This window comes from Nonomuraea sp. NPDC050536, assembly GCF_044457685.1.
Lineage (GTDB): Bacteria > Actinomycetota > Actinomycetes > Streptosporangiales > Streptosporangiaceae > Nonomuraea.
In genome coordinates, this window is sequence record NZ_JBITHD010000006.1 from 393,855 (window position 1) to 451,525 (window position 57,671).

Sequence of the window (57,671 nt, forward strand, 5' to 3'; positions counted from 1 at the left end):
ACGCACTCCCGAGGGCTCCGGGACGTACTGGCACATCACCGTCACGCGGGACGGCGAGCCACAGGAGGAGTACTGGTACCGGAAGGACGGCCAGTTCTGGCTCAAGGGCGAGGGGCTGAAGGGCGAGGGCAAGCTCTTCCGGTTCACCAAGGAGCCGCAGCCGTTCACGGTGGGGCCGCTGACCATGACCTTCGACGAGCTGCGGCAGCTGCCCGACGACGAGAACGCCCTGTACACCAGGCTGCGCGACGCGGTCGCCTCCGCCGACCTCCGCACCAGCGCGGGCCCGCTGAGCGATGCCGACAAGGACGGCGCGGCTGTCGAGGCCCTGATCTCGTTGATCAGCGAAGCGCCGGTCACGCCCGAGGTCCGCGCCGCCGCCTACCGATCCCTCGCCGCGCGGCCCGGGGTGGAAGATCGCGGGGAGACGGACGGCGGGAGGAGCCTGGAGGTTCCCCTGTTGTTGGGCAAGGGAACGGTGGTCGTGGACCCCGAAACCGCACGACTCCGCAAGACACCCGTCTGGGTGCCCCTCACGGGAGGAGTCGCCTCGGCCGATGGCGGCGTCACCATCGACGCCGAATGGACCGACCAACTCCCCGCCGAGTGAAGCAGTCCGGCAGGTGGCGATCTACGGTCCTCCCGGTGCGGCATGCCGCCGCGATGTGACTAAAGGGCGTAGATCTGTCCGGTCTGGCCGCCTTCGACGGAGCGGATGTAGGCCTGGGCGACCCGAGCGAGGTCGACCGACGCCATGCCGGGGAAGTACTCGCCGTACTCGGTGAGGCTCTCGGTGAAGACCGTGGGGCTCACCGCGTTGATGCGGCGCGGGGCGATCTCGATGGCGGCGGCGCGCACGAAGGCCTCCACCGCGCCGTTGGCCATGGAGGCCGCGGCGCCGGTGACGATGGGTTCGCGCGCCAGTACGCCGCTGATCAGGGTGAAGGAGCCCCCATCGGCGACGCGGGTGAGGCCCTGGCGTACCACGTCGATCTGGCTGAGCACCTTGCCACGGAAGGCGGCCAGGTGGTCCTCGGAGGTCAGCTCGGCGAGCGGCTTGAACGGTACGTCGCCGGCGGCGCTGACCACCGCGTCCACGCCGCCGGCACGCTCGTACATCTCGCTGGTCTGCGCCGGGTCGGTGATGTCGTACCGCAGGTCGCCACCGGTTCGCCCCACAGTGAGAACGTCGTGGCCGCGAGCGGACAGTGCCTTGTGCAGCGCCGTGCCCAGAGTGCCGGTGGCGCCGATCAGGAGGATCTTCATGCCTGTGACGCTAGAACCAGCCCGCGGGGCAAGGGAAATGCTTCTTGTGCAGTATTTATGCTTGGTGGTTATGAACGTGGATCTACGGCACCTGCGGGCGCTGGCCGCGATCGGGGACGAGGGCACCATCACCGGTGCCGCGGCCGCGCTGCACATCAGTCAGCCCGCGCTCTCCCGCACCCTTGAGCAGTTGGAGAGCCGCGTGGGTGTCCAGCTGGTGGAGCGCACCACTCGCCGTCTCGCCCTCACCGACGCCGGCCGCGGGCTCTACGAGCGCGCCCGCGTCATCCTCGGACAGGTGGACGAAGCGCTGGCGGACGCCGCGGCGGGGACGCGGCCGCTGCGCGTCGGCTTCCCCTGGGCGGCGCTGGGAGAGCGCACCGTGCCGCTGCTGCGCGGCTGGCGTGAGGAGCATCCCGGCACTCCGGTGCGGGTGCACCGGCCCGACGACCCGGAGGCGGCGCTGCACCGCGGCGAGATCGACGTGGCCTTCCTGCGCAGCGCCCCCTCCCCCGGCGTCGCGCTGGCGAGCCGGCCCCTGTACCGGGAGCGGCGCCTGGCCGCCGTGCCCGAGGGCGATCCGCTGGCCCGCCGTACAGCGGTGTGCCTGGGTGACCTCGCCGACCGGCAGGTTGTGCTGTGCTCCACCGCGGCGAGCACCACCGGTCTGTGGCCCGACGGGCAGCGGCCACGCACTTTGGAAGTGGCCAACATCGACGAGTGGCTCACCGCGATCGCCACCGAGGTCGCGGTCGGCGTCACGGCGGAAGGCACCGCACACAGCCATCCGCACCCCGGCGTGCACTACCTGCCGATTTCGGATGTGTCCCCGGTGACGATCCGCCTGGTCTGGCCGCAGAACTCCAGCCATCCGGCCACCCGGGCTTTCCTCGACCACGCGCTGCGAACGACCGGCGACGGCAGCCGATCCGAGCGCTGACACGGAACTCCCGCGTGACGTCCGCCGCCGGTGCACCCGCGATCAGGTTCTTCACGGGCACACAGGCTCAGCGGAGTCCTCTAGTTCTACCCGTTCGGGAATCCGATCACGATCATCTCGGTGGCGTCCGTCTTGCCCGGGACGCGGCCGGCGCTGTCCGGGAAGTTGTTGTCCTGCATGACGGCGATCTTGTTGCCCGGCAGCGGGAGCAGGGCCTCCACGGACTGCAGGGGGAACTTGAAGGGGTCGCCGAGGCCGTAACCCCCGGCGGGGTCGTCCGAGCCGATGTGGGCCGGGTTGCGCAGGTTCAGCAGGTCGGCGACCTCGGTCTTGACGAGGTAGCCGTCGGCGTCGGTCTTGCGCCGGTCGATCAGGTAGACGCGCTTGAAGCTGGCCTTGGGCCCCTCGTCGTCCTCACGCTCGATCAGGATCGCCCGGTTGGCGTCGAGGGACTGCATGTCGGCGATGCGGTAGTCCTCGCCGTCCGTCCGGTACTGCCAGGAACGACCGGTGTATTCGTTCTTCTGGGTGTCGAACTCGTAGATGTAGCGCCGGAGCGGGTTGGCGTCGTTGGTCAGCCGGCCTTCGACCGCGGGGTAGAGGAACCGTCCGTCGGGAGAGGAAGCGAGAGCCTCGAAGCCGCGGCTGCCCTGCACCGTCGTGGGCTCGCCGTTCGCCAGCGTCGGGTTGTTCGGGGACTTGAGCGAGGGGTGGGCGATCGGGGCCTGCAGCAGCTTGCCGGTGCTGTCGAAGTGCAGGAGGAACGGCCCGAACTCGTCGCCGACCCACATCGACCCGTCGGGGGTCCGGGTCACCGACTCCACGTCGAAGTCGCCGCCGGTGAGCAGCCGGTCCGCGGTGCCGTCGTTGATGATCTTGAAGGGGATCTTGTGATCCGGGTCGCGGAGTGAGAGGAACCGGCCCACGTCGATGGTCCCGGCTCCGCCGCGGGCCGTTTCCCACTGTGGCGTGAAGTGGTAGAGCCGGAGCAGGAAGTCCACCGAGTTGCCCTTGGTCCCGAAACCGTTGTCGGGCATGGCCCAGAACGCGCCCTTGCCGTCGGGGAGCATGGACGAGATCCCGAGCACCAGCTGGCTGGGGTACGGAGGCGTCATGCCGTTGTTGGGGTCGCTGAAGGCGCCGGTGGGCGGACCGGGAGCCGGCGTGTAGGCGGGCAGCGTGGCGCGGGCGAGCAGGGTCGCGCGAGCGGGGTCGCCGGCCGGCGGGGCCGCCTTGCCTGCGGCGAAGGCGGGGCTACCGACCAGCATGAGCGCCGCGGTGGCCAATAGGACGAGAGGGCGACGTCGCACAATTTCTCCTGAGGAACGGACCAGTGATTGGCGAGTCGGATCAAATCGGTCGACCATTAACTGCGGTTACGGACTCGATGGCTGCAGGCCGTAGAGGTGGCGAAATGCCGATGACATCCGCTGGTCGCGCGCCGTCTCGTCCCCCGAGGGGACGTCGAGGAGCGGGTCTTCGCGTGCCGTTCATGTCCGCGTTCCCGGCCGTTGAGCGCTACGGACTCACCGGTCTCTAACTTCTCAAACACCTCAAACGTAGCAACCGATCATCAATCGCCGGAGGAATCTCGTGCCTTCCCACCTGCGCGCCACCTTCGTGGGCGCCACCGCGGTCGTGGCCGCACTGGCCGGAGCGGGCACCGCCCTCGCCGCCCCCGTGACCGGCTCGACCGGTCCCAGCACCACCGTCGCCCCGTATGTCCTGCCCGTCGCCAAGGGCGTCAGCATCACCTCCCTGTTCACCGTCGGAGACAAGCCCGCGGGCAACGGCTTCCAGATGGTGGGCGTCCCCGACGGTCTCGGCGCCTACCGGGCCGACGGAAACCTGGTCGTGTACATGAACCAGGAAATGGCCGCGTCGGCCGGCATCGTGCGCGCGCACGGCCAGAAGGGCTCCTTCGTCTCGAAGCTCGAGATCGACCCCTCGACCGGGAGCGTCAAGAACGGGTCCGACCTGATCACCTCCGTGCGCTACTGGGACTACGTCAAGAAGACCTGGGGGAATGCCCCCGTCGCCCCCGCGGGAGCGACCCACCTCCCGGGCTTCTCCCGCTTCTGCTCGGGCACTCTCGCGGAGGCCGGTCGGTTCGCCTCGAAGACCGGCAAGGGCTACAACGGCCGCGTGTATTTCGCCAACGAGGAGAACGGTGACGAGGGCCGTGTCTTCGGTGTCACTGACGACGGCGTCGCCACCCAGCTTCCGAGCCTCGGCCTCCACTCCTGGGAGAACGCGCTGCCCGCGGCCAACAAGAGCGACACCACCCTCGTCGTGGGCGAGGAGGACGGCGGCTCGGCCCAGCTGTGGGTCTACGCCGGGCGCAAGCAGTCCACCGGCTCGCCGGTCGAGAAGGCCGGCCTGACCGGCGGCACGCTGAATGTGATCGACGTCGCCGACCACGCCGTCGCCACCGACGCGCAGTTCCGCGCCACCTACGGCAAGGGCAAGCCCGTCAAGGTCAACCTCAACGAGGTCGACTCGACCATCAGTGGCAAGCAGCAGAACGCCGACGGGGAGAAGGCGGGCCTCAGCCTCAGCCGAATCGAGGACGGTTCGTTCGACCCCATCCACCCGAACGACTACTACTTCGTGACGACGTCGGGGGGCAACACCTCCCCCGACCCGCAGGAACCGGGCGTCTCCCGCGACGGCGGCGGCCTGTGGCGGCTGCGGTTCGCCGACATCGAGCACCCCGAGCGGGGTGGCACGCTGACCCTGCTGCTCGACGGCAGCGAGGCGCCGTACCTGAACATGCCGGACAACGTCACGATCGACCACCAGGGCAACCTGCTCATCCAAGAGGACACGGGCAACAACCCGCACCTGGGGCGGATCCTGGGCTACCGGATCTCCGACGGCGCCCTCGGCGTGATCGCGCAATTCGACGCCAAGCAGTTCGGCCCGTCCGCGGACGCCGCCTCGTTCCTGACCCAGGACGAGGAGTCGAGCGGCATCATCCCCGACCCGAGCGGCCGGGCTGACACGTTCCTCTTCGACGCCCAGATCCACACCGCCAAGGGCCTGCCGACCGGCACCGGCGCCGGCACCGTCGAGGAGTACGTCGAGCGCGGCCAGCTCCTGCGCCTCCGCGTGGCGTCGTGGGGCCAGGTCTACACCGAGAAGGGCTGATCCCTGCCCGGCCGTCCTTTGGGTGAACGCCCACGGGGGGCCGGCGGCGACATGACGAACAGGAAGGACCTCCTGGCGCGCCGTGCGTTCACCGCACAGGCATCTCGCGCTCCAGGAGGTCCTCTCCGCATCTCACCGTGATCCCGCTCTTCGGTGATCGACATCCCGGCACCCCCGTCCTTCTCGTACGCTCGGTCTGCTTCTGTCAGTAGACGAACTGCTGGCCGCCGTCGATGTCATAGGTCGCGCCGGTGAGCGCCGTGTTGGCCATGATGTGTACGGCGAGCGCGGCGACGTCGGCGGGCCCCACGACCCGGCCGATCGGGAGCGTGGCGCGCAGCTCGTTCCGTCGTTCCTCGAGCCGATCTCCCAGCAGCGAGGCCGACAACGGGGTGTCGACGAAACCGGCGGCGATGAGGTTGACGCGAACCGGCGCGAGCTCCATCGCGAGGGTCGCTGTGAACGGAGGCAGCGCCGCGGTGGCCGCCGAGACGATCCCGAGGCCGTGACCGATCCGTCGGCCTCCTGTGCCGCCCATGAGCACGATCGTGCCCCCGGGCCGCATCTTTCCTGCGGCGTTGCGCGCGATCTCGAGCGCCTGGATGATGTGCTCGCTCATCGCCTGTCGTACGTCGTCTGGGTCCATCTCCAGGACAGGCCCGTAGCGCGGGCCGCCGGCCGTGACCATCACATGGTCGATCGCCGGGAGGTCCTGGAAGAAGCGCTGTACGGCGGCTGCGTCGCTGGCGTCGAAGGCCGCGGTGCGTTGCGCGCCGACCTCCAGCCCCGCTCGTTCGAGCCGGTCGGGATCGCGGCCGGTGAGTATGACCTCGGCGCCCTCGGCACGGGCACGCCGAGCTGTCTCCAGCCCGATCCCCGCGCTGCCACCGATCACGACGACGGTCTGCCCGGCCAGCTCAGACGACGACATGCTTGACTTCGGCCATGTAGCGTCGAGCGGCCGCGGAAGCCACCTCGGGGGTGCTGCCGTGCTCACGGGCATCCAGGTACGCCGCGTACCAGTCCCACCAGTCATGCTTCGGGGCCACCGCCTCGAACGCGTCATGGTGTTCGGCCGTCTCTGACAGAAGCTCGGCCAGGCCCGCGACATCCGTCGACGACACCCGGCCCGGGAGCCGCTCCGTCACCTCCTGCAACAGCCAGCTGTTCCCGTCAGGATCCGCGAACGACATCCAGCTGCCGTAGGACCGGCGCTCCGGATCCGGGCCGGGCACGCGCCGCCCCGCGCTGTTCACGCCGGGACCGTGCCACACCTCGCTGACCTCCACGCCGTGGCCCTTCAACTCCTCCCGGGCGGCCTCGAGGTCCTCGACGATCAGCATCAGGTCCTTCACCGAACCGGGCGCCAGCTCCGTGATCCCCGTGCCGAACTGGATCGAGGCGGGCGAGTTGGGCGGCGTGAACTGAATCACCCGGTACCCCTCGTCCACCGTGATGTCGGCGTCCAAGCGCCATCCCAGGCCCTCGTAGAACGCCTTCGCCCGATCGGCGTCGGAAACCGGCAGCACCGTAACCTCGAACTTCATGTCCACGATGTCGTCCTCTCTTGTCCGTTTCGTACGGCATCGAGCCTGCGAACCTGGGGAGACGTCACGCTGACAAGGGGCCACCCGAGCCACAGCGACTGTGATTCCCAGCACCTGCCACCAGGTAACCAGCCCATACGTCAAGAACGCGATGTAGGACGTCGCCCAGCCGGTTGGTCACGATGGCGACGCCGGGTTCGAGGAGTCGGAGTGTGTGCAGGACGGCTTCAGGCGCCGGAGTCTTCGATGGCCTGCGGAGCGGAGTAGAGGGAGGTCATCCAGATGTGGGTGAGGACGTCGACGAGCGTGTCCTGGTCGTCGAAGGGAGCCACGTCGATGGCGGCGAGGTAGTAGAGGCGCTCACCGAGCCAGGTCAGGGCGGTGGCCAGAGCGGTGGCGTCGACCGCGGTGTGCGGGGCGGCGCCCGAGGCGCGGTCGGTGCCGATGCGTTCGGCGGTGACGCCGGTGTAGCCGTTCATCAAGTGGAGCCAGAGCTCGCTCAGCTCGGGGTCGCTGCGCCAGTTCTCCACGATCGCGCGCAGCACGGGTGCCTCGTCGCGCCAGAGCCTGGCTCCTTCGGCGATGCCGTGCCGTACGGTGGCCCGCTGCTCCTGCTCCCCGGAGTGGCCGAGCCACGGTTGGGCCGCCTTGTGCCCTCGGTCGACGGCCCGGCGTACCAGCTCGGCGAGGACCTGGTGTTTGCCGGCGAAGTAGAAGTAGAAGCTGCCCCGCGATATCTGAGCCGCACTCAGGATGTCGGCGACGCTGAGCTCGTCGAAGCGACGCTCGTCCAGCAGCCGGCGGGTGGCGTCCAGGATCACCTCGCGCAGGTCGCGATCGTCGCGCCCGGGCCGGTTGGCACGCCGGTCTCTCATGGCGTTCATCGTAACGCGAGCACTGAACGCATCGTATAGACAACATGTATAGACACTATGTATGGTCGTCGCATGAGATACACCACTTTCGGCCGCAGCGGGCTGCGGGTCTCGCAGGCGTTTCTGGGCACGATGACCTTCGGGGAGGATTGGGGCTGGGGCGCGTCACCGGAGGAGTGCCGCAAGATGCTCACCGCCTACGCGGAAGCGGGCGGCAACGTGATCGACACGGCGAACAAGTACACCGAGGGATCCAGCGAACGCATCATCGGTGAGCTGCTCGGCGCCGATCGCGACCGGTTTGTCGTGAGCACCAAGTACACGGTGTCGATGGACGGCAACGACCCGAACGCCTCCGGCAACCATCGCAAGAACCTGACGCATTCGCTGGAGCAGAGCCTGCGGCGGCTGAACACCGACTACATCGACCTGCTGTGGGTGCACATCTGGGATCAGGACACCCCCATCGAGGAGACGATGCGCGCCCTTGACGACATGGTTCGGGCCGGCAAGGTGCTCTACCTCGGCATCTCCGACGCCCCCGCCTGGGTGGTGTCCCGGGCCAACACCCTGGCGGAGTTGCGCGGCTGGACTTCCTTCGTCGGCTTGCAACTGTCCTACAGCCTCATCCAGCGCGACATCGAACGTGAGCTGCTGCCCATGGCCGACGCGCTCGACCTGTCGGTCGCGGCCTGGGCGCCGCTGTCCCGCGGCATCCTCTCCGGGAAGTTCACCCGCACCGACGCCACCACCGGATCCCGAATCAACCGCGACGCCGTCACCGAGCGAGGCATGGAGATCGCGCGACAGGTCGACGTCGTCGCCGACGACCTCGGTGTCACCTCCGCCCAGGTCGCGCTCGCCTGGATCCAGGCCCATCACTCGTGGGTGCACCCGATCCTCGGCGCCCGCACCCTGGACCAGCTCACCGACAACCTCGCCGCCTTCGAGCTGGAACTCCCCGAGGACGCGGTGCGGCGCCTGGATCAGGTCAGCCAGATCGAGCTCGGCTTTCCCCAGGACTTCATCGAGATGTCACGCGACTTCGTCTACGGCCCCGCTCTCGCCCGCTTCGACCGCCGCAAGAGGTCACGGCGGTAAGGAGCGTCGGCACTGGCAGGCGATGCAGCACCCGTCATTCCACCGGGCAGGTTGTTTGGTCCGTGCAGGTGGGGCTGAGAGCGGCTGGGTCGGCGAGCGGCAGCTCAACGTACGACGCGGCGACCGGGGATCGGTGGATCTGGTAGACGCCGCCGATGAGCTGAAGGGTCTGTGTGATGGTGGGTTGGAGCGCGGGCGCATCGTCGGTGCCGATGGTCACCCGGATTCGGTGCCCTGGCTTGATGGTCGCCATGGTCGGGAACACCTCGATGTCGTACGGCGTCAGCGTGCCCGGAAGCATGGATTGGGCTGATGCGGCCGTGTAGGGGTGGTACGGCAGGGTGGGCGTGCCGTCGGCGGTCCGCCAGGTGCGTGACTCGTCAAGGGCGCGGAGGCTGCCGAGCAGTCCGCCGCGGGTGAGCGGCTTCGAGGTGCCGTCGGGGGCGACGTCGTCGACTCGGACGACCCATTGCGTGTCGAAGGTGTTCGCGGTGGCGTAGATGTGTGCCGCGATCGGCCCGGCGATCGTGGTCGCCGTCGTCATCGGTGGTGAGGTGTACGTGGCGGCGTCCGGCCCGAGCTGCACGGGGCGGGCATCGGTGACGCAGGGGTTGGGCGTGAGGTTGAGCGGGCTGCCCGGTGTCTGGTCCGCTCCCAGTAGGACGAATTGCGTGGTCGACGGTGTGCAGGTGTGTGGCACGTTCGACCAGACGACGGTGTCGGTGCCGCCGGCTTGGGGTGGCGTACCGGTCAGGGTGCCGTCGTTGCTCGACGCGATCGTGCCGGAGCGTCCCGCACCGAGGTAGAACCGGGTCGGGGTGGCGCCGCGGAAGGGGTAGCTCGTTGCGTCGATCCACCGGTCGGCGCCGAGGTCGTAGCTGTGCAGCGGGGTCGTGGTGTCGGTGATCCCAGTCGGTCGGCCCTTGAGCCAGTGGTCGAACCAGCGGAGCGCGAGCTCGCTCACGTTGAGGTACGGGTGGACGCCCTCGACCGCGACAGTGCTGTGAAACCATGGGCCCTGAACGAGTTGGTAGCGGCTGGTGACCGGTTGATCCGGTGACATCGGGGCGGACGTCGGCCGCCCGCTCCAGGCGTTCTGCAGCCCGGAGTACAGCAGTGGCGTGCCCCGCTGGAATGCGTCATGCCAGCCGCCGATGATCATCGCGGGCACCTGGTTGGCGACGATGTCCGCCAGCACGTCGTGCGGTCGGCGGGCCGCCCAGTACGTGCTGTCGTAGGCGTCGGGGCCGCCGATGAGGAGGTCGCCGATCGGCAGCACGCCGAGTGTCGCACCGTGCTCTATCAGGACTTGGAGAAGGTTGTCCATGCTCTGGCCTTGCACGTAGCCGAAGAGTGCGGACTGGAGCGCGTTCAGGTAGCTCTGCGGCAGGTTGACGGCCAGGTATTCGGCCGCGAGCAACGAGTTGGGCACGCCGCCGGTGCCGAGGACGTCGCGGTACAGGTCGTCGCCGGGGACGATGGGGAGAATGGCCTTGAGCGGCGAGTTCGGGCCGACCGCGTGCGCGGCCATGAGCTGGTTGAGCGCGCTGTACGACTGGCCGATCAAGCCGACGGCGCCGGATGAGTGCGGCAGGTTCGCGGCCCAGCTGATCACCTGGACGCTGTCGTTCGCCTCGACGGGTTGGAGGAACGACCACGCGCCCTCGGAGGCGCCGGTGCCGCGGACGTCCACGATCGCTTGGATGTAGCCACGTTCGATGAGGTACGCGTTCTTGCCCATGCCGGTCGCGCCGGGGCTCGGGTCGTTGGCGCCCTTGTCCTTGCCGTACGGGGTCTGGGTCAGCACGACGGGGAACGGGCCGGGGGCGGGCTCCCCGGTAGCGGGCTCGGTCGGGTAGTAGACGTTGCCGCGGAGGACAGTGCCGTCGGACATGACGATCGGTTGATTGATCCGTTCGCCGACGCCATATTGCGCCGGATCCGGTGTCCACTCCGCCGGTGTCGCCTGCGCCGGCGGCACACCGGAGATGAGGGCCGACGCCATGGTGAACGCCACGACCAGCACGGCGGAACGGAGGCGGGGACGCGTCATTGTTTCCTCCTCAGTGTCATCAGCGGGCGGACTTGATCGGCACGATCGCGGCGGCAGCCACCGTCACGAGCACGATCGCCATGACGAACAGGCCGCGGTAGCCGGCGGCCGAGCCGATGACGAGCGACGCCACCATCGGCGCGAGTGCCTGCGCGCCGGCGTTCGCGATGTTGAGGACGCCAAGGTCCTTGCCGTTGTCCTCGGCACGGGGCAGCAAGAGTGTCATCAGTGCTTGATCGACGGACAGATAGCAGCCCGCGCCGAGGCCGGCCAGCGCGATGCTCGCGGTGAATGCCGGCAACGTCGGTGAGAGCAGCGGTGGTACCGCACTGGCCGCGATGAGGAGCGAGGACACGATGATGATCGGTTTGCGCCGGCCCAACCGGTCGGACAGCATGCCGGCGGGGAGCAGCCCGGCCAGGGTGGTGACCGCGAGGATGATCGTGTTGACAGCCAGGGCGTCGTTCGCGGCGTCTCTCGACAGGCCGATGTAGTCCTGCATGATGAAGAGCTGGTACGCGAGGATCGCGCTGTAGCCAAGGAACAACGCGAACCGCGCGACGAACGCCCACGCGAAATCGGGGTGCCGGCGTGGGCTCACCCACATGCCCCTTGCCAGGGTACGCAATGAGACGACGGGACGATCGGCGTCTGTGGCACGGTGTTCTCGCAGTCGCCATGCGAACACCAGGCCCCCGAGCGCCAGGAGAAGACCGAAGGCGGAGTAGCCGAAGGGTATGTGGTCTGCGAGCCGGGCGGCGATGCCGACGCCGACGACGCCGCCGGCGAAGACCGCGATGCCGGCGAGACCGGAGAACAGGCCGCGTTTGTCGGGTGGGGTGCGATCGGGCATCACCGCGAGCAGCGGGACGGAGAAGGTCGCGATGAAGACCTGTGCCACCGCCCAGCAGAGCGCAACGAGCAGGAGGCTCGAGCACAGCCCGAGCCCGACGATGAGCACGCCCGCGCCGACTGCACCGACCGCGAGCCAGGGAGCCCGCCGGCCGAACCGGCTCCTGGTGCGGTCGGAGAGCGCGCCCGCCACCGGCTGCACCAGCATGCCGACGAGGGATCCGATGCCTGACACCAGACCGAACGCGGCGACCTTGTCGGCGGGTGCGATTGAGGCCACCTGGTTGGGCAGCAGCACCTGGCTGACCCCACCGACGGTGACGTTCACCACGAGCTGGGCGGCGAAGAAGTCGACGGTGAGGCGTCCGTAGCGGCCTGGCGCAGGCACGGCCGGGCTGACCGGAGCCGTGCTCGGCACGGGCTGCCCACTCACCGCCTGCCGTCCCAGAGCTCGCGTTCGCCGCCGGCGAGATCGTCGACGACCTCGCTCGTCGCGTCGAACCGCATCGTCGCGCGCGTCGCGGTGTCGTATGCCGGCCAGCCGGGATCGCCCGTCGCCGCGAAGTCGAGCCACGCCCGGTGCATGCGGTCGGCGAGCTGCCCCGGTGGTGCGTCACCCCAGAGGTTGTCTTCGCCGGTCAGCGCGGCCGTCCAGGCCGAGAGCGAGTCGGTGACGAACGGCATCTCGAGGCAGTGCGTGGCGCCGAGGACGGCTGAGGTCGGGCTCGGCCAGGTGAACTCGTAGGCGTGCGCCCTTCCTCCGTGTACGGCGTGCGCCTCCAATAACCGGATGGTGGGGACACGGAAGGCCCAGTCGGTCCACGCCGCCTGTACCAGCTCGGAGAATCCCGCGTCCGGCCGGGACGCCTTGCCGTAGGCGTCGAGATCGCCGGTCGTCAGTCCGAACGCGTCGAGCGCGGCCGTGTAGAAGCGGTCGTCGAGCCGCCCGAGCAGATCGAGATCTCGGAGGAAGGAGGAGGTCTCGTCCCGCGTCGTTCCCGCCAGCACATCGATGCCCGCGCTGCTTCCCGAGGACACGGCCGACAGGATGTCCGTTGGTAGCACGTCGCCGTCGACGACGCTGCGGAACGGGCTGACCAGGAAGGTCTCGTGCCGCCACCGGTCGAGGTCGAAGAAGTCCAGCTGCATCGCCATGACGGCTTGGATGAGCCGGTCCAGTGACACGGCGGCGAACGCGTCGGGCGTGGGGTCGATGCCGACCAGCTCGGCCATGCGATGGGTCACAGTGAGGGCGCGATCCGTGTCGACCGCGGCCGCGGGCGTCCCGCTCTGTGCGATCGCCCGGCGGAACAGGCCGCGCGCGGAGGGGATCGCCAGCAGGTTCATCACGCTGACGCCGCCGCCGGACTGTCCGAAGATCGTGACGTTGTCGGGGTCTCCGCCGAACGCCGCGATGTTGTCATGCACCCAGCGCAGTGCCGCGACCTGATCCTGCAGACCCAGGTTCGCGTGCCCGCCCGGAAAGTACAGGAAGCCGTCGACGTTGAGCCGGTAGTTGATGGACACGTAGACGACGCCGTCACGGGCGAAGGTGTCGCCATGATGTGCGCGGGCCGAGCCACTGCCGGTGAGGTAGCCACCGCCGTGGATCCAGACCATCACCGGGAGGCCGGCGGCCCCGGGATCCGGCGTCCAGACGTTCAGGTTGAGACAGTCCTCACCGATGCTCGTCGCCGAGGCGAGTCGGCCGAACGAGGTGGGAGGGGGCAGGGGTTGTGGGCAGCCGGGTCCGAACGCGACCGCGTCGCGGACACCGGTCCAGGGGACGACCGCTTCGGCTGGTCGGAACCGCCGGCGACCGAACGGCGCCTCCGCGTAGGGAACGCCGCGGAAGACCGCGATCTCATCCGTCCACTCGCCGCGGAGTACGCCTGCACCGACCCGCACCTCTGCGTCCATGGCTCGCCTCTCTTCAGTGGCTAGGCGAGATTAACTTTTGACCGAAAGTCCCTGGGCGTCAAGAGGTTCGCGTCATCATGCGGCCAGTCAGGAGTTACAAGCAGGCCGTGAACACAGAGGGCGAGCCGTCAGATCGTGGTGTACAGCACCGCCCGGCCGATCGAGGCCAGGTCCGCGTCGAACCGGTCACGGCCGCGCAGGTGCCGGATCGGCGCGACGTCGTTGACGACACCAAGCGCGGCGCGGGTGAGCAGCGCCGCCGTACCGGCGTCGAGCCCTGGTCGTGCCGCGCGCAGCAGGTGTTCCCACTCGGTGACGTAGTCGTGCTGAAGCCGGCGCAGCGTCGACTGCTGTTCCGGCGGGAGATGGATGACCTCGGTGACCAGAGCGGTGACGAGACTCGTGTGGGTGAGGGTGAACTCCACGTACGAACCAAGCAGCGCGTCGAGGGCTTCGACGGGGCCGGCGGCGCCGTTGAGCGTACTGGTCAGCAGCAGCTGCAGCGACTGCGCACCGCGGTCGAGCGCGGCGTAGAGCAGGTCGCTCTTGGTGGCGAAGTGCTTGTAGACGCTGGGTCCGGCTATCCCGACCGCCTGGCCGATCTCGTCGACGCTGATCTCATGGAAGCCCCGCTGGCCGAACAGGCCCGTCGCGACGGTGACCAGCGCCTCCCGGCGGGAGGCGAGGCGGACGCCAGACGCCGGCCGGTCGCCTTTCGGTCGCCGGACACCTGTCCGGCCTGAGGTCGCGTCGATGGGAGCGGCCGTGACCGCACGGGCCATGTTGATGATGACGGGTTCGAGCGAGACCGGATCGGTTCGTGTCGAACGATGGGACGGGCTGGCCAGTACGGCGCACACGCTCCACGCGAGCAGGTCGTCGTCCGCCGCACTCAGCTCGGCGCGGCTGTGCCGGACGAGCGAGGCCAACCGGGCGACGGTACGGCGGAACCGCCGCAGCGCCTCGTCTCGCAGAGCGGGAGGAAGATTGCGTGTCTCGCGCTGCCAGAGCAGGCCGAAATCGCGGCGGCGCACGGCTACGGAGGCCAACGCCTGCAGCGACGCGTCAAGAGCCGGCGCAGCCGCGACGGCATCCTCGAACTCGTCGAAACTGTCGAGCACCGCGTGCAGGAGGAGATCCTCTTTGTTCCGGAAGTGCCGGTAGAGGGCCGGCGCGGAGATGTCCACGGCCGCGGCGATGTCGCTCAAGCCGACGTTGTGGTAGCCGCGTTCGCAGAACAGGCGTGCTGCGGCCTGGATGATCAGTTGCCGCCTGTTTCTCGGCCGCGTATGCGCCACCACCGCAGAATACCGCTCAATGTGAACGACCGATCCGAAGCACCCTTCGGAAGCACTCTTGACATGAAGGGGACACCGGGTCGTAAGTTAATCATGACTAGCCTAGCGAAATGAGGAGACGCCTATGGGCGGACGGGTTGTGGTCGCCGGCGTCGGCATGGTCGACTTCACCACGCCGAAAGCAGGCGAACGCTACGAGGTAATGGCGGAACGTGCCATGCGTGCCGCTCTCGCGGACGCGGGTGTCGATTACTCGGCGATCCAGCAGGCCTTCGCCGGCTACGTCTACGGCGACTCGACCTGCGGCCAGGCGGCGCTCTACCGGGTAGGCCTGACCGGCATCCCGATCGTCAACGTCTCCAACAACTGTGCCACCGGCTCGACGGCGCTGTGGCTGGCTCGTCAGGCGGTCGAGAGTGGAGCGGTCGATGTCGTGCTGGCCGTGGGGTTCGAGCAGATGCGACGCGGCGCGCTGGTCGAGCACTGGCAGGACCGCACCAGCCCGTTCTCGCGGTTCGACGCGATCCGCGAGGCGGCACAGGGCATCGACGACGCGGCACCGCTCGCGGCGCAGTTCTTCGGCGGAGCCGGCCGGGAATACGCCGAGGAGTACGGCACCGACCCCGCGACGTTCGCGGCGATCGCCGTGAAGGCACGCAGGCACGCCGCGCACAACCCGCGGGCCGTGTTCCGCGCGCCGCTCACGGTCGAAGAGGTGCTCGCGTCACCGCCGATCTACGGGCCGCTTACCCGGCTGCAGTGCTGTCCTCCGACGAGCGGCGCGGCCGCGGCGATCCTCGCGAGCGAGGACTTCTGCCGCCACAACGGGATCGAGCCTGTCGTCCGCATCGCGGCGCAGGCGTTCACCACGGACCAGTCCGGCAGCTTCGCCGGCACCAGCATGCGGAAGCTGGTCGGCTACGACCTCGCCGTCGCCGCCGCCCGGCGGGTGTACGAACAGGCCGGTGTCGGTCCGGAGGACGTCCCCGTGGTCGAGCTGCACGACTGCTTCACCACGAACGAGCTGCTGAGCTACGAGGCCCTCGGCCTGACCCCGGAAGGCACCGGCGAGAGGTTCGTCGCCGACGGCGACAACACCTACGGCGGCAAGGTGGTGACCAACCCGTCGGGCGGACTGCTGGCCAAGGGACATCCGCTCGGCGCCACCGGCCTCGCCCAGTGCGCCGAGCTCACCTGGCAGTTGCGCGGCCAGGCAGGCGCGCGCCAGGTCGAGGGTTCGCGGCATGCCTTGCAACACAACCTCGGTCTCGGCGGAGCATGCGTCGTCACCCTTTACGAGAAGGTGGGCTGACATGCCGGTCGATGTCGGTGTGATCGGCAGGTGCTTTCCCGACCTGACCGTCGATGTCGAACGCGGACGGCTGCGCTTGTTCGCGAAGGCGATCGGTGAGACCGATCCGGTTTACACCGACCTCGCCGCCGCCCGGGCCGCCGGCCACCCCGACCTGCCCGTGCCGCCGACGATGCTGTTCGGCCTGGAGCTCGACCAACCCGACCCGTACCGGTGGCTCGACGAGATCGGCGTCGACCTGCGACACGTCCTGCACGGCGAGCAGTCGTTCACGTACGACGCGCTGGCCTATGCCGGCGACCGCCTCACCTTGTCAGCACGCGTCTCCGACGCCTATGTGAAGGATGGCGGCCGGCTCAGCTTCGTCGTACGGGACACCGACGTCCGCAGGGACGCGACGCGCATCGCGGCGATGCGCCAGGTCATCGTGGTACGCGACACGGGGGGTACCTCATGACGATCACCTCCGACGTCACCGCCGGTACCGCACTCCCCCCGCTGACCGTCGACCCGATCAGCCGCACCACCCTCGCGCTGTTCGCCGGCGCCTCCGGCGACCGCAATCCGATCCACATCGACCTCGACGTCGCACGATCCGCCGGACTCGACGACGTGTTCGCCCACGGCATGCTGTCGATGGCGTACCTCGGCCGGCTGCTGACCGGATGGGTACCGCAGGAACGGATCCGCGAGTACTCCGTGCGGTTCACGCGGATCACACCGGTGCACGCCACGCCGACCTGCCGCGCGACGGTCACGTCGGTGGATGTGGTCGCCGGCGAGCGCCGCGCGCTTCTCGACCTGACCGTGACTCTCGCCGACGGCACGGTGACGCTGACCGGCACCGCCATAGTCGCGCTGTACTGAAGGGAACCGACCGCATGGGAACGCTTACCGACAAGGTGGCCATCGTCTCCGGATCCGGGCGCGGCATTGGGCGCGAGGTCGCGGTGAAGCTCGCCGCTGAAGGCGCCCGCGTCGTGGTCAACGACCTCGACGAGGGACCGGCAAAGGAGACTGTCGAGGAGATCACGTCTTCCGGCGGCGAGGCCGTCGCATGTATCGGCAGCGTCACCGAGACCGGCTTCGGTGAGCGCTTCGTCCAGGCCGCCGTCGACACGTACGGCGGCCTGGACATCGTCGTCAACAACGCCGGATACACCTGGGACTCCGTGATCCAGAAGATGTCCGACGAGCAGTGGGAGGCCATCCTCGAGGTCCACCTCACCGCGCCGTTCCGCATCCTCCGCGCCGCCCAACCCGTGATCAGTGCCGCCGCCAGGCGGGAGGCGGGAGGCGGAACACCCGTGTGCCGGAAGGTCGTCAACATCTCGTCGCTCGCGGGCATCGGCGGCAACGCCGGCCAGGCCAACTACGCCGCGGCGAAGGCCGGGATCGTCGGGCTGACCAGGACGCTGGCGAAGGAGTGGGGGCGTTACAACGTCACCGTCAACGCCGTCGCCTTCGGCCTCATCACGACGCGGCTCACCGAGGCGGCCGCGGGCGAGACCGCGACGATCGACGTGCAGGGCCGTCAGATCAAGGTCGGTGTGAACCGCGCGTTGCTCGACGCCACGGAACGGCTCGTGCCGCTCGGCCGCGCCGGAACCCCGACGGAGGCGGCCGGGGCCGTCTACCTGCTCTGCATCCCCGAGTCCGACTACATCAGCGGCGAGACAATCGTCTGCGGCGGCGGACTCGTTCTGTGAGGGCACGATGACGCTGACTCCCCGGCCACGATGGCTCGACGACGACGGCAAGCTGCTGCACGAGACGGCAGCGAAGTTCTTCGCCACCGAGGTGGTGCCACGCTGGGACGAGTTCGATCGCAACCGTCGCGTACCCAGGGATGTCTGGCTCGCCGCAGGTGAGGTCGGGCTGCTGTGCTGCTCGATTCCCGAATGCTACGGCGGAGGCGGCGGCACGTTCGCGCACGACCTCGCGGTCTTCTCCGCCCAGGCTTACGCCGGTGACACAGGGTTCGGCATCTCCGTGCACAGTGGGATCGTGGCCCACTACCTGCTCGCGTACGGCACTGAGGAGCAGAAACGACGATGGCTGCCCGAGATGGCCGCCGGGCGGATGATCGGCGCGATCGCGATGACCGAGCCGGACGGCGGCTCCGACCTGAAGAACCTCACAACCCGCGCCGTCCGCGCCGGCGACCACTACGTCGTCACCGGTGCGAAGACGTTCGTCAGCAACGGCTGCAATGCCGATCTCGTGATCGTCGCCGCACGTACCAGCGGTGCGGGTGCGAAGGGGATCTCGCTGCTCGTCGTCGAGACCGGCTACCGGCGCGGACGCGTCCTGGACAAGGTCGGCATGCACGCGCAGGATACGGCGGAGCTGTCCTTCGACGCGGTGCCCGTCCCCGTCGCCAATCTCCTCGGCGACGAAGGCGCCGGTTTTGCCATGCTGATGACCCAGCTCGCCCAGGAACGGCTCGTCATCGCGCTCAGCGCGGCCGCGGCCATGGCACGCGCGCTCGACGAAACCGTCGCCTACGTCAAACAGCGCAAGGCCTTCGGCGCGCCACTGTTCGAGAAGCAGCACGTCCGGTTCGAGCTGGCCGAGTGCGCCACGCTCGTCCGGGCCGGGCGGTCGTTCGTCGACGATGCGATCGAGCAGCACCTACGCGGCCGCCTCGATACGGCGACCGCGTCGATGGCGAAGTGGTGGCTCACCGACCTGCAGTGCCAGGTCGTCGACCGGTGCCTCCAGTTGTTCGGAGGATACGGGTACATGCGTGAATACCTGGTCGCACGGCTCTGGTCAGACGCCCGCGTGCAGAAGATCTACGGCGGTGCCAACGAAGTGATGAAGGAACTGATCGCACGTTCCCTGTGACGTGGTGAGGAGACGACGATGTACCTGACCCTCGGCCTGCACCGTGCGCTGCAACAGCGTCCGCACGCACCGTTCACCATCACCCGTGACCGGGGCCGCACCGTCGCCGAGTGCGCCGACCGCGTCGCGCGACTCGCCGGCGCGCTCGTTCAGCTCGGTGTGGCGAAGGATGACCGCGTCGGCATCCTCTCCCTCAACTCCGACCGCTTCCACGAGTACCTGTTCGCGGTACCGTGGGCCGACGCCGTGATCGTCCCGGTCAACTTCCGCTGGAGTCCCACCGAGATCGCCACGTCCCTCGAGGAGTCTGGGACCGCCGTGCTCTTCGTCGACGACACGTTCGCACCGCTCGTCCCGGCGTTGCGCGAGCAGTGGCCAGGACTGCGCACCGTCATCCACTGTGGAGACGGCACGGTGCCCGGTGGCACACTGCCGTACGAGGACCTCGTCGCCGACGCCAAGCCCATACCCGATGCGCGCCGCGGTGGCGGCCAGCTCGCCGGCATCTTCTACACCGGCGGCACGACCGGGTCGCCGAAGGGCGTCATGCTCAGCCACGCCAACATCATCACCTCGGCGCTCGGCAGCTCGGCCGCCGGCCATTTCGTCACCCCAGGCGGACGGCTGCTGCACGTCGCGCCCCTGTTCCATCTCGCCGGCCTCGGCGCATGGGTGGCGGGAAACCTGGTCGGCACCACGCACATCGTGCTGCCCACGTTCGACCCCGCCGCCACCGCCAGAGCACTGGCCGAGTACCAGGCGACCGACGTGCTGATGGTCCCGACGATGATGCACATGCTCGTCAACGACCCCACCGCACACGAAGTCGACCTCTCCGCTGTCCGTCGCCTCATCTACGGCGCATCCCACGTCTCCGAACCGACTCTCCGAGCGATCGAGAAGATCATGCCTAATGCCACGCTGACCCAGGCGTACGGCATGACCGAGCTCGCACCCGTCGCCACCCTGCTGCAACCCACTGACCACGCCGACCCGACATTGCGCACCTCGGCCGGACGCGCCGCACCACACGCCGAGGTCCGCATCGTCGACCCAGCCGGCAACGAAGTACCACGCGGCCAAACCGGCGAGGTCGTCGTCCGCGGAGCACACGTGATGCTCGGCTACTGGAACCGGCCCGAGGAGACCGCACACGCGTTACGCGACGGATGGATGCACACCGGCGACGCCGGACGCATGGACGACAACGGCTACGTCTACATCGTCGACCGCATCAAAGACATGATCATCACCGGCGGCGAGAACGTCTATTCCGCCGAGGTCGAAGCCGTCCTGGCCACACATCCCGCCATCGACACCTGTGCCGTCGTCGGCGTACCTGACCCCGACTGGGGCGAACGCGTCCACGCCGTCGTCGTCCCCAAGCCCGGCACCCACCTGACCGGCGCCGAACTACGCGAGTACTGCAAGACCCGCATCGCCGGCTACAAGTCACCGCGCAGCATCCAATTCGTTGACCAGCTACCCATCTCCGCGGCGGGCAAGATCCTCAAACGTACGCTCCGCGACCAGTACCGCGAACGCCCCGAACACCTCATAGGCTGACCGCGACGCGCTGCCCGGGGCGTAGCCACGCAACATCACACGCACGCGGTCACGTTCTGGTCTCCGATGAGGCCCGCAAGCTTCACGGCACTCGTGCCGGCGGCGAGTTGCCGTTCCAAGGACGGCGATGCAAGGCCGAAATTTCCACGTCCTTGAGGCGCAACGCCGGCCGGCGCGCCCTCATGACGTCACAGATGGCTGTACATGGTGTTAACGATCTTGTTGGTGTAGTGTTTCGGGATCATCGCCGCTGGTTGCGGAGGATGGAGCGGACGCGGGCGGGCGAAGCCGGCTACGAGCGCGAACCCCACCGAGCGAACTACTGTACCGGAGCACAAGATCAAGAGATTATCCCGCCGAGGCGCGTACGACCGCCTCCGCTCTCCGCTCGTCCGCGCGTTCACCCGGAGCTGCCTCGCCACCGTCGCAGCTCTCGCGTTCCTCGCGCCCGCCCTGCCCGCGAGCGCCGTCGCGGACGGCGCACCGGCGAAGCCAGTTCCGGGCATCGACGCCCGGCCCAACGACGGTTCCGGGGTCTGGCCGGACTTCTCGAACACCGGCTACGCCAACACACCGGCCAACACCGGAGGTCTGGGCCTGAGCAAGTACCCGGGCAAGCTCACCGACCACGCACCGAAGATGAGCGACACCAAACCGCTGACGCTCAGGTTCCCCGACAACAGTGTCATCTCCTTCAAGCGTTTCCGCGCGTTGAAGATCTATATCTACGGTGACAATCTCACGTTCGTCGGCTGTCTTTTCGAGGGCACCAACCCCGACGACAACCTCATCCAGATCTACTCGGACACCAACATCAAGTTCCTGTACTCGACGTTCAAGCCGAGTTCCTACTCGAGGCCGCCGGGCAACAACGGCACCGTCTCGTCGGCTCACGCCAAGCCCGGTACTCCTTTCAAGAAGTCCTGGCAGTACGCCACGACGATGAAAGAAGCCGTGGCCGTCATGGACCACAACGACATCTGGGGCAACGCGGGCATGGAAATGGTGACGGGATTCCCCGGCCGCCCGTCGACCTGGACGAACAACTACATCCATGACATGGCCGATACGGCTCGCGACGTCTACCATCACGACGGCATCGGCCCACAGAGCGAAGGCGACGGCGGTCCCATGATCGTCCACCACAACACCCTGGCCTCGGTGGGCAACACCAACGCCCTGGCCCTGCAGGGCAACGGCGTGTACCAGAACATCAAGTTCACGAACAACTACGTCTCCGGCTGGGGATACGCCGTCAGCATCGGTGTCACCAACAACGCCAGGAACATCACCGCCACCGACAACGTCTTCTCGGCGGAACTTGAGCAGTTGTACGGCTTCCTGTACGGCAATTTCTGGAGCGGATCGGCCCGTGGGTCCACCTGGCGCCGCAATCTCATCCAAGCCCGTCCGGGAGACGGGAACAGCAACTATTCGACCGCGGACCACGGCAAATATCTGTGGCCGACCGGCTCCGAGACCCACACCACCGATTACAAAGGCTGAACCTGTCAACAGGTGACGGCGCCGCAGTACACGCGCCACTCTTCGTGTGCCATGCCGCGCGAAGAGCGGCGCCCTCCACCACGAGATGCAGGCCGCCGACGTCAGGACGGACCCGCGGGTGTTCGGTGCGTTTCCGTGATCTGCACCTGGTGGCATGAGTGTTACCGACGCCCCGTGTACGCAACGCGCGGATATCCAGCCACCGGCTCCCGCTGTACTAGGCCGCTACACGCGGGTATCCCGCCAGCGCGTCCCTGTCACGCAACGCCTGCAACTCGCTGCGCGACAGTGTCGCGGTGAACAAACCCGGGCCGGTCGCGGCCTGCGTCAGCCGTGTTCCGTCCGGGTGCCAAGCCCCGCTGCCGCCGCACGACACCCAGCCCGGCCCCGTGCCGGCGTAATTGGCAGCGATCGCGAACATGCGGTGATCCATGGCTCGTGCTGCGAAGTGGATGTCCAGCCGCCGCGTCTCCGCCAGTGTGTACAGGACCGATCCGGCGTAGACCTCGGCACCTCTGCGGGCCGCGTCCTCGGCGTGCGCCGGCACGCCGGCGTCATAACAGATGGCGAGGGCGACCTGCCAGCCGTCGACGTCGAGGAGCCGGCCCGGCCCGCCGGGCTGGAACAGGTCCCGCTCCCGGCCGTGCAGATTCCGCTTGCCGTAGGCATGGATGCTGCCGTCCGGCCGCACCGCCAGCGACGCGATCCACGCCGCGCCGTCCGCCTGGCGGTAGGCCGCGCCCACCACGGCCGTCACCCCGCAGTCATGGGCCGCCTGCCGGACGACGTCGAGTCGCGGGTCGTCCTCGGTCACCCACGTCGCCGGGTCGTCGAAGAGGTCGAGGTCATAGCCGACGAGGGAGAGCTCGGGAAACATGAGCAGCTTGGCCCCAGACCCGGCGGCCACGGGGATCGAACCCGCCGCCGCACGAGCATTGGCGGCCACGTCGCCCGGCTCGGGGGAAATCTGGGCAAGTGCCACGATCAACGTCTCTTGGGACACTGCGGCAGTTTAGCCGTCGCCACCGCGGCCGTCCGGACCTTCGCGCCGCCGACCACGGCCATCGCTCTGACCGACTCGATGAACTCTTTCCACGGCTGGAGACCTTGCTCGCCATCCGAGCGCAAACACGGTCAGCAGCAGCTGCTTGCTCGCCACACTGCATGATCGCAACCTGCGCATCCGGCAAGAGCCCTGCTTCGCGCACATCGCCATGCCCTGTTCGCGGACGCACGGAGCCCACGGGCCCCAGGCGTTGGTTACGCTCGAACAAGATCCACGAGCAGGGGGTGCACCGTCGTGCTGATCCGATTACTCGGTCCGGTGGAAGTGGAACGTTCGGGGCAGGTGCGGCCGGTGCGACCGCCGCAGGTGGCGCTGGCGCTCGCCGCGCTCGCGTGGGAGGTCGGCCGGGTCGTCTCGGTGGAGTCGCTCCTCGGGCGGGTCTGGGGCGAGCGGGTCCCGGCGGGGGCGCGGCGCACCCTGTACACGGTCATCACCCGCATCCGCCGCGACGTCCTGGCGGACGAGGGCGCCGTCGTCCGCAGGCTCGATGGCTACCTGCTCGACGTGGACGACTCCGCCGTGGACGTGTCGCGGTTCCGTGGCCTCGCCGAGCGGGCGATGACCGAGCCGGATCCGGCGCGGCTGCTCGGCGCGGCCCTGGAACTGTGGCGCGGCGACCCGCTGACCGGGCTGCTCGGCGAATGGGCCGAGCGCGCCCGCCACCGCCTGTGCGACGAACGCAAAGAGATCCTGCTGCAGTGGGCGCGCGCGGTGACCGCCCGCGATGCCGCGGCCGCGGTGGCCGCGCTGTCGCCGCTGGCCGACGAGCACCCGCTGGACGAACTGGTCGCCGTCGCGCTGATCGAGGCGCTGCACGCGTGGGGCCGGACCGCCGAGGCGCTGGCGTACTTCGCCCGCGTCCGCCGGACGCTCGCCGAGGAGCTGGGCGTCGAACCCGGCACGGCGCTGCGGCACGCCCATCGGATGCTGCTGCGGTCCGGTGACGCGGCGGACACTGCGCGCGTGGTCCCCGCCCAGCTGCCCGGCGACCTGAGGGGCTTCGTCGGCCGGGCGGCGGAGCTGGAACGGCTGGCCACGATGGCGAGCAGCGACCAGCCGCCGACCGCCACGGTCTGCGCGATCTCTGGACCGCCCGGAGTGGGCAAGTCGTCGCTCGCGCTGCGCTGGGCCCACCTGAATCGCGACCGCTTCCCGGACGGCCAGCTGCACGCCGATCTCAGCACGGTCGACCCGGCCGGCGCGGCCGTGGTCCTCCCCCGGTTCCTCAACGCGCTCGGGGTCCCGGAGGCCCAGGTGCCGTCGGGCGTCGAGGCCCGGATCGGTCTCTACCGCAGCATGCTGGCCTGCCGGCGGGTCCTCGTCGTGCTCGACGACGCCCGCGGCGCGGACCAGGTACGCCCGCTGCTGGCCACCGCGCCGGGGTGTCTGACGCTGGTCACCAGCCGTTCCGAGCTGTCCGGTCTCGCAGTCACCGCGGGGGCCTCCTTGGTGCGCCTGGATGTCCTCCCGGACGATGACGCCTACCGCCTTCTGGCGGCGAGGCTGGGGGAACCGCGGCTGGCGGCGGAGCCCGAAGCCACCGCGCTGATCATTCGCCGGTGCGGCCGACTGCCGCTGGCACTGGCGATCGTCGCGGCGCAGCTGGCACAGCGCACCGACCTGCCGCTGGCGGAGGCCGCCGCGGACCTCGCGCGGGCCGGCACGGATCTGGAACCGTTCGCCCATACTGACCCGGCGGTCGACCTGCGCCAAGTCTTCGGGCGGTCGTGTCGGCACCTGCCCGAACTCGCGGTCCGGCTGTTCCGGCGCCTCGGGCTGCACCCCGGCCCGTACCTGCCGCTTGCGGCGGCGGCGAGTCTGGCCGCTCTGCCGGTGGAGGGCACAGGGGAGCTGGCCGCGCAGCTCGTCCGCGCCAACCTGGTCGACATACGCGCGCGCGGCCACCTGCATCTGCACGACCTGCTGCGTGTGTACGCGTCGGAGCTGGGACGGGCCATGGACAGCCGCCCGGTGCTGCGTGCGGCGACGCGGCGGCTGCTGGACTACTACCTGCATTCGGCGCGCGCCGCGAGCGAGGTCTGTTACCCGTACCGCGAGAGGCTGAAGCTGGATCCGCGGGCACGAGGTGCCGTGAGGGAACGGTTCGCCGGCCCGGCGGAGGCCCTCCGGTGGTACGCCGACGAGGCGGTGGCGCTCCCGGCGTTGCTGGCGGAGGCGACCGCGGCGGGTCTGGACCGGCACGCGTGGCAGCTGGCGTGGGCGTTCTCGGAGTTCATGCAGCGCCGCGGCCCGTGGGAGCAGATCCTGAGCGTTCAGGCCGTCGCGTTGGACGCGGCCGGTCGGCTCGGCGACCGCCTGGCCCAGGCCCGCTGCCACAACAGCATCGCGCGCAGCCATGCCAAGCTCGGCCTCGAGTGGGAGGCGGTCGAGCACTTCCAGCAGGCGATCGGGCTGCATCGGGATCTCGACGAGCCGGCTCTCAAGGCGCACCTCCACCTCGGCCTCTCGGTCTCGCTGAACCGGCTGCGATCCGGCGAGGCGCTGGGCCACGTGCTGCGCGCGCAGGAGCTGTTCCGGCAGGTCGGCGATGTCATAGGCGAGGCGCGGGCGTTGAACAACGCAGGCTGGCTGCATGCCCAGGTCGGTGAGTACGACCAGGCGCTGGACCACTGCCGCCGGGCACAGCGCATCCTGGCCGCGTCCGGGTACGCCCAGGGCGAGGGGCACGCCTGGGACAGCATCGCCTACGTGCTGGAGGCCAAAGGCGACTTCGCGCAGGCGGTGGCGTGCTTCGAGAGGGCGGTCGAGCTACTGCGCGGCTGCGACGACCTGCACCCGGCCGCCGAGACGCTGGTCCGCCTGGGCGAAACGCACCTGCGGGCGGGCGACACCGCGGCCGCGCTCGGCGCCTGGAAGCGGGCGGCGGAGTCTTACGACGCGCTCGGCGACGCGCAGGCCGACAAGGTGCGCGCCCGCATCGCGGCCTTCGGCCAGCGGGGATAGGCCGTAAAGAAATCATTGAGAAATCGCTCAACCCCGGGATGCAGGCTGCGAAGAGCGGCGGTACGGCGGCGGGGGCCGGCCGGACCATGCCGCGCCGAGCGGGCGAGGGCCCGCCGGGACTGCCGAAAGGGAGGTTCGATGCGCGCCGTGACCAGAATGGCCGATCGGCTGCTCGAGATGATCGTACCGCACACCGTAGCCCGGGCTACCGACTGCGGCTACGAGTGCTGCAGCGGCTGGGGGATCGGGAGGTACTGCTGCTACTACCCGGACGGTCACCGTTCGTGCGGCTCCTGCCACCGTTACGACTACTGCTACTGATCGCTCGTCTCAACACCGCGAACGAGTTCGAACGGTCGCGTCGCTCTCGCTGTCCTTCACGGTGACGAGCCCGCCACGATGACCGGTGCCCGGCGGCATGCGACGCGGCCGGGCACACTCATGAGCTTTCAACACGGAGGTGTCTTGTGCCCTACCTGATCGCGACCGTGGTCCTCATCGGCGCCCTGTGTCTGATGGACCTGTTGTTGACCCTCGCCGTGGTCCGGCGGCTCAAGGAGCACACGAAACTGATCGACGCGCTGTACGAGGTCGCCGACGCGGGCGCCCTGGCCGGAGCGGCCGGAGGGGTGGCCGTCGGTGAGGTCGTCGGCGACTTCGACACAACGACCGTGGAAGGAAGCCACGTGGCACGGGACCTCCTGCCTGAGGGGACGGTCGTCGCGTTCCTCTCGCCGGACTGCCGAGGCTGTCACGAGCAGCTTCCTGAGTTGGCCTCCTGGGCGGCGGGCCAGGACCGGTCACGGGTGCTGGCCGTGATCGACGGCCGGTCGGGGGATCCGGCGCAGTTGGTCATGACGCTGTCACCCGTCGCTCAGGTGATCCTGGATGACGCGCGCCCGCAGGTGGCCGACGCGTTCCGGGTTCAGTCCTTCCCGGCCTTCTTCCATGTGGCCGCAGGCGGCAGGCTGCTCGCGACAGCGCCCAGAATCTCGCGGCTGTCAGCCGGATCTCCTGCGTGACCAGCCGTCGGCCGGGGACGACACCGACGTCTTCCCGATTTCAGGCAGCTAAGCACACCCCACGCGCCCACCCGATTACGCGTCTCTCCAGGCGATCGACAGTGGTCTGCATGCGGACGTCGGGCTGCTGAAAGCACGCTGCAGGCGGCCTGCCCGTCAATGGTGCTGCAAGCCCCAACAAGGTCGGCACCATCGCATAGGAGATCCCGATGAACCGCGTCATGCGCACCCTGCTCGGAGTCACCGCCACCGCCGGCATCGTCGCCCTGGCCGTCCCGGCCCTGAGCACCGCCGCGAACGCGTCACCGACCTCGCCTGCGGACATCAACAGCACCAGCAATACGCACGATCTCAGGCAGGCGCAACCCTTCCTGTTCAACTACACCTTCAACGGCCATCTCAAGATCGCCGGCGGCAACTTCACCATCGACCGCCGTGTCTTCCTGGTCGTCAAGTACGACACCGGCCGGACGGCGTTCTCCAAGTGGGAGATCGCTCACCCGCACCCCGTCACTCCCGGCGGTGCCATCTATGTGGAGACGACGATCGCTGCGCCCTGCGCCGGAAGCAACAACGGATACGCACGCGCCTACGACGAGGCCACCCGAACGTGGTCCCCTCGCCTGCCGGTGTCGATCTGCCAGCGCATCGACTGACAGCCGACCCCGGTCACCGAGCCGGGCGGCCCGGTGACCGGGGCGATGATCCTAGCTGGCCACCTGCGCGTAGCCGGCCGGCCGGGTCGTGAACGTGCCGCGCCCCTGGGTACGGCTGCGCAGGCGCGTGGCGTAGCCGAACACCTGAGCCAGCGGCATCGTGGCGGTGACCACCACCGTGCCCGCCCGGGCGACCGAGGAGGAGACCTGCCCGCGCCGCGCGGCCAGGTCACCCAGCACCGCGCCGACGGCGTCGTCCGGGACCGTGACCGTGATCTCGACCACCGGCTCCAGCAACGCCATCGTCGAGGCACGCAGCGCTTCGCCAAGGGCGAGGCGGCCCGCCGTACGGAAGGCCAACTCCGAGGAATCCTTCGGATGCGTGGCACCGTCCGTGAGCGTGACGCGCAGGCCCGTCACCGGATGGCCGCCGAGCGGCCCCGACGCCAGCGCGTCCCGGCACCCGGCCTCCACCGCGCGGACGTACTCGCGCGGCACCCGGCCACCGACGACGGTCGAGCCGAACGCGAAGCCGTCGTCGGCCGGCGCCACGTCGAGGACGACATGCGCGAACTGCCCGGCTCCGCCGTCCTGCTTGACGTGGCGGTAGAGCAGCCCGGTCACCCCGCGCACAACGGTCTCCCGGTGGGCCACCAGCGGCCGGCCCACGGCCAGCTCCAGCCCGTGCTCGCGGCGGATCCGCTCCACCGCGACCTCCAGCTGCAGCTCGCCCATCCCCGACAGCAGCGTCTGCCCGACCTCGGGATCGGCACGTACGGCCAGCGACGGATCCTCCTCCACCAGCCTGGCCAGCGCCCCGGCCAGCCGTTCGACGTCGGCGTTCCTGCATGCCTCCACCGCCACCGAGACCACGGGCTCGGCCACGACCGGAGGCTCCAGGAGCACAGGCGCCGACGGATCGCACAGGGTGGTCCCCGCGCGTACGCCCTTGACCCCGACCACGGCGACGATGTCGCCGGCCACCGCACGCTCCACCTCGGTGTGCCGGCTGGCCTGGACGCGCAGGATGCGCCCCACCCGCTCGGTACGGCCGGCCGTAGCGTCCAGCACCTCCGTCCCCTTCCGCAGCGTGCCCGAGTAGACGCGCAGGAACGCCAGCCGTTCCTTGATCTTGAAGACCAGGGCAGCGAGCGGTGCCGACGGATCGGCCTGCGGCGCAGGCAGGTAGGCCACCACCGCGTCCAGCAGCGGTTCGATCCCGCGGTTGCGGTAGGCCGAACCGCACAGCACCACGACACCCGCGCCCGAGTGGGTCAGGTCGCGCAGCGCGGCCTCCATCGTCTCCGGCGAGATCCCCGGATACTCCTCCAGGGCGGCCGGATGCAGCTCGGCCACGGTCTCCTCCAGGAGCAGCCGCCGGCGTACCGCTTCCGGCTTGAGCTCCTCGGGGACGGGGCCGACCTCGAGCTCGTCCGCCCAGACCAGCGCCCGCATGCGGACCAGGTCCACGACCCCGGCGAAGCCGGCTTCCGCGCCGATCGGTAACTGCACCACGAGCGGGGTCACGTGCAGCCGTTCGCGGATGGAGTCGACGGCGGCGTCGAGGTCGGCGCCTACGCGGTCGAGCTTGTTGACGAAGGCGATGCGCGGCACGCCGTAGCGGTCCGCCCGTCGCCAGACCGACTCGCTCTGCGGCTCGACCCCGGCCACCGCGTCGAAGACGGCGACGGCCCCGTCGAGCACGCGCAGCGAGCGCTCCACCTCGTCGGAGAAGTCGACGTGGCCGGGAGTGTCGATCAGGTTGAGCAGGTGACCGGCCCAGACGCAGCTCACCGCGGCGGCGAAGATGGTGATTCCACGATCGCGCTCCTGCGGGTCGAAGTCGGTGACAGTGGTCCCGTGGTGGACCTCACCGCGTTTGTGGGTCGCGCCGGTGAGGTAGAGGATCCGTTCGGTCACGGTGGTCTTGCCCGCGTCGACGTGGGCGAGGATGCCGAGGTTTCTGACGTCGTTCATGGCACTGCCTTTTCGGGGGATTCCATGGGGACAGCGCGATGCGGCCAGGCTCCGCCGTACGGCAGGCCAGGTCAGGACATCCAGCGCCGGGCGCGCAGCCGGCACCGGGCCGGCGAAGACACCAGAATCACCTCGAACCGCGACAGAGAAGCGCCGTGCCGCATGGCGGGCTCCTCTCATATGCGGTGTGCAATGTCGTGGCGAGTGTAGTGACGCGGGTGTGATTCCCGAAAGGGGTTTTTCACACTAGGGATTCATGCCCGAGTCCAGCCAGTTCTGGAAGGTTGCCACGTCTCCCTGGCCAGGGACCAGGGAGACGTGGCGGCGGCACGGGGCCTGGAGCTCTTCGAGTCCGCGCCTGCCGGAAGGTCCATCCACGCAGTGGCAGGTACGGGCGTGACGCCGTTTCATCAGATCGCGGTGCCGGCGCAAGACGATATCCGGCCGGACGAGCAAGCCGTAGCCGGCGCAGGACCTCACGTGGCTACGCGATCTACGACAGAGAACTTCCGCCGTCCACGCCGCGTCTAAGCACGTTGAGCATCCGAGATGACGGGGTGATGAGATGGCTTCGGCATCGGCCTTGCTCCCTGGAGACCCTCATCGGCTGGGGGTGTTGGTGCCGGAAACTCGTCCACGTACGTTGAGCTGGAGTTTTCCGATATTGATCACCTTCTTCTGAGCGAACGCTCAACCAAGTTTGAGCGGATGCTCAACGACTGGTCTCGGACTGCCACGTCGTTGCAGGTCACGTACTATGTGCAAGTTTTGAAGCGCTACAGGTTCGTCCTTATTACGCGGCCTTTCGTGTCAGGCCGTGCCAGGTCCTGAGGGTACGTCCCGGGGCGTACGAGCACGCACCGAGCACGGCCCCCATGGCTGGCCGCCACCAGCGTGGCTTCCACTCACACCTGCTGCTCCGCACCAGTTGAACACTGGGGCAAGTTCACAGAGCGGGCGGACCAGCGCCCCACGCGCCTTCGAGCAGTGGGCCGAGGAGGCCACCCACTTCCGAGCCTGAGCCAGGCAGGAGAGAAGAGTCCTCTTCCGCTCCATCTGATCTTTGCGAGATGGTCGTTGCATGACCGATGAACGGCCAACATTGGATGAGTTGGTGGAGCGCTGGCGCTCGGATCTGGAGGCCTGGGCCATTCCCACGGAGATTCTCGCGGGTGCCGCCACACCTCCTTGGGTGATGCCCTCCCCACTGTTCGGGCGCCGCGCGGATGAGCAACTGGAGGCGCCGCACGGCCACTCCTACCAAGCCGCGCTCAACGCGCTCCCGGAGGGTGGGACCGTGCTGGATGTCGGCGCCGGCGCGGGTGCGGCAAGCCTCCCGCTCGCGGTCGCCCGGCATGGATCGATCATCGCGATCGACACGTCACGTGACATGCTGACGGGGCTGGCCGAACGGGCGCAGCAACTCGACGTGCCCGCGAGGTTGATAGCCGGACGCTGGCCAGAGGCGTCCGACGTCCTGTTGACACGCGACGAAGGCGAGGTCGCCGACGTTGTCGTGTGCCACAACGTCCTGTACAACATCAGGGATCTCCCGCCCTTTCTCCTGGCGTTGGATCGCTGCGCCGGTACGAGGGTGGTGATCGAACTCACCGAGGTTCCTCCACCCTCGGCACTGAACCCGCTGTGGGCACGGTTTCACGGCTTGAGCCGACCCGATCGGCCGACCGCGGCTGCCGTGTTCGAGATCGTTGAGGCGATGGGTCTGCGTCCGAAGATGCGCTCATGGGCGCACGAGGTCGCCACTCCGTATGATGACTTCGCCGCGGCCGTGGAGATCACGCGCATCCGGCTTTGCCTACCAGAGCAGCGTTCGGGCGAGGTCGCGGACGCTCTGCTGGAGTTGGGCGTCGATCCGGGCGAACCGTATCTGCCCGGTACCCGTCAGCGAAACGTGGTGACCATCTGGTGGGACCACCCCACTGGATAACCCAGCGTGCTTTCAGGAGAAGGAGATGCTCAGCTTCTCTGGGCCTCTCCTGCCGATGTCGTAGGACAGCGAGGCCTCCTCCACCGTGAGGCGGCGAGTCTTCGCCTCGGTCGCCAGCAGCCGAAGACACTCCTGCGCTTGAACTCGGGCGAGCGCGGCTCCGATACATCGGTGAATTCCGCCGCCGAACGTCAGGGGGCGCGGGTTCTCCCGCGCGACGAGGAAGCGGTCGGGCTCCCGATACCGAGCAGGGTCGCGATTGGCGGAGTACAGGATGGGGCAGATGCGATCTCCGGCGGGGATCACGAAGCCGCCGAGGTGAAGATCCCGGGTGGGCACGCGGACCGGCGCCAGGAGAAAGCCGCCCTCGTACCGCAGAGTCTCCTCCACCGCGTTGGCGGCAAGCCGCGGGTCATCGCAGAGCACAAGCCATTGGTCAGGATTCGAGGTCAGCGCATGAAAAGCGTTGCCGATGGCATACTTCACCGTGTCCAGGCCCGCGCTGAAGAGCTGGTTGACATTCGCCGCTATCTGGCGTCTGCCCAGCCGATCGCCGTCGATCTCGACAGAGATCATCCTGCTGAGCAGGTCGTCCCCGGGCGCGTGCGCCCGCTTATCGATCAGCCCGAGCAGATAGTCTTCGCTCTCCGCCAGCGCCTGGTTGGTCGCGTCCAGCGGCACGGTGTTGGTGATCCGCTGCAGAGACTCGGCGCGAGCGAGTGTCCATGAATGGAACATGTCCCGATCGGAGGGTGGGATGTCGAACATCTCCGCGGTGATCCAGAAGGGCAGCGGCGCGGCGAGGTCGCCGATCAGGTCGATCTGGCCGGCTTCGAGCCCTCTGAGCAGCGTGCTCCGGACGAACCGCGCCACGCGGGGCCTCTGATCTTCCATGTAGGAAACGCTGAGGGCGGCACCGATGAGCCTGCGCAGACGCGTGTGTTCAGGCGGATCGATGAATGGCAGCACACTCTGCTCCCACTCGAAGAGACGGGTGCCCCAGAGGCGCGGGTCTCGGACGGCGCGCTGCCGGACTCCGCCCCGGGTGCAGATCTCGTTGCGCAGCACCTCCCGGGTCTCGATATAAGTCGTGGTGAACCAGAGCCCATGGCCCGTGGGCAGCACCGCGCCTTCCGATCGCAGATCCGCGCACACGCCGGTCGGATCTGCTCGGCCCTCCTCACTCATCAAGAGACGCGAGATGAGCCGATCGACGTTGCTACCCGTGCTCGGTGCTGTCATTCGCGGGATTCCTCTCGTTCGGCGGAAAGAGCCGCAGCCTGTACGGATGGTCGGAGCAGCAGCGCATAGACCAACGGCGCGACGAGGAAGATGCCCGCGGAGACGATGACGGGGCGCGCGCCGTCGAGGGTGGCCAGGTAGCCGCCTGCTGCCGCACCCGCAGGTATCAAGCCGAACTGGAGAGCCGCGTAGACGCTCTGCACCCGGCCTTGTACGTCGCCTGGCACGATCCGCTGTCTGAATCCCAGCGTGGACAGGTTCCAGAGCACTCCGTTGAAGGCGATGGCCGCGAGGAGGACTGGCACGACGACGCTGGTGCCGGTCACTCCGAGGAGGAAATAGAGCGCGATGTCGGTTGCCAGGACGCTCAGGATGACTTGGGGTGTCGTGGCTAAGCGGACCGCCTTTCTGCTGACGTAGAGCGCGATGAAGCCCCCGATGGGGAGGGAGACGAGCATGATGCCGTACCAGCGGCTCGGCACATCGAGCTCCTGCAACAGGAAGACCGCGAGAACACCGCTCGTCGCGCCGCTGGTCAGGGACCGGCACCCGTGGAGGACGGCGAGCCCTCTTATCGGGCCGTTCCCGGCGACCCACGCCAGACCTGCGGTCAGGTCACGTGATGAGATGCCGCGCCGGTGAACGGGAATCCCGCGGACGGCCGTACGGGAAAGAAACGCCACGGCGAGCTGGCAGACAGCGTAGACCAGCAGTGAGAGCTGCGAGCCGAACGCATAGAGCAAACCGCCGAGGCTGCGCCCCGTGATGCCGTCTCCAAGAAACTGCCCGAAGAGGATCCGGCGGTTTCCGCTCTCGATCTGATCCTTGGGAACTATCTGTGGAGTGACCACCTTGACGGTGGTGTCAAAAGTCGCTCGACAGGCCTCGAGGCTGAATACACAGACGTACAGCAGCGGCAGTGACAATTGCCCGGTGACGACGGCGAGCGCCAGAATGCCCGCCAAAATGGCTCGGGTGAGTGCGACAGTGAGCAGCATCGGCCGCAGCGGCAGCCGATCGACCAGCAGTCCAGAGGGCAGAGCCAGCACCAGATACGGCAACGTCGCCGCGACCGTCACGCCTGCGATGACCCGAGGGTCATCCGACATCGACGTGGCGATCAGCGGCGCGGAGACGAAAAGGATCCCGTCGCTCGTGCTCGTCACCGCGACGCTGCCGACCAGGGCCGCTATGTGCGTCCGCCATGATCTGGTCGAGTCCTGGGCCGTCCGACTCATCGTTCCTCCGTCACACCAGATGATCGACGAAGTACGCGGCGGTTGTGGAGAACGTCGACCGCCATTCTTCGTTCCTCGTCAATCCATGACCGCCGTCAGCGACGACGAGTTGTGACCGTACCCCGGCCCCTGTTGCCTTTTCATGAAGGCGAACAGACTGCGTTGCCGGCACGCGGGCGTCGAAGCCGCCGTGCACGAGAAGCAACGGCGGGAACTCCGGTCCGAGCATCTGGAACGGGCTTCGTGCCGCGATTTCGGCTGCGCTCCTCTTCGAGTGCCCGATCCACCGCGCGGCGAAGGTGCGCCATGCCGGTGGGAGTTCGTCGACCAGAGTGACCAGATCCGAAGGGGCGTTGAGTACGGCTACCGCGTGGACACGACGGCGGCCCTGGAGGGCCGCCAGCGTCAGCGCGAGGAACCCTCCGTACGAAACGCCGAACAGCCCGCGGGTCGTCCCCGCGCACCACGGAAGTTCGTCGAGAGCGTCCAGGAGAGCTGTCGCCTCCCTGGCGTCTATTCCTCCCCAGTCCCCGTAGATCCGCTTGCGATAGGACTTGCCATGGCCGGTCGAGCCGCTCACATTCGGCGCGACGACCGCGATACCGTGCGCAAGAAGCGCTTGATAGAGCCCGTTGTAGGAAAAGGCGGGACGTTCCTGCGCCTCCGGTCCGCCGTGGAAGGAAATGAGTACGGGAACGTGGGCAGATGGCGCCTGATCCGGTCTGTAGAGCAGACACGGCACGCCGCCCAGTTCCACGCTCTCGGGCCAGATAACTGGACGGGGCGTCGGCGAACGCCGCGAGGCGACGACCGGAGCCCAGTCGACGGCGCCGAGCTCGTGATCGGCCATTGCGACCAGAAGATCCGGCGGGTGGCCGGGGGTGGCGAGTCCCAGACCGATCAACTGCCTGCCCTCCGGTGTCGTGCCGGAGAACATCTCCGTGATGACACCACGTGGGACGTCCACTTTCGCCGGGTGGCGGCCGTGTGGATCGCAGAGCAGCAGACCGCTGTATCCGGCTTCGTTGACCGAGCACAGAAAACGGCCGCCGCTGAGACGTACGGCAGACTCCACATCTTGGTCGACGCGCAGCACGGTGGTGGTCGAGCCTGAGTGGAGATCTATTTCGGCAAGGTAGGAGAACTCGGCGTCGATGTCGGTGATGACGGGCAGTAAGGAATCAGAGAAGATCCTGTCGACCACCTCGCTCCTGCATTCCCCGGTGTGCGGTGTGAGCAAGCGCGGCTGGGAGAGGCCTGGGTCGAGAAAGTAGAGGTTACTGTCCAGGTTCGACGCGGCGCCGCGCAGAATGAGCGCCTCTCCGCCCGCCGCGATGGCGACGGGAACCAGGGCGCCACCGCGATCCCATGAGACCTCGACCTTTCCGGTCAACACGTTGAGCGAGCCTGCGGCGATCGTGCCGGTCTGGTTGTTGGCCAACATCAGAGCGAGGCGGTAGGTGCCGGAGAGGAACCCCGCCCCGCCGGCGACGAGCCGGAATCCGTCCGGCAGCGGGGCCGCTCTGAGCCCGGATGGCGCATCGTGCAGATCCGCAAGGTAGAGGCTTGGGCGTTCGTCTCCGACGTCGGCCTGGATGGCGACCGTTCGAGCGTCGTCGGCGATCCAGAACGCGCGAACGGATCTGTCCTTGAACTGCGTGATCGGACGGCGCGCCTTTGTCCGCAGGTCCACGAGCCACAGATCCGGTTGCGACAGCTCGTTGGCTACATAGCAGACCTGCCAGGTCCGAGGTACGTGAGTGAAGCTTCGCTGGTAGGCGATGTCCGCGAACCGAAGGTAGGTCTCCGCGGCGTTCTCCACCGAGCCCGACGCCTTCACGGAAGCGGGACCTGGGTGGCTGCGGCCGCCGGCCGCGTGACTTCCCGGATCTTGCTGGCCGTACGGAATCTCAAGGCGATCTCGTAGGACGTCGAGCCGATGCGCCTGACCACGACCGTGCGCTCCTCAGTCCAACCGGCGAAGCGAAACTCGCCCCCGCCGAGATGGACCAGCGCGAAAGCCGGCACCCCATCGACGTAGAGGCAGAGGTCGTGGCCGAAGTAGCCGATCCAGCCTTCGCAGAAGGAGTGGCCTTCCTGCCCGTCGTGCAACCTGCCCATCAGCGATGTCGGCAACGTGAAGTCGCACAGATACGCCCCGCCCTCGCTGGAGGTCAGAGGTCTCGGCGGGCGGTTGAGCAGTGTGTTGAGAGGGCTCAAGCGGGCTCGGAAGTCGTCAGGGAAGAGGGCGATCAAGGCCTCGTTCACCAGGCAGTCGACGACCAGGTGAACGCGAGTCGTCGCTCCGTCGTTGCGAAGGGCGTGCAGGCGCGAAAAGTCGCCGTACCAGAGCCGCCCGGCCGTCCAATGGTGCCACTGTCCATCGAGCAACATGCGTGCCCGCGGGTTCGTGGCGATGGGAACATGCAGCCGCACGTGTCCGACGTCCAGGCCATGATGAGGGTCTGTGTGCTCTTCGACCGCGCCACCAGGGGCCAGCGCCAGGAGCCGGGCACCGCGCAGTTCACACGGAAGCGCGCGGAGTGCGGTCCTGAGGTTGGGCACCCGTTCGATCAGCGGCGTGTCGCTGAACTCGTGAAGCCCCGGACCGCCGGGATCGGTCCGGGTGGGGTCGCCGCCCTGACTTCGCAACGGCAACGCGGTCCAGTCCGGGGTCAGCGGCTCGCTGGGGCCGGTGGCGGCATAGGGCGTTTCCGGCTGCCAGGCATGATCGGCCAGTGCTCTCAGATCCGCTGCCAGCGCTTCGATGTCGAACGAGAGCCGGAGCGCTGCCGTTGCCGGAAGTGTGGGGGAGTTTGTCATGCGATCTCACTAACCGAAGGGGTGTGGCCGGTCTGCTGTGGGTTCGGCAGTAGGCAAACGCCTTGCCCCAGGGGCCACGACACGAGCGACGCTCATGCCGTACTGGGATGGTGCAGGCGCGGTTGTGTCGACGAACAGCACGTCTTGCCCGGTGAGTGCGGCGATGTCCTGTGCGAGGGTGGGGGTGTCCTTCCGCTCGGTTGTTGCGGACGGGCCAACAGACTCCTCGCGGGCGATGCCCAGCAGTTCCGCCAGGCCGTCCCGTTCGTGATAGGCGAGGAGGGCATGCTCGAGCGGATTCTCAGGCGACCTGTCACCGCCACTGGCCTGGAACCGTTGCCACGCTCGAACGGCCACCGGGCTGGTCATGCTCCAGCGGACCATGACGGCCTCCAGCAGCGCCGCCTCTACGGCCTTGTGCCAGGATCGACTGTCGACCGGGATCATGCACTTGGCGCCGAAGGTCTGCTCTGTCCGATCAGGACGATGAAGGCAGGCGATCACACACCACAGGTCGTCGTTCGGGGAAACGGCCAGGAGGGTGTGATCGAGCTCCAAGGCCGCGAGAACCCGTCGAAGCGGCGGACTCGGCTCCAGGTCGACAGGGGCCGGTCGGCTTTCGCCCGAATACCAGGCTCTCCACAGCAGATCACGCTCCAGGACCTCGAGGAGAGCATGCGCTATCGCCGGGTCGCGACCAGTGTGCGCGGACAGGCCGGCGGAGGTGGCGCGAAGGAGCATGCCGCAGCCGGCAGGTGGCCGATGGTGAAGGAACACGACGCTCGCCGGTACCAGTACGTGACCATCGCCGGTCAGCGATTCCGCCTCAACCCACATCATGCGCATGCCGCGCGGATCGCTCGAGGCCGGTGCATCGGCCCATTGCACGGGGTCGACCGCGGGCCGGCCAGCACGGCGAAGCTCGTGGTAGGAGGCGATCACATCCGCACGCTGCTCCGCGGCCCGCCCATTGAGGATGTTGCCGGTGCGCTCGATGAGTTCACCCCGCGCTCGCCTGCGCACGTCGTGGTCGTCGAAACCCGCAGCGGCGCCGATGATTACCTGCTGATCGCCGCTGGCGCTGCTGGACGAGAACGCGTCGGATCGCACAGCGGTCCGGCCGAAAACCAGGTCCAGGCCGGTGTAGGGGTGGAAGAGGCGCACCCGGTCGAAGAGGTCGGCGTCGGACAAGGTGATCACATGCCCTGGGTGCGCGTCTCGTCGCTGAGTCGGCACGCCACACAGTCGGGGTGCTTGCTCACGGGCTTGCGATCCACCATGAGCTGTGGTCGCGGAGTCGCGCGCAGCCGTTGCCCGACCGACAGGGGCGGCCAAGCCCCCGTGAGAAGTCCGATCGCTTCGTGGGCGGCGACCGCCCCCTGAATCGCGATCTCCGTGCTGATCGTGGCGCTGTTGTAGGCGCTGCGATAGCTCGGGCCGGCTCGGTACGTCAGGAGTCGCTCCGCGCCCGGCGATTCGCGCAGTGCGTAGAGCTCACACGCCGGACACGCCGACTCCGCGGTGATCTTGATCGGTCCGACACCGTGTACGTTGGCACGCAGCAGCGGGAGGCGGAGCCTGGCGCAGGCCTGGCTCGTCCAGTCGGCGATCAACCAGAGCGGCTGGTCGGCGGTGAGGATGACAAGGTCCGCCGAGCCTATCTGCCGCAGCACGTCCAGGGCGTCATCCGGAGAACCGATCGCGCGGGTCATGGGCTGGAAATCGGTGAGCGTGGACAGGCGATATACGCCCGCCTTGGTGGCGTCGACCTTCGGCAGGCCGACGTCCGCCTCGGTGAAGAACGCCTGTCGAGCGAGATTGGACAGTGCCACGCGGTCGTCGTCGATACCCGTGATGCGGCCGACTCCCGAGGCCACGAGATGACCCAGGATCCAGCTGGTCATGCTGCCAAGGCCAACGAATATCACATGAGCATCTCGGAGTCCGGTAAAATAGTCATATCTCGAGGCCGTGCTTGTTTCGAATTCGCCGAAATAAGCGATCAGGCGATCGAACCTTTCCCGGTCCGCCGGCGGCGGCAGGGTGTCGGGGCTCACCGGGTTCGTGATCAGTCCGTGCGCGTGCAGAACTGCGAGCAGTCGGCCCGCGTCGCCACGTTCTTCGGGAAAGAATCGTGCGACGAGGTCCGCGAATGTGGTTCCGGCCTGGATTGACTCAACGATTTCAAGTAGCGGAAAGCCCGGCATGGTGAGCCGTATCGATGCACCCGAACGAGATATCAGCACCACGGTTTCCGAGTCTTCGGGGACCGCCTGCACGGAACGTCGCATCGCCAGCAGTCTCTCCGGGCTGAATTCCACAGGTTCACCTCTTGTCGCAAAATGATTGTGCCTCGTGCAGTACCGCGCGTCCTTGGGCGGTGAAGCTCGAGATCTGCGTTCTGGCCGCGGTCAACGCCTGATTGGCCTGGCGGGCGAGCTCGTCGTGCCGTTCCCATGAATCACGAGAATCGAGCCCGCTTCTCTCCATGAGCTGTTCATAGAAATACGTGCATCGAACGAGGACCACGAGCTGCTGAAGCAGACCGGAAAGCGGTCGCGGATCGCTCCTGAGCGGAGTCTGCAGGAGGGGGGCGTTCCTTCCGCCGGACGGCTTGAGGAGCGGGGTGAGTGTCGTCGCGGCATTGCAGCGGTTGTGCGTGCCCTCATGGATCAGCGATTCCGCCAGAACGATCGCGGGGTCGAGACTGCCGCGTCCGCCCGCCAGGCGGCGTTCGCTGATGTAGACGGTCCCGTGCGTGGCGAAGTCGGTGTAGCCCGCGATTCCGCCGCCGCAAAGGAGCGCGATCTGCTTGACCACGACACGCAGTTCCGCCAGCATCTGAGGCCACGCGTCGGCGACGAGGCTCGCCGCATCGCAGAAAACCGCCCGTTGCCCGGCGTTCCAGGGAATCACCGAGACGTGTCTGCCGCCGGAAGGCCCGGTTGGCCTGGGAGCTTGAGCGATCGCTCGTTCGGCGCTCTGCCGCAGGTGGGGCTCTGACGGCGCCAGATCCACCGCCCACTGGGAGCACCCGGACCCGGTGGCTCTTCGTTGGCTCTCTACCGCGGCTCGAAGCAGCTCGCCCATGGCAGTGCCGCCGGATTGATCGCGCTGGCTCCGGTGGGCGGCAGAGAAGAACCCGGGATAGAGCAGTAGCGCATCGTCTGTCTGTGAAATGTTCGGAAACGCCTGTAGGAGTACTCGCCGCAGCGTTGCGGTCAATGCCGCCTGCTCCTGGGCGGCCACCCATTCATCCGGCATGACGACGCTCATACGCGCTCCCGGTGATTTAAATGCGGGACCAAGCTTGTCTCGACTCGGTCCCGCAATCGCTAATCAGTACTCGCAGTCAATGAGCAGCGCGTACTCAGGCAGCTGCTCGTCACTGACCTGCTCGACCTGAATTTCCACGGGCGTGATCTCTGTGGGTCGGGGTTCCATCATTGCGCCTCCTTCGGGCGGTGAGGTCAAAGGCGAAATGCCTTCATTTGTCAATGAAAGCATTACTTCATTGAAGAACAAGTCTTGTATTTACCGAACTTCAAGACTATGGTGGATCATCGTTGTCGAGCCTGAAGAGCGATAGTGCGGCGAGCGCGTATCCGCTATGGATACGCCCTATCGGGTGTCGTTTACGGGCATGCCGTCGGCCGCCGAAGGCGCGCTGAACTGCTAATTCAAGGCCACGGAAGCAAGTCGGAGAGATTCGCGGTAACAAGGCATCGAACCGCACGATGACAATATGTGGCGGTTAAGTTCCCGCGAGTATGAGACGAGTGCCGATTAATCATCCGGCCAGATCAAGCCAGTGCCGGCACCCCTTCAGGCCACCTCCAAGTCGATTACGTCGACAGACGTTGCCGAGAGCGGGATTCAGACGGTGCTCACCGTATTAGCTCAATTATGGAGCGATGGGTGCAGTCGTCCGACGCGAACTCCTGGACCACTGCCCGCTGTGGAACGAACGCCACCTGCGGCACGCCCCGCACGAGTACGCCGAGCGCGACGAAGCTCAGCCCAACGCCAGGCGCCGAGAGGATTTCCGGCTTTGCTGCACAGATAATTCGTTCGCTGTAATTTTCCCTGAATAGTCGTCAGTGTTGACCTAGTACTGTGCTGTGTCAAGACCTAGTACAGTACTAGGTAAAGATCATTTCTGGGTTTCTCGCATGCACCCTGCCGTCCGGGCGTGCTAGAAAGCTGCCCATGAGCGCACGCCCTCTCAACACCACCTCCGCGTCCCTGCTCGGCCTGCTACATGAGGAGCCCATGACGGGATGGGATCTGGTCAGGGCGGCCGAATTCGTGCTGGGCGACTTCTGGGCGCTGAACCAGAGCCAGGTGTATCGGGAGCTGTCCGCTATGGCCGAGAAGGGGCTGGTGCAGGCCAGTGAACGCGGTGCGCGGGATCGTCGGCCGTACAGTATCACTGACGCCGGGCGCGCCGCCTTCGCCGAGTGGATGCGCGAACCACCCGGCCGGGAGAGCCACCGCATCCCGTGGCTGTTGAAGCTGACCTTTGGCCGACACCTCCCGCCCGCCAATCGGTTCGCGCTGATCCACGAGCAGCGCGTGCACCATCAGCAGCGCCTTGCGCACTACGAACAACTGCGCGCGGCGACAGAGGAGCTTGATGCCCCCGACGTGTACGCTCTGGCGTTGATCGGGCTCGGCATCGCCTACGAGAGCGGTGTCGTTCAATGGCTGAGCGAGCTGCCAGCCGAGATCCGCGGCCCCGAAGACTCGTCGCCCGAACAAGGCTCGGGCCCGCTGTAGGTGACTCGGGACTCCCGCAGCCCAGTCGTCGATGGCCAGACCGCCAGGCAGCTGACACACTCGGGCGGATGGGCTTCCCCTCGTAACGTGGAGACCGAACCAAGGCAGGCTTGGTCGTGGCAGGAACAACGAGGCGGCGTTTTGATCCGGAGTTCCGGGCCGGGGCGGTGCGTATCTCAAGGAGACCGGCAAACCCGTCGCGCACATCGCGCGGGATCTTGGTATCAACGAGTACACGCTGCACAACTGGGTGCAGATGGACCGGCACGCAACAGGGCAGGTCGGGCGCGACGGCGACGGAGGCGGCAAGCTAAAGGAGTCCGAGCAGGAGGAGCCGGCGCGGCTGCAGCGGGAGAAGGCCGAGCTGGTCAAGCAGCACGCCAAGGACAAGGCCGCCTGGGAGAAGGAGCGCGCCGAGCTGGAGGACGAGGGTGATGTCCTCAAACGATCCGTGATCCTATAGGTCGAGGACTCGCTGAACCGATGACCGTGGTGGAGTTCATCGAGTCAGAAAGGGCCGAGTTTGGTGTGTGCCTGCCGAGAATTGCATCCATGCAGTTCAAGCGGCATGTGAGTACTCGTGGAGGACTCCTCCAAGTCGATCGCGTCGGCGTATGTTCAGGTCTCTAGATCGATGATCGGATCCGGGACAGTACGCAGCGGCGCAGCTTGAGCCAGGGCCTGATGGGCTCGGTGCTGGTTGTAGAACTCCTCATACGCGCGCAGGGCATGCCGCGGGTGGCGTTCGTTCCAGAGCAGGCAGCGGTCCAGGAGTTCGCGGCGGCAGGACTGCCCCCACCGCTCCATGACCGCGTTCATCCGCGGCATCCAGACACCGATGAGCACGATCTGGATGCCGGTGTCAGCAAAGATCTCCTCCATGCGGACCGCAAACGTCCCGCCCCGGTCCCGAATCAGATGTCGCGCTCGGCAGCCGGCGTCCTCCAGATCCATCAAGAGATTCTTGATCCCTTGGATGACCCAGGTGGCGGTCGGATGGGCCGTGGTGCCCAGAACCCGGACCCGCCTGGTGGCGTGCTCGATGACCGCCAGGATGTACTGGCGCTGCGCTGCCTGTTGAGGGTGACGATCTCGATGAAGGCGCAGGCCAGTAGCGCGTCGGCTTGGGAGCGCAGGAAGTCTGCCCACGTCACAGATGCCCGCTCACGGGACGGATCGATGCCTTCCTGCTTGAGGATCTCCCAGACGGCGGAAGGCGCGATCTTGACGCCGAGCGTGGCGAGCTCGCCGTGCACGCGCCGGTAGCCCCACGAGGGGTTCTCTCGGACCAGCCGCAGAATGAGCACGCGGATGGACCGCACGGTGGGCGGGCGCCCAGGCCGCTTGGGCCGACAGGCGCGGGCATGACGGGCTTCAGCAGATCGCGGTGCCAGCGTAGGACGGTGTCCGGATGCACGAGGAGCCGCAGCCGGCCCAGGACCTCGCCAGGCAGCGACGCCAGTAGCGCGGCCAGGAAGGCGCGATCCTCAGGAGCGAACCTCACCCTGGTATCCACGCCGAACTGCCGTTCAAGAACGGTGATCTGGTGACCCAAGGCAAGAAGCTCGACGTCTTTGTCTCGATCCCCCAGCGGCAACAACCGCGGCACAGCGAAGGCGTTCGTGACGGCCAGACAAGCCAGGCGGAGAATCACAAGCGATCATCTTGCCGCGACTCTGTTCCTTCCGAGAGCAGAACCGGTACACCAAGAGATCAATCAGACAAGCAGGATGACCTGCATGGATCGCATTATCGGCAGGGACACTCCCCCGTCCGGTTGCACGACCTGCGCCGCGGCGCAGCCTCGCTCGTGCTGGCCGCCGGCGTGGAGATGAAAGTGGTCCAGGAAACGCTGGGACACACCTCGAGCGCCTTCACCGCCGACACCTACACCTCCGTCTACGCACACGTGGCCACCACCGCCGCCGAGAAGACCGCAGCTCTGCTGTTCGGCGAAGACCGCATACAGCCCGGGAAACTCATCTCCTTGCAAGGCTGACCATCGGATAAAGCATCCGGCCCCGCTGCTCTTCCTGGCATAACCCAAGGACCGATGAATGGATCATGGTGTGTGCGGGGTTCGTGCGCGCGAGCACGCACGGAGCACGCAATGCCGAGAGTTTTGTTCTAGAACGCATCCGATCCAGCATTCCCGCAGGGCAGGCACATGATCAAAGCGCGCCCTGCAGGATTCGAACCTGCGACCGTCGGATTAGAAGCAAGATCTTTTAGTTCCGCACTGTGGGGCTCAGTGACAGTTCGTCCCCCACCGTGCGGCTTTCGATGTCACACCGTGTCGGATCCTGACGGTGCGTTCCGTGGCGTACGAGCACGCACGGAGCACGGCGGCGCCCTGCGGGCGCACAATTTTTCGGCACCCACAGGGTCACCGGCGAACCGCCAGTTGCTGTTGACTTCGGCCCATTGTGACCAGCCCGACCCGGAGTTTTGGGTGTAGCCGATCTTCCCGTCACCGCCGCGCGCGAACACGATGGTGTAGTTGGATGTGGGGCTGGTTACGACGGTCGGGTCACCGGCGAGTTTCCACCAGTGCTGCAGTCCGGCCCTACAGGCCGTATTCGATGGCAGTCGCGTCCGGCTGTACGACACCCTGGACGGCGGTCGCGCTACCTGAAGCGTCAGCGGCCAGAGAGGCAGGCTTCGGGTCGGGCGGGTCCCACCTGGCAGGTTCCATCACCGCGACCGCGGCACCCACAGAGGGAGCAATCGGGTCCGGCGGGTCCCACCTAGCAGGTTCCATCACCGCGACCGCGGCACCCACAGAGGGAGCAATCGGGTCCGGCGGGTCCCACCTTGTGAGCCTGCGACGGCGGTAGCCGCGAGCACTCCCTCGGTGCGGTAGGACCAGGGTGTCCGGGCCGACCGGATGGAGTCACGTTTTCCGTACGAACCCGTACACCCCCATCCCGCGGGCGGCCATTCCGGCGCCGGAACGCGACCAGGCAGGACAGGTGTACCGACACCCGCGGCTGGGAGATTCCGGCGTGCCGCACGCAGCCAGCGCGGGCCCGCTCTGCGGCCGGGATGAACTCCAGCAGCAGCCAGCCACTCCGGTAGCCGTGAAACGCCTCGGCCTTGTTCGTGATCGCGGTGATCGGCTCGCGCGGTTCTGGCTCGGACAGGTACCTCAGCAACGTGATCGTACGGATGACCCTCCCCAACTCCCGGAACGCCCGGTACAGGGGGTGCTTGCAGGAGTGGTTGCCCAGCCGGCGCAGCAGCGTCACCGAGGGCACCCGGCCCTCGCGGATGGAGATCGCGGTGCGCAGCAGGTCGGTCCAGTGCTTTTCGATCAGGTCCCAGTCGACGTTGTCGCCGAGACAGGGCGTCGATGTGCTGGTAGCAGGTGCGCGGGTCGGGCCGGTAGAAGATCAGGTCGTGCCAGTTCCTGATCCTGGGAAGAAGCTCGAAGCCCAGCAGCGTCGCCAGGCCGAACACCGGCAGGGACTGGCCTTGGGTGTCGGCGGTTCGCCGTCCACCTCGACCGGGGTGCTCTCCGGTATCCAGTCACTGCGCCGATCGACCAGCGTGAACAGCACCGGCCGGTGCGAGCGGTAGCGAGAGCTATCCCCCCTTTGACGATGCTGACCAGGAGCGCGTGCCTGCCTGAGCGATCTGTTGGGTTTTCGCCTAGGAATCCACGATCCCCGTCTTGACCCGTTCGCATCTCGCAGGGCGTGCCGCAGGAGGCGTTCGTTCCAGATCAGGCAGCGGTCAGATCGTGGACGGTGATCTGATGGCGCAGGGCGAGTATCTCGACGCCCTTGTCCCGATTGCCCATCGGTAGCAGTCGCAGCGCGGCGAAGGCGTTCGTAACGACGAGATAGGCCAGGAGCAGGAGCACAGCCGATCATCATGCCGCATGCGCCGGCTGAGGGCCGGAGCTCGCGCAAGCCACGCAAAGCCCACATGCCCGTGAACTGGGCGGACGCAATTATCGGCAGGCGCAGGGTGGAGGCCCGGCCCTCGGCGGAGCCGGGCTCGCGGGGCGGTCAGGGGGCGTCGGCCCGGGCTTGGACGGGTGCGGCTTCGCGGTAGCCGTCCTTCTCCCTGGCGGCGATCAGCTTGGCCGCTTTGCGGGCCGCGCGGGCCGGGTCGTACCGTCTGGTACGTACGGCACCGGCCGCGCCGACCTTTCCTGAGCGGGTGGAGACCGAGCCGAATGTCTCGTCGTACAGGAGCTCCCAGAACCTGGTGGCCTTGCCTTGCTCCCGCAGCTCGAAGTAGCGACGCTGCGCGTCCGGGTTCAGCTGCTGGCCGTGGTAGAGCTGCGCCACCACGGGTGCGGCCTCCTCGATCGCGTCGGCGAAGACGTCGAGGAAGCGCGTCGCCAGCATCCAGGACAGAGAGCTCTCCCACCAGATACTGCGTGGATCGTAGTCGGCATGGGTGAAGACCCTGCCCTCCTTGGCCTCCCAGTCGGCGAGCACGGTGATGACAGAGCCGTCGAGCGTCTCGACCAGCACGTCCAGCGCGCCCATCAGCGGCCGGGCGGCGTCGGCTTCGGCAGGAGCCATTCCTCGAAGGTAGTCCTCCCCCAGCTGCCGCGCGGCCGGCCGGCGGGACAGCACCTGCGACGGCGACAGGACCCGCATTCCCACCCCGCCCACGGACCAGCGGGCGTGGCCGATCTCGCGCCAGAAGGCGCGCAGCACCTCGGGGATCGGGTGCCGGTGCTCGGCCTCGTAGGCGGCGATCTCGTCGTCGGAGATGCCCGAGCCCACCTCGACCTCGATCGCGCCGATCAGGTCACCGTAGCCGTGGCTCCTCAGGTAATCGACGATCTCGGTGAGCGCCCGGGCGTGCCAGGCCGCGTCGCTGAGGTCGTCCCGGATCCGGTCCCTGATCCATTCCCCCACGGTCATGTCCTCGGGCCGGAGGCGGTTGTCCTGCCACTCCAGGCAGGTCAGGCCCGCGTCGCGGTCCCGTTGCGCCTCCAGTTCCCACCGTTCGTGTGCGGCGATCGCCTCCGCCTCGGTGGCGAAACGAGGGCCGCCGCCGATCCTCCGGTCGAACACGCGGCGATAGTCGCTTGAGCTGCTCGGGCCGTCGGGGTCCGGCGTGCGGAAGGTGCGCAGGACCGCGCCCTTGCCCGGCACGTACCAGGGACTCGTCTCGGTCATGCCGGCCGCCGCGACGCTGCTCTTCACGCGGGCGAACGCGTCGGCTGCCGCGTCGACGCCGGGGAAGGAGAGGCCGAGACCGTCGAGCGAGCTGTCGCTCCGGCCCCACACGTAGGTCATCCGGTCGCCATAGCGGGTGACCTCGACGAATTCGTTTGCCCGGCGGTCCCAGAACAGCGCACGCTCAGATATTTCGGTCACACCATCGAGGAACGCTCGCATGCGGCCATAGCCGGTCGCTCGGGGTTCGAAGGGAAGGCCGGTGATCTCGTACCCATCGAAGGCGTGCACCGCCCCGTCGATGTCGAGGAACCAGACCTCCCCGGTCGTCCTGTCATGCAGCAGCCGTCGCCGGACAGTCGTACCGGCCAGGATGTCGAGTTTCTTGTCGGAGATCTTCAGCCGTGGCGTGCCCTGGAGGCGGGCGGCCGCGCCTTTCTCGACGAGGCGGCGGCGTTTGTCGTCCGCGGCTCCGGACAGGACCGCCTCCAGCTGCCTGGCCGGCTCCTCAGTCTCCAGCGGGTTGTCCCACCGGGTGGCGCGCGCGTGCTCGTCGGGCTGTAAGGGCGGTTCCGCGATGGAGGAGGCGAGGGCGTGTGCGTTGCGGGCGAGGATGACCGGATGCGTGAGCCGGGTGGCGATCAGCGCCCTGGCCACCCGCACCGCCTGTTCGTCCGAGAGCCGGGGCAGGACGTAAGTCTCCTTGCTGAACGGGTTGAACAGCTCGCTCCACAGCGAATCGGTGGTCATATGGTCGGTGGGCAGCTCTGCCATGGGCATCAGCTCGTCGAAGATCTCCGGCTCGTGCGCGAACGGTGCGAGCGCCGTGAAGATCGCCTTGTTCATCTGCTTGACCGTGTAGGTCGCCATGAAGTCGGCGTCGTCGGGCTCGGCGGTGTGCTCCAGCACCCGCAGCATGACGCGGACCAGAGGGTGGCCGGGGGAGGTGATCTCGCCGGCGACGTCGGCGAGCACCTGCTGGTGGGACTGGAACGGCAGAGCCTCGAAACCCCGGGCGACGAGTTCCCCCCGGTCGGGATCGTCACCCGCGAGGACGGCGCGGATCGCCCACGAGCTCACCTCGACCGCGTATTCGTCCACGTCCGCACGGTGCAGGACGCGGCGCGCGACCACCCGCGCCAACGCCGGGTCGGCGATCCTCGCGATGATCGCCGAGTGGTCCTCCGGCGTCGCCGCCAGGTCCTCCAGGATCGGTGTGGACGCCTCCGCCAGCGCCAGCGCCCGCTCCAGTTCGTCGGCGGGCATCAGGAACTCGCGCCCGGCCAGTCCCTGAGCGTGCCGGAGCATGGTGAGGACGCGCCGATGGTACGGATCCCTGTCCAGCAGGAAGCCGATCACCGTCTCCAGCGCGTCCAGGTCGCGAACCAGCGAATGGACCGGCCACAACGCCCCCAGCACCCACGGCCAGGTCTCGCCGGTGGTGGTCGCCGTCCGCGCGAACTCGTCGGCATGGCGGCTGGCCTCCCTCCCGGCGCGCCGGTCGAGCAGGGCGCGCAGCGCCGCGGAGCCGGGCGCCGCATCCATCCGTGTCGCCGCCGCGGCGACCTCGGCGTCCGTCAACGTGCCCCCCTCCAGGCCGTCGCAGACGAGCACGAACTTCGTCAGCGACCTCGCCCGGGGCTCGACCTCCATGGAGACCAGCGCGGTGCGCGCCCTTTCCGTCTCGGGTGCGTCGTCGCCGATGTACAGGAGCGCGAGCGAGCGGCGCTTCCTGAACCCCGGCACGATAGTCACGTCCCCGTCCAGCGGCAGTGACCCGAAGGCCGCCGCGAACGCGTCGACCAGCGGCGTACGGCACGGCGCCTGCTCGATCGCGGCGAGCACTCGTGCCCGCTGCGGCTCCATCGCCAGCAGCGACGTGTGCAGCAGCCAGTAGATCGCCAGATGCGGATCCCCCGCCAGCAGCGGCAGCTCCGCCAGCAGGCTCTTCTCCGCGGCCTCATCTGTCGGCCAGGCGGCGCGGAAATGCCCGATGGCGCTCCGTGCCAGCTCGTCGTCGTCCTGGGTCGCCCGGCCCCGGTCGTCGAGCAGCGGTTGCGCGAGTAGCCAGACCAGCCACTGGTATCTCGTGGCCAGCGCCGGCGTGCCGGGCGCCTCGCCGCACCGGGCCGCCGGCCGTTCCTCGGTCCGGAAGGCATCGCGAAGCTCGTTCTCGTCGCCGCCCTTGCCCACTTCCTCCTTGAAGGCGCGCCAGTCGTCCAGCGAGTCGAAGTGGACGTAGAACTCGCGGGTGTCGTGGTCCTGCCACCACACCCGCCCGTCCCCGCGGACGTCCAGCAGCGTGTAGTTGTCGCCCCCGTCGTCAAGGACGAAGAAACCCGCTCGCGCCTACACGGCCCTGCTCGCGATCACGATGATGAACCCCCTCACCGTGATCTACTTCGCGGCGCTCGTGCTCGGCAGCCAGAGCACGGCCGCCCTGAGCTACCCAGAGCGCGCGGGCTATGCCCTGGCCGCCTTTACCGCGTCCGCGAGTTGGCAACTGATGTTGGCCGGCGGCGGCGCGCTGCTCGGCAGGGCCCTGACCGGCAGCCGCGGGCAGCTCATAACAGCACTCACCTCCAGTGCCGTGATCGCCGCCTTGGCACTGCATGCGCTCATCACGGCCGTCTGACCGCAACCGATCGGAGACAGACCCTCATGACCCAGGTCGCCCAGGCGCCGTCGTTCCTGCGCGCCCGATTCGGCGGGCTACCCGGGGCGTTCTGGGCGTTATGGGCAGGGACGCTCATCAACCGGATGGGCACCATGGCCACCCCGTTCATGACGCTGTACCTGGTGAGCGTCCGCCGCCTGTCGATCCCGGAGGCCGGCGGCGTCATGGCGGCCTCCGGCGCAGGAGCGCTGCTCTCGCAGTTGCTCGGCGGGGTCCTCGCCGACCGGATCGGCAGGCGGAAGACGATGCTGGCCGCCACCCTCAGCACCTCCATCATCCTGGTCGCCCTCGCCCACACCCGGCCAATCCCAGTGATCGTCGTCCTGGTCGGCCTGCTCGGCATCACGATCGAGTCCTACCGGCCGGCCGCCCAAGCCATGGTCGCCGACCTGGTCCCCGAAGCCGACCGCACCCGCGCGTACGGGCTGCTGTTCTGGGCGGTCAACCTCGGCTTCGCCACCGCGATGACCACCGGTGGCCTCCTGGCCAAAACCTCCTTCACCGCCCTGTTCTGGACCGACGCCCTCACCGGAGCACTATTCGGCCTTCTGGTCTGGCGCCTGATACCCGGCTCCCAGCCACAGCCCCGCGGCACCGACACCCCCGGCGGCTTCCGCCGCGTCATCCACGACCGGAAGATGCTCGCCTTCACCCTCTGCGTCCTGGCCTACGCCTTCGTCTACTTCCAATGCGACTCCACCCTCCCGCTGGCCATGCGCGCACACGGCCTCTCCCCCTCCTTCTACGGCATGTGCATGGCACTGAACGGCATCCTGATCTGCGTTCTCCAACCGCTCATCGGCCCCTGGCTGCAAAAGCGCGATCCCGGCCGGATCTGGGCCGCCGGAGCGGCGCTGCTCGGAATCGGCTTCGGACTCACCGCAGCCGCCCACACCACCGCCGCCTACCTCGCCACGGTGGCGATCTGGACCGTCGGCGAAACCATCACCGCAGCGGTCAGTGGCGCGATCGTGGCACATCTGGCCCCCGAACACCTGCGCGGCCGCTACGCCGGACTGTACGGACTGGCCTGGTCATCAGGCTGGCTGATCTCCTCACTGCTCGGCACCCAACTGCTGTCCATCAACCCATCAGCCCTGTGGATCACCTGCACCGTCCTGTGCAGCGCGGCAGCACTCGCCCTGACGGCTCTGTTACCCAGCCGGTCAGACAGTTCCTAGGCGACCCATGCGCTGGTCAGCGTCTGCACGGCCGAGCCGTCGAGGTCCTTGAGCTTCGCCCCGGCGAAGGCGCGCGCGGCGTCCGAGGTGAGCACGCGGAAGGCCGGCCGCTCGGCCGTCAGCAGTTCGACCATCTGTGCCGCCACGTCCTGCGGCGTCTGCGCGTTGGCGAAGGCGCCGCGGGTGCGCTCCAGGTACGCGGACAGCGCGGGCGCATACGACCCGGCCTGTTCCAGTACGGCGTCGCTGAAGCCCACGTTGCTGACGAACTCGCTGGCCACCGCACCCGGCTCGACCACGCTGACGGACACGCCGGCCGCCGCCAGAACCGGCGCGAGGGACTCCATGAACCCCTCGACCGCGAACTTGGCAGCGCAGTAAGCCTCGTTGAAGGGCTGGCCGATCACTCCGCCCACACTGGTCACGGTCACCACCCGGCCCTTGCTCGCCCGCAGCAGCGGCAGGGCTGCCTTCGTCACGTGCAGCACACCGAAGAAGTTGACCTCCATGACGGCACGCACGTCCTTGACGCTCTCCTGCTCCAGCGTGCCGATGTGGCCCGCACCGGCGTTGTTGACCAGCGCGTCCAGCCGGTCGAGGCCGGCCACGCACGCCTCGACCGAGGCAGGATCGGTCACGTCCAGTGCCCGGACATCGACGGTAACGCCGGTCTCCTCCGCCGCCGCCAGCAGCGCGCCCGCCTTGGCGGTATCGCGCATGGTGGCGACCACGTGGCAGCCGCTCCGCGCGGCAGCGACGGCGGTGGCCAGGCCGATGCCGGAGGAGGTGCCGGTGATCAGGACGGTCTTGGCGCTCATCTTCAGCTACCCCTCATCTACTTATGAAACATAATTAAGGTTAATCATAACTATGTCAGTATAAGCACATCGGTAGGATGAATCCCATGTCCACTCCACCGCATGAGCTGACCAGGGAGATCGTCGGCCTCTTCGCGGCCATCAGCCGCCGCTACACCCAGGAGTCCGAGGCCGCCGCGACCACCCACGGGCTGACTCCGCTCCAGGTCAAGGCACTGCTCGCCGCCGAAGATCCGGCCCCGATGCGCAGCATCGCCGACCGGCTGCACGCGGAGCCCTCCAACGTGACCGCGATCATCGACCGGCTGGAGTCCCGCGGCCTGGTCGAGCGGAGCCCCGACCCGATCGACCGCCGCGTCAAACGCGTCGCCACCACCGCGGCCGGTCGCACCGTCGCCGCCGACCTCCGCGCCCGCATGCCCTTCGCCTCCGCCCCGCTGGCCCAGCTCACCACGCAGCAGCGCGAGTCTTTGCGCGAGCTGCTGCACCTCGTACTGGAGGCATGACCGCAGCCGGCAAGCCCCGCTGTACCGCTCGAATATTGGGTTACGCGGCCTGAGCTGCGGCTAAGCGGCGTGGCGCTATTCGCTGATCATGCCCGCCACGACGCGTCTTCGACAGATGGATCGCAGATCGCGGAGCTCGGTCACCTCCCGGACGGGTTGCGTTGCGGTGTCCGGAGGCCGCTGCTGCCGGGACTGGCGCGGCCGGTGCCCGTTGTAGTGGATCAGATACTCGTGGAGCACGAGGGCCAGGTGGCGCTCGCTGAGGATCAGGACCCAATCCAGGAGTACGCGGCGCAGGTGTACCTGCCGAAAACCCATCACGCAGTTCAGGCGGCATGTGAGTACTCGTGGAGGACTCCACCGAGTCGGTCTCGTCGGCGTAGGTTCAGGTCGGCGATTGCGGCTGGATCGGTGATCGGCTCTGGGACGCCGCGTAGTGGAGCCGCCTGGTTCAGATGCAGGCTCGATGTCGGATAATTGCATGAACCCAGAGTTGCGTAGAGATCTACACCTTCATCGGTGGCGGTCGAGTTCCATTTAAGGATCCCCATGTGGGCGTCGCCTTTTTGGAAGTGAGCCCTCCGCGAGGGCTCACTTCCAATGCTGGAGATAGAGATCTCTTACCAGCTCTTGGATCATCAAGGTCCTCCATAGGGCCACCATTGGCCAGGCGCTCAGCCGCGAGGCCACCACTGACCGGGGCGTCCGTGCCGATCTCCCGGGCGCCCTGGGCCGTCAACGTCGCCCATGAAGCGGACGATTGAGCGGTCAAGATCGGGCAATGCACCCGCTATGCGGTGCGGCTAGTGCTGTGACCGGATACGTTCACCGGATTGGCGTGTATGGCTTCCCAAGGCGGAGGTCCGCTTTCTGGCAGCTCATTCAGACAGGGACTTCAAATATGAGCTCGAGGCCGTCCACCTCGTCCCACTGCTCTCCCACCTCAGCGAAGCCGAATCCAGAAATCGTGGCCAGAGACGCCGTGTTCTCGGGACTGATCGTCACCCGCGCAGTCCTGACTCCGGATTCGGCGGCGGCCCGACGCATCAACTCGGTCAACATCGTCCTGGCGTACCCCCGACGACGGTAGTCGGGAGCCACCGAATAGCCGATCTCCACCATGCCCGCCTCATCCGGCGGCCCGTGGAACCCGGCATACCCCACCACGACGCCTTCAGGTTCGGCCACTACGGCTCGGGTGAGCCATCCCGCGCTACCCGGGTCCGAGGCCAGCTGATTGACCCGATACCGCCAGACCCACTTCGCCTGATCGGTAAGGAAGTACTCCGTGAGCTCGACTCCTACCTCGGCACTGGCCCGGGCAAGGTCGTCGTTCAGCAAGGCGGTCATGGCCGTGCTCGTCAGATCAACAAATCTCACTGGCTTCAGGCCGGTAGGGGCTGGGGGCCGGCGTTCGAACTCATCTGTCACAGCGCGGATGATCGCGGAGCGCCCTGGACGGTGTCCAACAGTTTTCGGACTGATCGATGTCCAACCCGGCTCACGTCACGACCTCAACGCGGTCACGTCCACGGACGTGACCCCGTCGGCAATCTCGACGAGCTGACGACCGCGCTCGACTCCATCATCATCACTGCTCACCTGGCATGAAAGGTCGACGATGGGTGTGTCCAGTTAACGGCTCTGTCGCAGATTCGGCTCTGTCGCAGATTCGGCTCTGTCGCAGATTCGGTGGTGACGATACGGCTCGCAGCGTCACGCTGAGTCATGCATGTCGACGATCTTGTGGGTACGGTGTTTTCGGGGTTATCGCCGCTGGTTGTGGAGCAGGTGGCGGACGAGGGCGAGCAGATTCGGGTACGTGCGCGAACCCCGAACGGATCGGTCGCCTGCCCGACCTGCGGAGCCGGGACAACCCGCGTACACGGCTATCACGAGCGCAGCCTGGCCGATGTCCCGGTCGATGCACGCCGTGTGCTGGTGGTGGTGCGGATTCGTCGCCTGGTCTGCCCGACGCGCGGCTGCCGCCAGACCTTCCGCGAACAGCTGCCCGGCGTGCTTGAGCGCTATCAGCGGCGCACGCCCCGCTTGGCTTCCCAGATCGGCGCGGTGGTTCGGGAGCTGGCCGGACGCGCCGGTATGCGAGTCTTGTCCGCGCTGGCCGTGCGCCTGTCCCGGCATACCGCGTTGCGTATCCTGCTGCGTCTGCCCCTGCCCCAGCCGCGCATACCCCGGGTGCTGGGGGTGGACGACTTCGCTCTGCGCCGGCGTCACCGTTACGCCACCGTGCTGATCGATGCCGAGACCCGCCAGCGCATCGACGTTCTGCCCGGCCGCACCGCCGATGTCTTGGAGGCCTGGCTGCGCGCCCATCCCGGGGTGCAGATCGTGTGCCGGGACGGCTCCGGCACCTACGCCGAAGCGATTCGCCGCGCCCTGCCGGACGCCATCCAGGTGGGTGACCGCTGGCACCTGTGGCACAACTTCGGCGAGGCCGTCCTGAAAGAAGTCGCCGGACACAGCGCCTGCTGGGCCAAGGCCGGACCGCCCCTGCAGGACGGCAAGCGCGCGCAGACCACCCGCGAGCGCTGGCATCAGGTCCACGACCTGCTCGGCAAGGGCGTCGGCCTGCTGGAGTGCGCCCGCCGGCTGAACCTGGGCCTCAACACTGTCAAACGCTACGCCCGCGTGCCCGAACCGCTGCGCCTGCAGCGCGCCCCGCAGTATCGGCCGACTCTGGTCGACCCCTACCGCGACCACCTTCGGCGCCGCCGCGCCGAAGAGCCCGCCGTCCCCGTCCTGCACCTGTTCAACGAGATCAAGGCCCTCGGCTACCGGGGCAGCTTCAACCTCCTCTACCGCTACATCACCCAAGGCCGGGTCGAAGCCGACCGCCTGCCCATCTCCCCACGCCGCCTTGCCCGGCTCCTGCTCACCCGGCCCGACAACCTCAAAGACGAGCACCACCGCTTGCTGGACGACCTGACCGCCGCCTGTCCCGAGATGATCGACCTGGCCCAACTCGTCCGCGGCTTCGCCGACCTGCTCCGGCCGCGCGAAGGCAACGCCGACCGCCTCGACGCATGGATCACCGCCGCCCGTGCCGCCGATCTGCCCCATCTACACGCCTTCGTCCGCGGCCTCGATCAGGACCGCGATGCCGTCTACGCGGCCGTCACCCTGCCCTTCCACAACGGCGGCACCGAAGGCGTGAACACCAAGACCAAACGCATCATGCGCCAGATGCACGGCCGAGCTGGCTTCGCGCTGCTCCGCCACCGCATCCTCCTGGCCTAACGCTCCGTCACCACCGAAAGAGAGACAGAGCCGAAAGAGAGACAGAGCCGAAAACCGTACAGTCCCCCTGGTCGGAGTCGGTCGACACCCTCTCAAGGAGCGTTTCCAGATCAGGTACCGCCAGCACCTGAGCGACCTCGGCGACACCCACGGGCTCAACGAACGACACCGGCGAGTAGAGACCCAGACGGTCCGCGACCGAGGAATCGATCACAACGTCGCCATCCAGAGCCCGACGCATCCCCGCCTCAGCACGCTTCCCGGCCCGCTCGCTCAACCAGAGCAACCCGCCATTCGCCCAATTCAAGTCAAGGTAATCAGCGGCCGGCCGAGCATCGAACCCCACGATCCGCCCCAGCTCCGCCGACGACGTTCGGGCAGCGGCCAGCTCAGCGGGCGACACCCGAACAGCCTGCAAGGTCACAGCCATCCCCACAGTCTGCCGAAATGTCGTCGGCAATTGAACGTGAGGCTCGCCGCCGTGCCCGATCAGCAGCGCCTCGGAACAGGTGGCGAGCTTTACAGGCGTGGTTGTCAGTCAACGCGAGGCAAATGGCGGTCGGCGATCTTCAGCCGTCGCGCTATCCACCGCTCAGACCGCGCTGCGCGGCGTGATCTGGTGACAGGGTGGCCGGGCCGACCCACCCACGGACGACGGCGATGACCTGTGCCCGATCCGGCAGCGCCGGAAGGACGCTGATGCCCCGTGCCCAGTTGGACAGGAGTCCCTCGGTGGTGGTGATACAGGTGGTGACCAGGGTGTGGGGTTCTTGTTCGTCGTCCCAGGCATGCCACAGGGCCCAGCCCTCAGGTCGCGCCTCCACCCCGAGGCTGCCGCACAGCTCGTCGTAGGAGCCGTGACCGGCATCCGGTCTGATGATGCCGGCCGCGCCAATCCGATATAGGCGGCTTTCCTCCATGCATCCATCGCCCTCGAAGTGGTAATGCAGCAAGGTCCGTGCGAGCTCATTGACCACGCGCTGAAGTGGCGTCGCCGCATCCGACGAATCGGACCGATAGCTCAACCACCCCTCATCCGCAGCGCGATCGACGACATCGCGGGCGAGGAGCTCAACGCGACGCAGATAGTCGTGTTCATCCAGGTCAGCCGACATGACGGGGAGTCTGTCACCCTGCGGCCTGCACATGCTCGTGAATATCCAGCGCTTGGCGTCCCCCTCCAGCATCCCAGCCTCAAGACCATCGATGAGATGCACGGATGCCTCAGCTCCGCTGGCAATGCCTTAGATCAATGGCGAGGAACACGCGGCCGCACTCGCCACCCCTGGCCACGCGCCCAGCGGTACCAAAACGGCTCATCGCAGAAGAGGGTGAAGTCGGGGGCTGTCGGTTTTCGAGGTCGCCTGCGCGGATTTCCGCGCTCGGCTGCACTCCTGTCCGGGCGCGGCGAGACGTGCGCCGAGGAACGAGGCGCCTCCGCAGGCCTGGTCACGTAGCCCTCTCGTTCCAGGGCCTGAGGCAGCTTGCGGACTCAGCAGCACTTGATGTTGCTACTGGCGGGCGTGGCGGTTGCCACCATCACCGCACCGGCAAGACCAGCCGACATGAGAGCCGCAAGAACGGCGGCAACGACACGACGACGCATGGGCCTTCTCCTTTGGGATCGCGGGTGTCACACACTGGCAGAAACGGGCCGTGGACTTAGCCGCCTCGGGTGGCCGGCTCCATCAGGTTGCGAACTCAGCAGCAGGAGGAGTTGCTACTGGCGGGTGTGGCGGTTGCCACCATCACCGCACCGGCAAGACCGGCCGACATGAGAGCCGCAAGAACGGCGGCAACGACACGACGACGCATGGGCCTTCTCCTTTGGGTTCGCGGGCCAGTGCGCGGCCGCTGGCTCCCCGGCAGCCTTCAGCCGTTTATGTGTTGCATTGGTTGTGGTTTTTGAAATCCTGGAGTGACGTGTACTTGTATCCGTGACTGTCCCAGTAGTAGCCGTGTGAATACCACAATCGTCCACAGCCCCAAATATAAACCTAGTGCCCTGAGGCTGAAGATGTCGAAGTCCTCCCCCAGCTAACCGATGCGGCTGAGGCTGATGCATGGTTGCCGACGGCGACGACAGCCATGAAGACGGCCGACAGAATTAATGCTTGTGCCGCTCTGTACTCTCTG

Annotated in this window: 48 protein-coding genes and 2 pseudogenes (1 of these 50 only partly in view); 23 read left to right on the top strand and 27 right to left on the bottom strand. The window is 67.8% G+C overall.

Features of this window, described 5'->3' with window-relative positions; genetic code table 11:
* Positions 1-610: the 3' portion of a hypothetical protein gene (locus ACIBHX_RS20430; RefSeq protein WP_397068704.1), read on the top strand. It extends 254 nt beyond the left edge of the window; the window shows 610 of its 864 coding nt (coding positions 255-864); its start codon lies off the left edge, out of view; the stop codon is at positions 608-610.
* A gap of 59 nt (positions 611-669) precedes the next feature.
* On the opposite strand, the gene ACIBHX_RS20435 is transcribed toward ACIBHX_RS20430, so the two are convergent.
* Positions 670-1,266, bottom strand: a complete 597-nt coding sequence (locus ACIBHX_RS20435) for a short chain dehydrogenase (protein ID WP_397068705.1) — start codon at positions 1,264-1,266, stop codon at positions 670-672.
* Between the two features lie 70 nt (positions 1,267-1,336).
* On the opposite strand from ACIBHX_RS20435, the gene ACIBHX_RS20440 reads away from it, so the two are divergent.
* Positions 1,337-2,206, top strand: a complete 870-nt coding sequence (locus ACIBHX_RS20440; RefSeq protein WP_397068707.1) for a LysR family transcriptional regulator — start codon at positions 1,337-1,339, stop codon at positions 2,204-2,206.
* Between the two features lie 86 nt (positions 2,207-2,292).
* Here the strand turns inward: ACIBHX_RS20440 and ACIBHX_RS20445 are convergent, their stop codons facing one another.
* A complete protein-coding gene (locus ACIBHX_RS20445) occupies positions 2,293-3,516 on the bottom strand; it encodes an esterase-like activity of phytase family protein (protein ID WP_397068708.1) in 1,224 nt (407 codons plus the stop codon).
* 283 nt (positions 3,517-3,799) lie between these two features.
* Here ACIBHX_RS20445 and ACIBHX_RS20450 point away from each other — a divergent pair, with 283 nt between their 5' ends.
* Positions 3,800-5,356 (top strand): alkaline phosphatase PhoX, encoded by a 1,557-nt coding sequence (locus tag ACIBHX_RS20450; protein ID WP_397068709.1) that lies wholly within the window; start codon positions 3,800-3,802, stop codon positions 5,354-5,356.
* A 205-nt stretch (positions 5,357-5,561) separates the two neighbouring features.
* Here the strand turns inward: ACIBHX_RS20450 and ACIBHX_RS20455 are convergent, their stop codons facing one another.
* From ACIBHX_RS20455 to ACIBHX_RS20465, 3 genes are all read right to left on the bottom strand, one after another.
* On the bottom strand, positions 5,562-6,287 hold the full coding sequence (locus tag ACIBHX_RS20455; RefSeq protein WP_397068710.1) for an SDR family oxidoreductase: 726 nt from the start codon (positions 6,285-6,287) through the stop codon (positions 5,562-5,564).
* The gene (locus ACIBHX_RS20460; RefSeq protein ID WP_397068777.1) at positions 6,274-6,903 is read right to left on the bottom strand and encodes a VOC family protein; all 630 of its coding nucleotides are present in this window, start codon (positions 6,901-6,903) and stop codon (positions 6,274-6,276) included. The genes ACIBHX_RS20455 and ACIBHX_RS20460 overlap by 14 nt, the downstream gene beginning before the upstream one ends.
* Positions 6,904-7,130: 227 nt before the next feature.
* Positions 7,131-7,778 carry a TetR/AcrR family transcriptional regulator gene (locus ACIBHX_RS20465; RefSeq protein WP_397068711.1) on the bottom strand — a complete coding sequence of 216 codons (648 nt, stop codon included), beginning with the start codon at positions 7,776-7,778 and terminating at the stop codon, positions 7,131-7,133.
* Between the two features lie 72 nt (positions 7,779-7,850).
* Between ACIBHX_RS20465 and ACIBHX_RS20470 the strand changes: the two genes are divergently transcribed.
* A complete protein-coding gene (locus ACIBHX_RS20470) occupies positions 7,851-8,879 on the top strand; it encodes an aldo/keto reductase (protein ID WP_397068712.1) in 1,029 nt (342 codons plus the stop codon).
* Between the two features lie 34 nt (positions 8,880-8,913).
* Here the strand turns inward: ACIBHX_RS20470 and ACIBHX_RS20475 are convergent, their stop codons facing one another.
* From ACIBHX_RS20475 to ACIBHX_RS20490, 4 genes are all read right to left on the bottom strand, one after another.
* Positions 8,914-10,932 carry a CocE/NonD family hydrolase gene (locus tag ACIBHX_RS20475; RefSeq protein WP_397068713.1) on the bottom strand — a complete coding sequence of 673 codons (2,019 nt, stop codon included), beginning with the start codon at positions 10,930-10,932 and terminating at the stop codon, positions 8,914-8,916.
* Positions 10,933-10,951: 19 nt separating this feature from the next.
* Positions 10,952-12,202, bottom strand: a complete 1,251-nt coding sequence (locus ACIBHX_RS20480) for an MFS transporter (RefSeq protein ID WP_397068714.1) — start codon at positions 12,200-12,202, stop codon at positions 10,952-10,954.
* Between the two features lie 11 nt (positions 12,203-12,213).
* Positions 12,214-13,704, bottom strand: a complete 1,491-nt coding sequence (locus ACIBHX_RS20485; RefSeq protein ID WP_397068715.1) for a carboxylesterase/lipase family protein — start codon at positions 13,702-13,704, stop codon at positions 12,214-12,216.
* A gap of 128 nt (positions 13,705-13,832) precedes the next feature.
* A complete protein-coding gene (locus ACIBHX_RS20490; protein ID WP_397068716.1) occupies positions 13,833-15,002 on the bottom strand; it encodes a TetR/AcrR family transcriptional regulator in 1,170 nt (389 codons plus the stop codon).
* 124 nt (positions 15,003-15,126) lie between these two features.
* On the opposite strand from ACIBHX_RS20490, the gene ACIBHX_RS20495 reads away from it, so the two are divergent.
* The 7 genes from ACIBHX_RS20495 to ACIBHX_RS20525 all read left to right on the top strand — a co-directional run bounded on the left by ACIBHX_RS20495 (position 15,127) and on the right by ACIBHX_RS20525 (position 22,236).
* A complete protein-coding gene (locus ACIBHX_RS20495) occupies positions 15,127-16,314 on the top strand; it encodes a lipid-transfer protein (RefSeq protein WP_397068717.1) in 1,188 nt (395 codons plus the stop codon).
* 1 nt (position 16,315) lies between these two features.
* Complete coding sequence (locus tag ACIBHX_RS20500; protein WP_397068718.1) at positions 16,316-16,771, top strand: MaoC family dehydratase N-terminal domain-containing protein; 456 nt, start codon at positions 16,316-16,318, stop codon at positions 16,769-16,771.
* A complete protein-coding gene (locus ACIBHX_RS20505; protein ID WP_397068719.1) occupies positions 16,768-17,181 on the top strand; it encodes a MaoC/PaaZ C-terminal domain-containing protein in 414 nt (137 codons plus the stop codon). The genes ACIBHX_RS20500 and ACIBHX_RS20505 overlap by 4 nt, the downstream gene beginning before the upstream one ends.
* A 14-nt stretch (positions 17,182-17,195) precedes the next feature.
* Positions 17,196-18,023: an SDR family NAD(P)-dependent oxidoreductase gene (locus tag ACIBHX_RS20510; RefSeq protein WP_397068720.1), complete on the top strand. Its 828-nt coding sequence runs from the start codon at positions 17,196-17,198 to the stop codon at positions 18,021-18,023.
* 7 nt (positions 18,024-18,030) lie between these two features.
* Positions 18,031-19,164 (top strand): acyl-CoA dehydrogenase family protein, encoded by a 1,134-nt coding sequence (locus ACIBHX_RS20515; RefSeq protein ID WP_397068721.1) that lies wholly within the window; start codon positions 18,031-18,033, stop codon positions 19,162-19,164.
* 18 nt (positions 19,165-19,182) lie between these two features.
* On the top strand, positions 19,183-20,730 hold the full coding sequence (locus ACIBHX_RS20520; protein WP_397068722.1) for a long-chain fatty acid--CoA ligase: 1,548 nt from the start codon (positions 19,183-19,185) through the stop codon (positions 20,728-20,730).
* 639 nt (positions 20,731-21,369) lie between these two features.
* A complete protein-coding gene (locus ACIBHX_RS20525; RefSeq protein WP_397068723.1) occupies positions 21,370-22,236 on the top strand; it encodes a hypothetical protein in 867 nt (288 codons plus the stop codon).
* Positions 22,237-22,453: 217 nt separating this feature from the next.
* Here ACIBHX_RS20525 and ACIBHX_RS20530 read toward each other — a convergent pair whose 3' ends face one another.
* Positions 22,454-23,239 carry a carbon-nitrogen hydrolase family protein gene (locus ACIBHX_RS20530; protein WP_397068725.1) on the bottom strand — a complete coding sequence of 262 codons (786 nt, stop codon included), beginning with the start codon at positions 23,237-23,239 and terminating at the stop codon, positions 22,454-22,456.
* A 297-nt stretch (positions 23,240-23,536) separates the two neighbouring features.
* On the opposite strand from ACIBHX_RS20530, the gene ACIBHX_RS20535 reads away from it, so the two are divergent.
* From ACIBHX_RS20535 to ACIBHX_RS20550, 4 genes are all read left to right on the top strand, one after another.
* Entirely contained in the window at positions 23,537-26,266 is a 2,730-nt protein-coding gene (locus tag ACIBHX_RS20535) for a BTAD domain-containing putative transcriptional regulator (protein ID WP_397068726.1), read from the top strand.
* 138 nt (positions 26,267-26,404) lie between these two features.
* Positions 26,405-26,587, top strand: a complete 183-nt coding sequence (locus ACIBHX_RS20540; RefSeq protein WP_397068727.1) for a hypothetical protein — start codon at positions 26,405-26,407, stop codon at positions 26,585-26,587.
* A 146-nt stretch (positions 26,588-26,733) separates the two neighbouring features.
* Positions 26,734-27,288 carry a TlpA family protein disulfide reductase gene (locus ACIBHX_RS20545; protein WP_397068728.1) on the top strand — a complete coding sequence of 185 codons (555 nt, stop codon included), beginning with the start codon at positions 26,734-26,736 and terminating at the stop codon, positions 27,286-27,288.
* A 209-nt stretch (positions 27,289-27,497) separates the two neighbouring features.
* Positions 27,498-27,944 carry a hypothetical protein gene (locus ACIBHX_RS20550; RefSeq protein ID WP_397068729.1) on the top strand — a complete coding sequence of 149 codons (447 nt, stop codon included), beginning with the start codon at positions 27,498-27,500 and terminating at the stop codon, positions 27,942-27,944.
* A gap of 51 nt (positions 27,945-27,995) precedes the next feature.
* On the opposite strand, the gene fusA is transcribed toward ACIBHX_RS20550, so the two are convergent.
* Positions 27,996-29,921 carry an elongation factor G gene (gene fusA, locus ACIBHX_RS20555; protein ID WP_397068730.1) on the bottom strand — a complete coding sequence of 642 codons (1,926 nt, stop codon included), beginning with the start codon at positions 29,919-29,921 and terminating at the stop codon, positions 27,996-27,998.
* A gap of 1,081 nt (positions 29,922-31,002) precedes the next feature.
* Here fusA and ACIBHX_RS20560 point away from each other — a divergent pair.
* Positions 31,003-31,869 carry a class I SAM-dependent methyltransferase gene (locus ACIBHX_RS20560; protein WP_397068731.1) on the top strand — a complete coding sequence of 289 codons (867 nt, stop codon included), beginning with the start codon at positions 31,003-31,005 and terminating at the stop codon, positions 31,867-31,869.
* Positions 31,870-31,881: 12 nt separating this feature from the next.
* Here ACIBHX_RS20560 and ACIBHX_RS20565 read toward each other — a convergent pair whose 3' ends face one another.
* The 7 genes from ACIBHX_RS20565 to ACIBHX_RS20595 are packed head-to-tail and all read right to left on the bottom strand — an operon-like array spanning position 31,882 to position 40,448.
* Positions 31,882-33,057, bottom strand: coding sequence for a cytochrome P450 (locus ACIBHX_RS20565; RefSeq protein WP_397068732.1), 1,176 nt, complete (start codon positions 33,055-33,057; stop codon positions 31,882-31,884).
* 50 nt (positions 33,058-33,107) lie between these two features.
* Positions 33,108-34,349: an MFS transporter gene (locus tag ACIBHX_RS20570; protein WP_397068733.1), complete on the bottom strand. Its 1,242-nt coding sequence runs from the start codon at positions 34,347-34,349 to the stop codon at positions 33,108-33,110.
* A gap of 10 nt (positions 34,350-34,359) precedes the next feature.
* Positions 34,360-36,189, bottom strand: a complete 1,830-nt coding sequence (locus ACIBHX_RS20575; protein ID WP_397068734.1) for a prolyl oligopeptidase family serine peptidase — start codon at positions 36,187-36,189, stop codon at positions 34,360-34,362.
* The gene (locus ACIBHX_RS20580; protein WP_397068735.1) at positions 36,186-37,172 is read right to left on the bottom strand and encodes an aspartyl/asparaginyl beta-hydroxylase domain-containing protein; all 987 of its coding nucleotides are present in this window, start codon (positions 37,170-37,172) and stop codon (positions 36,186-36,188) included. The genes ACIBHX_RS20575 and ACIBHX_RS20580 overlap by 4 nt, the downstream gene beginning before the upstream one ends.
* Positions 37,173-37,181: 9 nt before the next feature.
* Complete coding sequence (locus ACIBHX_RS20585; RefSeq protein WP_397068736.1) at positions 37,182-38,372, bottom strand: YcaO-like family protein; 1,191 nt, start codon at positions 38,370-38,372, stop codon at positions 37,182-37,184.
* On the bottom strand, positions 38,369-39,493 hold the full coding sequence (locus tag ACIBHX_RS20590; RefSeq protein WP_397068737.1) for a ThiF family adenylyltransferase: 1,125 nt from the start codon (positions 39,491-39,493) through the stop codon (positions 38,369-38,371). Before ACIBHX_RS20590 ends, ACIBHX_RS20585 begins: the two co-directional genes overlap by 4 nt.
* A gap of 4 nt (positions 39,494-39,497) precedes the next feature.
* On the bottom strand, positions 39,498-40,448 hold the full coding sequence (locus tag ACIBHX_RS20595) for an aKG-HExxH-type peptide beta-hydroxylase (protein ID WP_397068738.1): 951 nt from the start codon (positions 40,446-40,448) through the stop codon (positions 39,498-39,500).
* 933 nt (positions 40,449-41,381) lie between these two features.
* Here ACIBHX_RS20595 and ACIBHX_RS20600 point away from each other — a divergent pair.
* Both ACIBHX_RS20600 and ACIBHX_RS20605 read left to right on the top strand, forming a co-directional pair.
* Positions 41,382-41,951 (top strand): PadR family transcriptional regulator, encoded by a 570-nt coding sequence (locus tag ACIBHX_RS20600; protein WP_397068739.1) that lies wholly within the window; start codon positions 41,382-41,384, stop codon positions 41,949-41,951.
* A gap of 193 nt (positions 41,952-42,144) precedes the next feature.
* Positions 42,145-42,414: pseudogene (locus ACIBHX_RS20605) on the top strand (hypothetical protein); the annotation flags it as partial.
* Between the two features lie 155 nt (positions 42,415-42,569).
* On the opposite strand, the gene ACIBHX_RS20610 reads toward ACIBHX_RS20605, so the two are convergent.
* Complete coding sequence (locus tag ACIBHX_RS20610; RefSeq protein WP_397068740.1) at positions 42,570-42,905, bottom strand: integrase core domain-containing protein; 336 nt, start codon at positions 42,903-42,905, stop codon at positions 42,570-42,572.
* Positions 42,906-43,497: 592 nt separating this feature from the next.
* Between ACIBHX_RS20610 and ACIBHX_RS20615 the strand changes: the two genes are divergently transcribed.
* Entirely contained in the window at positions 43,498-43,950 is a 453-nt protein-coding gene (locus tag ACIBHX_RS20615; protein WP_397068741.1) for a tyrosine-type recombinase/integrase, read from the top strand.
* Positions 43,951-44,698: 748 nt separating this feature from the next.
* On the opposite strand, the gene ACIBHX_RS20620 is transcribed toward ACIBHX_RS20615, so the two are convergent.
* The 4 genes and pseudogenes from ACIBHX_RS20620 to ACIBHX_RS20635 all read right to left on the bottom strand — a co-directional run bounded on the left by ACIBHX_RS20620 (position 44,699) and on the right by ACIBHX_RS20635 (position 49,369).
* Positions 44,699-45,268: a Tn3 family transposase gene (locus tag ACIBHX_RS20620; RefSeq protein ID WP_397068778.1), complete on the bottom strand. Its 570-nt coding sequence runs from the start codon at positions 45,266-45,268 to the stop codon at positions 44,699-44,701.
* Between the two features lie 76 nt (positions 45,269-45,344).
* A pseudogene (locus ACIBHX_RS20625) lies at positions 45,345-45,410 on the bottom strand (hypothetical protein); the annotation flags it as partial.
* Between the two features lie 265 nt (positions 45,411-45,675).
* The gene (locus ACIBHX_RS20630) at positions 45,676-45,816 is read right to left on the bottom strand and encodes a hypothetical protein (RefSeq protein WP_397068742.1); all 141 of its coding nucleotides are present in this window, start codon (positions 45,814-45,816) and stop codon (positions 45,676-45,678) included.
* 148 nt (positions 45,817-45,964) lie between these two features.
* Positions 45,965-49,369, bottom strand: a complete 3,405-nt coding sequence (locus ACIBHX_RS20635) for a WGR domain-containing protein (RefSeq protein ID WP_397068743.1) — start codon at positions 49,367-49,369, stop codon at positions 45,965-45,967.
* Positions 49,370-49,472: 103 nt separating this feature from the next.
* Between ACIBHX_RS20635 and ACIBHX_RS20640 the strand changes: the two genes are divergently transcribed.
* Both ACIBHX_RS20640 and ACIBHX_RS20645 read left to right on the top strand, forming a co-directional pair.
* Positions 49,473-49,730 (top strand): hypothetical protein, encoded by a 258-nt coding sequence (locus tag ACIBHX_RS20640; RefSeq protein WP_397068744.1) that lies wholly within the window; start codon positions 49,473-49,475, stop codon positions 49,728-49,730.
* A 26-nt stretch (positions 49,731-49,756) separates the two neighbouring features.
* Positions 49,757-50,953 carry an MDR family MFS transporter gene (locus ACIBHX_RS20645; protein ID WP_397068745.1) on the top strand — a complete coding sequence of 399 codons (1,197 nt, stop codon included), beginning with the start codon at positions 49,757-49,759 and terminating at the stop codon, positions 50,951-50,953.
* Here the strand turns inward: ACIBHX_RS20645 and ACIBHX_RS20650 are convergent.
* The gene (locus ACIBHX_RS20650) at positions 50,950-51,771 is read right to left on the bottom strand and encodes an SDR family NAD(P)-dependent oxidoreductase (protein ID WP_397068746.1); all 822 of its coding nucleotides are present in this window, start codon (positions 51,769-51,771) and stop codon (positions 50,950-50,952) included. The two genes, ACIBHX_RS20645 and ACIBHX_RS20650, sit on opposite strands and share 4 nt — an antisense overlap.
* A gap of 86 nt (positions 51,772-51,857) precedes the next feature.
* Here ACIBHX_RS20650 and ACIBHX_RS20655 point away from each other — a divergent pair, with 86 nt between their 5' ends.
* Positions 51,858-52,277 carry a MarR family winged helix-turn-helix transcriptional regulator gene (locus ACIBHX_RS20655; RefSeq protein ID WP_397068747.1) on the top strand — a complete coding sequence of 140 codons (420 nt, stop codon included), beginning with the start codon at positions 51,858-51,860 and terminating at the stop codon, positions 52,275-52,277.
* Positions 52,278-53,159: 882 nt separating this feature from the next.
* Here ACIBHX_RS20655 and ACIBHX_RS20660 read toward each other — a convergent pair.
* The gene (locus ACIBHX_RS20660) at positions 53,160-53,627 is read right to left on the bottom strand and encodes a GNAT family N-acetyltransferase (RefSeq protein WP_397068748.1); all 468 of its coding nucleotides are present in this window, start codon (positions 53,625-53,627) and stop codon (positions 53,160-53,162) included.
* A 378-nt stretch (positions 53,628-54,005) separates the two neighbouring features.
* Between ACIBHX_RS20660 and ACIBHX_RS20665 the strand changes: the two genes are divergently transcribed.
* Entirely contained in the window at positions 54,006-55,535 is a 1,530-nt protein-coding gene (locus ACIBHX_RS20665) for an ISL3 family transposase (protein WP_397068749.1), read from the top strand.
* Between the two features lie 7 nt (positions 55,536-55,542).
* Here the strand turns inward: ACIBHX_RS20665 and ACIBHX_RS20670 are convergent, their stop codons facing one another.
* Both ACIBHX_RS20670 and ACIBHX_RS20675 read right to left on the bottom strand, forming a co-directional pair.
* Positions 55,543-55,965 carry a hypothetical protein gene (locus tag ACIBHX_RS20670; RefSeq protein WP_397068750.1) on the bottom strand — a complete coding sequence of 141 codons (423 nt, stop codon included), beginning with the start codon at positions 55,963-55,965 and terminating at the stop codon, positions 55,543-55,545.
* A gap of 151 nt (positions 55,966-56,116) precedes the next feature.
* A complete protein-coding gene (locus tag ACIBHX_RS20675; protein ID WP_397068752.1) occupies positions 56,117-56,650 on the bottom strand; it encodes a hypothetical protein in 534 nt (177 codons plus the stop codon).
* Positions 56,651-57,671: the final 1,021 nt, after the last annotated feature.

Bases quoted from the DNA above. Each gene is read 5' to 3' on its own strand.
- ACIBHX_RS20455 (WP_397068710.1), bottom strand. From the start codon at position 6,287: ATGTCGTCGTCTGAGCTGGCCGGGCAGACCGTCGTCGTGATCGGTGGC.
- ACIBHX_RS20670 (WP_397068750.1), bottom strand. From the start codon at position 55,965: ATGGCTGTGACCTTGCAGGCTGTTCGGGTGTCGCCCGCTGAGCTGGCC.
- ACIBHX_RS20505 (WP_397068719.1), top strand. From the start codon at position 16,768: ATGACGATCACCTCCGACGTCACCGCCGGTACCGCACTCCCCCCGCTG.
- ACIBHX_RS20580 (WP_397068735.1), bottom strand. From the start codon at position 37,172: ATGACAAACTCCCCCACACTTCCGGCAACGGCAGCGCTCCGGCTCTCG.
- ACIBHX_RS20500 (WP_397068718.1), top strand. From the start codon at position 16,316: ATGCCGGTCGATGTCGGTGTGATCGGCAGGTGCTTTCCCGACCTGACC.
- ACIBHX_RS20515 (WP_397068721.1), top strand. From the start codon at position 18,031: ATGACGCTGACTCCCCGGCCACGATGGCTCGACGACGACGGCAAGCTG.
- ACIBHX_RS20495 (WP_397068717.1), top strand. From the start codon at position 15,127: ATGGGCGGACGGGTTGTGGTCGCCGGCGTCGGCATGGTCGACTTCACC.
- ACIBHX_RS20650 (WP_397068746.1), bottom strand. From the start codon at position 51,771: ATGAGCGCCAAGACCGTCCTGATCACCGGCACCTCCTCCGGCATCGGC.
- ACIBHX_RS20475 (WP_397068713.1), bottom strand. From the start codon at position 10,932: ATGACGCGTCCCCGCCTCCGTTCCGCCGTGCTGGTCGTGGCGTTCACC.
- ACIBHX_RS20640 (WP_397068744.1), top strand. From the start codon at position 49,473: ATGAACCCCCTCACCGTGATCTACTTCGCGGCGCTCGTGCTCGGCAGC.
- ACIBHX_RS20675 (WP_397068752.1), bottom strand. From the start codon at position 56,650: ATGTCGGCTGACCTGGATGAACACGACTATCTGCGTCGCGTTGAGCTC.
- ACIBHX_RS20645 (WP_397068745.1), top strand. From the start codon at position 49,757: ATGACCCAGGTCGCCCAGGCGCCGTCGTTCCTGCGCGCCCGATTCGGC.
- ACIBHX_RS20520 (WP_397068722.1), top strand. From the start codon at position 19,183: ATGTACCTGACCCTCGGCCTGCACCGTGCGCTGCAACAGCGTCCGCAC.
- ACIBHX_RS20540 (WP_397068727.1), top strand. From the start codon at position 26,405: ATGCGCGCCGTGACCAGAATGGCCGATCGGCTGCTCGAGATGATCGTA.
- ACIBHX_RS20570 (WP_397068733.1), bottom strand. From the start codon at position 34,349: ATGAGTCGGACGGCCCAGGACTCGACCAGATCATGGCGGACGCACATA.
- ACIBHX_RS20470 (WP_397068712.1), top strand. From the start codon at position 7,851: ATGAGATACACCACTTTCGGCCGCAGCGGGCTGCGGGTCTCGCAGGCG.
- ACIBHX_RS20525 (WP_397068723.1), top strand. From the start codon at position 21,370: ATGAGCGACACCAAACCGCTGACGCTCAGGTTCCCCGACAACAGTGTC.
- ACIBHX_RS20435 (WP_397068705.1), bottom strand. From the start codon at position 1,266: ATGAAGATCCTCCTGATCGGCGCCACCGGCACTCTGGGCACGGCGCTG.
- ACIBHX_RS20485 (WP_397068715.1), bottom strand. From the start codon at position 13,704: ATGGACGCAGAGGTGCGGGTCGGTGCAGGCGTACTCCGCGGCGAGTGG.
- ACIBHX_RS20595 (WP_397068738.1), bottom strand. From the start codon at position 40,448: ATGAGCGTCGTCATGCCGGATGAATGGGTGGCCGCCCAGGAGCAGGCG.
- ACIBHX_RS20610 (WP_397068740.1), bottom strand. From the start codon at position 42,905: ATGGATCTGGAGGACGCCGGCTGCCGAGCGCGACATCTGATTCGGGAC.
- ACIBHX_RS20565 (WP_397068732.1), bottom strand. From the start codon at position 33,057: ATGAGTGAGGAGGGCCGAGCAGATCCGACCGGCGTGTGCGCGGATCTG.
- ACIBHX_RS20510 (WP_397068720.1), top strand. From the start codon at position 17,196: ATGGGAACGCTTACCGACAAGGTGGCCATCGTCTCCGGATCCGGGCGC.
- ACIBHX_RS20460 (WP_397068777.1), bottom strand. From the start codon at position 6,903: ATGAAGTTCGAGGTTACGGTGCTGCCGGTTTCCGACGCCGATCGGGCG.
- ACIBHX_RS20655 (WP_397068747.1), top strand. From the start codon at position 51,858: ATGTCCACTCCACCGCATGAGCTGACCAGGGAGATCGTCGGCCTCTTC.
- ACIBHX_RS20665 (WP_397068749.1), top strand. From the start codon at position 54,006: ATGCATGTCGACGATCTTGTGGGTACGGTGTTTTCGGGGTTATCGCCG.
- ACIBHX_RS20600 (WP_397068739.1), top strand. From the start codon at position 41,382: ATGAGCGCACGCCCTCTCAACACCACCTCCGCGTCCCTGCTCGGCCTG.
- ACIBHX_RS20465 (WP_397068711.1), bottom strand. From the start codon at position 7,778: ATGAGAGACCGGCGTGCCAACCGGCCCGGGCGCGACGATCGCGACCTG.
- ACIBHX_RS20560 (WP_397068731.1), top strand. From the start codon at position 31,003: ATGACCGATGAACGGCCAACATTGGATGAGTTGGTGGAGCGCTGGCGC.
- ACIBHX_RS20660 (WP_397068748.1), bottom strand. From the start codon at position 53,627: ATGACCGCCTTGCTGAACGACGACCTTGCCCGGGCCAGTGCCGAGGTA.
- ACIBHX_RS20440 (WP_397068707.1), top strand. From the start codon at position 1,337: ATGAACGTGGATCTACGGCACCTGCGGGCGCTGGCCGCGATCGGGGAC.
- fusA (WP_397068730.1), bottom strand. From the start codon at position 29,921: ATGAACGACGTCAGAAACCTCGGCATCCTCGCCCACGTCGACGCGGGC.
- ACIBHX_RS20550 (WP_397068729.1), top strand. From the start codon at position 27,498: ATGAACCGCGTCATGCGCACCCTGCTCGGAGTCACCGCCACCGCCGGC.